This window comes from Chromobacterium sp. CCUG 30098 (assembly GCF_059916605.1).
This window is the reverse complement of the sequence record NZ_JAUCGS010000007.1, coordinates 3160-60830: the sequence shown is the minus strand read 5'-3', so window position 1 is coordinate 60830 and position 57671 is coordinate 3160. Positions and strand designations below refer to the sequence as shown.

Below are 57671 nucleotides of genomic sequence, written 5' to 3'. Positions count from 1 at the left end.
GGCTTACCCGCTGGAACACTTCGTACTGTTTTCCTCCGCCGCCGCCGCCTTCGGCGCGCCGGGGCAATCGACCTACGCGATGGCCAACGCCTACCTAGACGCGCTGGCCGCGCGCCGCCGCGCGCAAGGCTTGCCCGCGCTGTCCATCGCCTGGGGGCCGTGGCAGGACGTGGGCATGCTGGCCCGCTCCAGCGCCAACGCCAAGCGGCGGCTCGCGCAGCTGGGCATCGGCCAGATCGAGGCCGAATGCGGCCGCGCCACTTTCGAGATCGCGCTGGGGGCGGACCTGCCGGCCCACCTCGTGCTGCTGCCCATTGATTGGGGGCGCTTGATCGAGCAATGGCCGCCGCATGTGCCGGCCAGCCGCTTCGCCGGCATCGCCACCGCCCAGCCGGGCGCGGGCTCCACCTCCTCGGTCAGCGAGCTGCTGGCGCTGCCGGCGGAGGAAAGACGGCATCGTCTGTTCCAACTGCTGGCCGAGGACGCCGCGCTGGTGACCGGCACGCCGCTGGCCTCGCTGGACCCCGAGCGCTCGCTGTTCGACTACGACCTGGACTCCTTGCTGATCACCGATCTGCGCGTGCTGCTGGAAAAGCGTTTCGGCCGCGCGATACCGACCACGGTGATTTTCTCGAATCCGACCATAGCCGCCTTGGCGGACCATCTGGCGCGGACGGTGTTCGGCATGGCCGAGGCGGAGGCGACGCCCGCCGCGCCCGCCGCCGAGCCCGACGCGCCGGCGGACGCCGCGATGTCGCAGGAGGAGATCGTGGAAATGCTGTCCGCGAAACTGAAGGAACTGAATAGAAAGGACGCGCGATGAGCCAGATCGACACGACCGCGCTGATGCGGAACGCGCTGCGCGAGATCGAACGCCTGCAGCGCGAACTGGACGGCGCCGAACAGCGCCGGCACGCGCCCATCGCCGTGGTCGGCATGGGCTGCCGTTTCGCCGGCGTCGACTCGCCGGAGGCGCTGTGGCAGCGGCTGCTCGACGGCGCGGACGGCGTGAGCGAGGTGCCGGCCGAGCGTTGGGACGTCGAGCGCTACTTCGACGCCGATCCGGACGCGAGCGGCCGCATCTACTGCCGCACCGGCAGCTTTTTGGACGACATCGCCTCCTTCGACGCCGGCTTCTTCGGCATTTCGGCGCGCGAGGCGGCGATGCTGGATCCGCAGCAGCGCATGCTGCTTGAAGTGGCTTGGGAAGCGGTGGAGCGCGCCGGCATGACGGCGGCGGAACTGAAGGGCTCGGCCACCGGGGTGTTCGCCGGCGTCATGCATCAGGACTACGCGCACCGTTTCCGCCGGGCGGAGGAGGTCGACCTCTACACCGCCTCGGGCAACGCGCCCAGCGTGCTGGCGGGCCGCGTGTCGCACGCGCTCGGTCTGCACGGGCCGACGCTGACGATAGACACCGCGTGCTCGTCGTCGCTGGTCGCCGTGCACCTGGCGTGCAACGCGCTGCGCGCCGGCGAGTGCGACATCGCCATCGTCGGCGGCGTCAATGTGGTGCTGTCGCCGCTGTCCACCGCCGCCGAATGCCGGGCGCACATGTTGTCGCCCAGCGGCCGCTGCCGCTCCTTCGACGACGGCGCGGACGGCTTCGTGCGCGGCGAGGGCTGCGGCGTGGTGGTGCTGCAGCGGCTCGCCGACGCCGAAGCCGCCGGGCGCACCATAGACGCGCTGATCGCCGGCTCGGCGGTCAATCACGACGGCCGCAGCGCGGGCCTGACGGTGCCTAACGAGCACGCGCAGCGCGAGCTGGTGCGGGCGGCCTTGCGCGCCGCGCGCATCGACGCGTCGCAGGTGAATTATATCGAGGCGCACGGCACCGGCACCGCGCTGGGCGACCCGATAGAGGCGGCGGCGCTGGCCTCCGTGTTTGCCGGCCGCGGCCGCGAGGAGCGCGTGCTGCTGGGCTCGATCAAGAGCAACTTCGGCCATCTGGAAGGCGCGGCGGGGATTGCCGGGCTGATCAAGGCGGCGCTGACGGTGCGCCATGGCGTGGTGCCCGCCACCCTGCATGTGCGCACGCCCAACCGCGGCATCGACTGGGACACGCTGCCGCTGCGCCTCGCGCTCGGCGCGGAGCGCATAGACGCCGGCGGCGCGCCCTGCGTCGCCGGGGTCAGCTCCTTCGGCTTCAGCGGCACCAATGCGCACGCGGTGCTGCTCGCGCCGCCGCGCGCGGCCGCAGGCGAAACGGCGGCCGGCGCGGACGAAGGCGCGCAATTGCTGGTCGTTTCCGCGAAATCCGACATCTCGCTGCGCGGCAACGCGGCGCGGCTGGCCGCTCATCTGGCCGGGCTCGACGCCGCGGCGTGGGCGGCCGCCTGCCACGCGTCGCGGGCGGCGCGCTCGCATTTCCCGCATCGGCTCGCGCTGACGGCCGCCAGCGCGGAAGAGATGGCGCGCGAGCTGAGCCGCTTCGCGCGCGGCGAGGACGCCGCCGTTCACAGCGGCGTGTGCGGCGGGATGCCGCCCAGCCGCGACGCGTCGCCGGAGACGGCGGACGCGGGACGCGAACCGGCCGAGCGGCTGGACGCCTTGGCGCGGCGCTATGTGGCCGGCCTGCCGGTCGACTGGCCGACGCCGGCCGGCGCCGGGCGCCGCGTCGCGCGGCTGCCGAGCTACGCTTTTGATCGCCAGCCTTACTGGGTGGACGAAGGGCGGGCGCAGGCGGAGTCGCCGCTGTACCGCATCGCCTGGCAGCCGCTGCCGGCTCCGGCCGGCGCGCGCCGCTCGGGCGAGCGCATCGTCGCCGGCGATCCGGCCTTGTGCGCGGAAGTGGCGCGCGCGCTGGAAGCCGCCGGCGAGCGCTGCGCGATTGCGCCCGCCGAGATCGACGCCATCCGCCGCGCGGGCGACGCCGGCCTGGTGCTCGCCTTCGACCGCGCGGCCGGAGACGAAGACGCGCTGGCGGCCGTCGCGCGCCGCGGCGCCTTGCTGAGCGCGCTGGCGCGAGAGCGCGCCGCGACGCCGTCGGCGGCGCCGATCACGGTTGTCACGCGCGGCGGGGCGGCCACCGGGCCGGCGGAGGAGGTCGATCCCGTCCTCGCCGCCTTGAGCGCGGCGGTGCGCGTCGCGCGGCGGGAACAGGGCCGGAGCTGGCGCGGCACGATAGATATCGACGGTTCGCCGGCGTCCTTCGACGCGCTGGCGGCCTTGCTCGCCGATGAAGCCGCCGAGGAGCAATTGGCGGTGCGCGGCGCCACCGTGCTGGCGCCGCGGCTGCGGCGCGCCGGCGCGGCCGGCGCGCTCCCCGCGCTGGACGGCGACGCCGTCTATGTGGTGACCGGCGGCACCGGCGCCTTGGGCCTCGCCACCGCGCGCTGGCTGGTCGGGCGCGGCGCGCGCCATCTGCTGTTGATCAGCCGCGGCGGCGAAGCCGGCGCGGCGGCGCAGGCCGCTTGCGCCCGTCTGCGCGGCGACGGCGTCGAAGTCCGCGTGGCGGCCGCCGACGTCGCCGACGAGGCCGCCTTGCGCGGGGCACTCGCCGCGGCCGGCCGACCGATACGCGGCGTCGCGCACTGCGCGGGCATTGTGCGCGACGCGACGCTGGACGCGCTGGACGCCGCGGCCTTCGCCGAGACCCTGCGCGCCAAGGTGGGCGGCGCGGTCTTGCTGGACCGGCTGACCGAGGCCGAGCCGCTGGACTTCTTCCTGTTGTATTCGTCCATCTCCGCGGCGGTCGGCCGTCACGGCCAGGCCGCCTACGCCGCCGCCAACGGTTATCTCGACGCGCTGGCGCAGCGGCGGCGCTTGCGCGCGCGGCCGGCGCTGTCCATAGGCTGGGGCTCGTGGGCGGCCGGCATGGGCGCGGCCGACGCGAAGACGGCGGAACGGATTCGCGCTGGCGGCCTGAACCCGCTGAGCGAGGGCGAGGCCTTCGCCGCGCTGGAACGGGCGTTCACCGGCGAGCCGCATCTGGTGGTGGCCGCGATCGATCTTGCGCGGATCGCGGCGCAGCCCGATCTGCCGCCGCTGATCGAAGGCCTGGTCGGCCGCGCGCCGGCGGCGAATGCGCGGACCCTGTCTTTCGACCAACTGCGCGGCCGTCCCGCCGGCGAGCGCCGCGCGCGGGTCGCCGACTATCTGGACGCGGAATTGCGCGCGGTGCTGTCCAGCTCGGCCGCCTTGCCGCGTCAGACTTCGCTGCTGGATCTGGGCGTGGACTCGCTGACCGGCGCGGAACTGCGCAACGCGCTTGAGCGCGCGCTGGGGGTGTCCGTCGCGATCTCGCACCTGATCGACGGCTCCTCGCTGGACGAACTGATCGACCAGGTGATGGCGCAACTGGAGCGCAAGCTGGTGACGGAACAACATTCGGCCGCGGGCGCCGACACGGAGGAAATCACGCTATGACCATGGCACGGCTCATGACCGATCTTGCCGACGCGGGCGTCACGCTGCATCGTCGCGGCGACCAGCTTCAGGTACAGGCGCCGCAGGGCGCGCTCGACGCCGCGCTGGTCGCGCGGCTGCGCGAGGCCAAGGAGGCGCTGCTGAGCGTGCTCGACGACGAAGGCGCGCGCGCCGCGCCGCTGGCGCCGGCGCTGCCGGGCGAGGCCGGCGACGCGGCGGCGCTGTCGCCGGGGCAGGCCCGTCTGGTCGCGGCGACGCGGCTGGGCGATCCGGCGATGTACAACGAACAGGCGGCGATCGAACTCGCGGACGCCGTCGACGAAGAGACCGTCGCCCGCGCCTTCGCGGCGCTCGCGCGCCGGCACGACATCCTGCGCACCGTCTTCAGCGACGGCGAGCCGGAACAACAGCGGGTGCTGCCCGAGCCGCTCGTCGCCTTGCAAGCGTGGGCGGTGGACGGCGACGACGCCTTGCGCGCGCGCGCCGCGGAACTGGCGCGACAGCCCTTCGCCGCCGGCGCGCCGATGTGGCGCGTCGATCTGTTTTCGACGCCCGAGCGCGCCGCGGTGCTGGTGCTGACCATCCATCACGCCATCTTCGACCGCTGGTCGATGAGCGTGCTGATCCGCGATTTCAGCGCCTATCTCGCGTCGCCGGACGCGGCCGAGCCCTCGGCGCCCCGCCTCAGTTATCGAGACTATGCCGCCTGGCAGCGCCGCTGGATGGCGTCGCCGGACTACGCCGCGCAACTGGACGCCTGGACGGAGGCGCTGGCGGAGGTGGACGAGGTGCCGGCGATACGCGGCGACCGCGCGCGTCCGCCGGCGCTGAGCGGGCGCGGCGGCACCGAGCGCTTCGAGATTCCGGCCGCGTGCATGGATGCGGCGGCCGCGTTCTCCCGCGGCCATAACACCACGCTGTTCACCACCTTGTTCAGCGCCTTCGCGCTGCTGCAGCATCGTTACACCGGCGAGGCGCGCGGGCTGACGCTGACGCCGGCGGCCAACCGGCCTTTCCAGGCGGCGGAGGACATCGCCGGCTACTTCGTCAACCTGGTGGCGCTGGCCTCCGAGGTGGGCGAGGGCGACAGCTTCGGCGCGCTGGTGGACCGGGTCCGCGACGCGAGCGCGCAGGCCTTCGCGCGCCAGGGCGTGCCGCTGGACGCCATCGTGGAGCGGCTGCGCGCGCGCGGCGGCCCCCGGCACGAGCAGCTGGCGCAGACCGTGTTCGCCTTCCAGAACGTCCGCCTGCCGGCGGTGCGCACCGCGAGCGGCGCGGCCGTGCCCTTCGATCTGGACAGCCCGTTCGCGCGCTTCGATCTTTATCTGTCGATCGAGGGCGACGAGCGCGGCACTTTCGCGGTGTGGCAGTACAACACCGATCTGTACGACGCGGCCACCATCCGTCAGCTGGGCGAACATTATCTGGCGTTGCTGCGCGCGGCGCTGGCCGCGCCGGACGCGGACGCGCGCGGCTTGCCCATCCTGTCCGAGGCCGAAGAAGCGCGCCTGCGCGGATGGGGGCGGCATGAGCGCCCGTATCGGGCGGACGCCGCGATCGACGCGTTGTTCCGCGAATGCGCGGCCGCCCATCCCGGACGCGTCGCGCTGGAACAGGGCGGCGAGCGCTGGACTTACGCGGAGCTCGATCAGTGGTCGGACCGCGCGGCCGGCGCGCTGCGCGCGGCCGGCGTCGAGGCGGGCGCGGTGGTGGGCGTCGCGGGCGAGCGCTCGCCGCGGCTGCTGGCCGCCTTCCTCGCGGCGCTGAAGGCGGGCGCCGCCTATCTGCCGCTGGATCCGACTTATCCGGCCGCGCGCCTGAGCGCGATGACGGCCGACGCCGCGCCGGCCTTGATGATCGTCGCCGACGGTCTGGACGCCGGCTGGCTCGGCGATTACGCCGGACCGGTGCTGAGCCTGGCCGACTGCGAGGCCGGCGACGCGCGGCCCGTGTCGTCCGCGGCGCGGCGCGCGGAAGACCTGGCTTATGTGATGTACACCTCGGGCTCCACCGGGCGGCCCAAGGGCGTGGCGGTGCCGCATCGCGCGGTGGTCCGGCTCGCCGTCGGCGGCGGCTACGCGCGCTTGGACGCGTCGACGGTGATGCTGCAGCAATCGCCGCTGGGCTTCGACGCCTCGACCTTCGAAATCTGGGGCTGCTGGCTGAACGGCGGGCGGCTGGTGCTGGCCGAACCCGGCATGCCCTTCCTGGACGCGGCGTCGCGCGACGGCGTCACCACGATGTGGCTGACCGCCGACCTGTTCCGCATGATGGTGGAAGAGGAGCCGGCCGCGCTCGGCGGCCTGCGCGAACTGCTGACCGGCGGCGACGCGCTGCCGGTGGCGAGCTGCCGCGCCTTTCTCGAGGCCTGCCCGGGCGTCGCGCTGATCAACGGTTACGGTCCGACGGAAAACACCACCTTCACCTGCAGCCATCGGGTGACGGCCGGCGACGTGAAACGCGGTTCGATTCCGATTGGGCGGCCGATAGGCAATACCGAGGTGCGCGTGGTCGACGCCGGCGGCCGGCTGGTGCCGGTCGGCGTGCCCGGCGAATTGTGGGCGGGCGGCGACGGGCTCGCGCTCGGCTATCTGGGCCGCGCCGACTTGACGGCGGAACGCTTCGTCGCGGCGCCGCCGCCGGACGGCGGGCGCTGGTATCGCACCGGCGACCGCGTGCGCTGGCGGCGCGACGGGGCGCTGGAGTTCCTCGGCCGAGTGGATGAGCAGATCAAGCTGCGCGGCTACCGGATCGAGCTGGGCGAGATCGAGGCGACGCTGGGCCATCACCCCGGTTTGAGCGGCTGCGCCGTCGCGCTGCGGCGCAGCGCCGCGGACGAGAAGCAATTGGTCGGCTATCTGGTGGCGCGGCAAGATTCGGCCGAAGCCGCGGACGCGGCGGCGGTGCAGGCATGGCTGGAGACGCGGCTGCCGGGCTATATGGTGCCGCGCGCCTGGGTGTGGCTGGACGCTTTGCCGCAGTCCGCCAACGGCAAGGTGGACCGCAAGCGTCTGCCGGAGCCGCAGATCGAGGCGGGCGCGGCGGCGGCGGAGAACGCGGCCGAGGCGGCGCTGGTGGAGATCTGGCAAGGCCTGTTGGGGCTGGAACGCGTGGGGGTGAGGGACAACTTCTTCGCGCTGGGCGGCGACTCCATCCTGAGCATACAGATGGCGTCGCGGGCGGCGGAGCGCGGCTTGCGCATCAGCCCGCAGCAGGTGTTCCGTTATCCGACCATCGCCGAACTGGCGGCGGAGAGCGGCGCGGCGGAAGAGACCGGCGCGCCGGCGGAGCAGGGCGAGGTGAGGGGCGAAGTGAGGCCCGGCCCGATCCAGGCCTGGTATCTGGACTGGCCGGGCACGGACTGGCAACAGTTCAGCCAGGGAGCTTATCTGGGCCTGAGCGGCCCGCTCGACGCCGAAGCGCTGATCGGCGCGCTGCAGGCGGTGGCGCAGCGGCACGACGCGCTGCGGATAGGCTGGCGGCGGGACGGCGAGCGCTGGATTCAGGAAAGCGGCGCCGGCGCGCCGGCGGAAGTGAAGATAGCGGACCTGCGCGGCCTGGCCGACGCCGAGGCCGCGCTGGAGCGGGACGCGGCCGAACTGCAGGCCGGTCTGCGCCTGGACGGCGCCGGCCTGTGGGCGGCGCGGCTATACCGGCTGGACCAAGGCTGGCGTCTGCTGTGGCTGGCGCATCACGCCTCGGTGGACGGGGTATCGTGGCGGATTCTGCTGGCAGACCTGTGGCGGGCCTACGCGGCGCTGAGCCGGGGCGAGGCGACGTCGTGGCCGGCCAAGACGGTGTCGTACCAGGCGTGGTCGCAGCGGCTGTGGGCCTGGGCGGACGCCTTGCCGGAATCGACGCTGGACTACTGGCGGGAGATGGACGCGCCGGGGATGACCCTGCCCGGCGTCGGCGCGGGCGAAGACACGGTGGCGGCGGAATCGCGGGTGTCGCTGCAATGGGACGCGGCGACGACGGAACGCTGGCTGCGGCAGGCGGGCGAGGCCTATCGGATGCGTCCGGAGGAATTGCTGCTGGCCGCGCTGGCGCGGGCCTTGCGCCAATGGACGGGCGCGGAGGAATGCGTGCTGGACCTGGAAGGCCACGGCCGCGACGGGCTGGCGGGCGTGGACGTGTCGCGCACCGTGGGCTGGTTCACCAGCTTGTATCCGCTGCGGCTGCCGCTGAGCGGCGACTTGCCGCGGGATCTGAAGTCGGTGAAGGAGCGGATGCGCGGCGTGCCGGACAGCGGCATCGCCTATCAGGCGCTGCGTTACGGCGGCCGTGGATCGGAGCTGGGCGGCCATGCGCGCACGGTGTGCTTCAACTACCTGGGCCAATGGCGGCTGGAAGAAGGCGGCGCGCCGGGCGCGACTTGGCTGGGCGAGCCGCTGGGCGGCGCGCGCTCGGGCGGGATGAGGCGGCGCTACGCGCTGGACGTGGTGGCGCAGGTGCACGAAGGACGGCTGCGGGTGGACTGGCTGTACAACGCGGCGCTGCAAGCGGCGGACGCGATGACGGCGCTGGCGGAGCGCTTCCGCGCCGAGCTGGACGCGGTGCTGGCGCACTGCCTGTCGCCGCAGTCGGGCGGTCTGACGCCGTCGGACCTGCCGCTTGCTCAACTGGAGCAGAGCGACATCGACGCGATCGAGCGCGAGCATCCCGGGCTGGAGGCCTTGTACGGCGTCACGCCGTTGCAGCAGGGCATTCTGTTTCACTCCATCGCGGACGAGGACGCGCCGCTCTATATAGAACAACTGCACTGGAAAATGAGCGGCGTTTTCGACGCGGAACGCTTCCGTCAAGCCTGGTTCGACGTCGCGGCGGCGCACGCCGCGCTGCGCACCACCTTCCGCTGGCGGCAGTTGCAGAGCCCGGTCCAAATCGTCCATCCCCGTCTGGACCCGGACTGGGACACGCTGGATTGGCGCGCGCTGTCCGCCGAGGCCTGCGTCAGCCGCTTCGACGCGCTGCGCGAGCAGGACCGTCAACGCGGCTTCGATCTGGAACGCGGGCCCTTGCTGCGCGGCACCCTGATCCGCGAACCCGGCGACGCCTGGCGCTTCCTGTGGAGCTACCACCACGCGGTGGTCGACGGCTGGTCGGTGCCCTTGATCCTGAAGCAGGTGATCGGCCGCTACGCCGAGCTGGGCGCCGGCGACGCGGCCCCGCTGCCGGGCAGCCGTTTTCTGCCCTTCGTCAATTGGCTGGCGGCGCGGGACGAGAGCGAGCAGGCCGCGTACTGGCAACAGGTGCTGGCCGGCATAGAAGAGCCCACGCCGATAGGCTTCGCCGCGCCGGCGCGCGGCGCGCAAGCGCGGGGCCAGGGCCGGCGCGCCTTCGTGTTCGACGCGGGCCTGAACGAGCAGGTCGACCGCGCCGCGCGGCGGGCCGGCGTCACCCGCGCCAGCCTGCTGACCGGCGCCTGGGCGCTGACCCTGGGCTACGCCGGCGGCGGGCGCGAGGTGGTGTTCGGCACCACGCTGTCCGGCCGGCCGGCGACGCTGCCGGGCGTCGAGCGGATGGTGGGGCTGTTCATCAACACGGTGCCGGTGCGCGTCGGCATCGACGACGACGCGCGCGTGTCGCAATGGCTGCAGCAACTGCATGGACAGCAGAGCGAACGGGCCAGACTGGGCGCCGCCTCGCTGACCGACATCCGGCGCTGGGCGGGCTATGAGGGCGGCGAGCTCTTGAGCAGCCTGTTCGTGGTGGAAAACTATCCGGTGGACCGCCAGCTGGCCCGAGGCGACGCCGGTTTCGACGTCAGCGAGTTCGCGGCGGCCGAGACGCGCACCAATTATCCGCTGGTCGGCCAGCTGATTCCGGGCGAGGAGACCGTGCTCTATGTCGATTTCGACGCCTCGCGCTACGACGAGGAGGGCATAGGCCGGCTGGGCGCGAGCTTCCTGCATCTGCTGGCCCAGCTCGCCGCGCAGCCGGACGCGCGGCTGGGCGATCTGAGCCTGGTGGACGAGGCGGAGGCGCGCCGGCTGATTCACGACTGGAACGCGACGCCGCCGGTTGGCGACGGTTATCTGCTGCACGCCGGCATAGAGCGGCACGCCGAGCTGACGCCGCTGGCGCCGGCGATCATAGGCGTGGACGAGGCGATGAACTACCGCGAACTGGCCGACGAGACGCTGCGCGTCGCCAGGGCGGTGGCGGTGGCGGGCGCGCGGCGCGAACCGGTGGCGGTGCTGCTGCCGAGGAGCGCGCGCGCGGTCGCCGCCTACTCGGGCGTGATGCGCGCCGGCTGCGCCTACGTGCCGGCCGATCCGGCGATGCCGCCGGGACGCTTGCGCGATCTGCTGGCCACGGTCGGCCATGTGCTGACGACACGCGAGCATCTGCCGCTGCTGGACGGCGTCGCGGCGCGCGCGATCCTGATCGACGAAACGCCGCCGGCCGAGGTCGCGCTGCCGGAGGCGGCGCCCGACGATCTGGCCTATGTGATGTTCACCTCGGGCTCCACCGGCAAGCCCAAGGGCGTGATGATCAGCCACCGCGCGGCCGCGCTGACGATGGAAGTCTTCCTGCGCCGTTATGAGATCGGCGCGTCCGACCGCTTGATGTGCGTGTCGGCGGCGGGCTTCGACCTGTCGGTATTCGATTTCTTCGGCGCGTTCGCGGCGGGCGCCGCCGTCTTGCTGGCGCCGGAGTCGTCGACGATCGCGCCGGCGGCGTGGCTGGATCTGATGGCGCGCGAGGGGGCGACGGTTTGGGAGTCCGTGCCGGCGGTGATGGAGCTGCTGTTGCTGGAATGCCGGCAGAGCGGGCGCGCGCTGCCGCCCACGCTGAAGCTGGCGATGTTGAGCGGCGACCGCGTGCCGGTGGGGCTGCCCGCGCAGATCCGCGCGGCGGCGACGTCCGATCCGGAGGTGCTGGCGCTGGGCGGCGCCACCGAGGCGGCCATCTGGTCGTGCTGGTACGACACGCGGGGACTGGCGGCCGACGCCGCCTTCGTGCCCTATGGCCGCCATCTGCCGGGGCAGCGGCTCTATGTGCTGTCTTCCTCGCTGCAGGCGGTGCCGGTGGGCGTGCCGGGCGATCTGTGGATCGCCGGCGCGGGCGTGGCGCTGGGTTATCTGGGCCAGCCCGATCTCAGCGCCTACCGCTTTGTCGACAATCCCTTTGTGCCGGGCGAGCGGATGTACCGGACCGGCGACCGCGCGCGCGCGCTTGCCGACGGCAATCTGGAATTCCTGGGCCGAGTGGACGATCAGGTCAAGATCGGCGGCTTCCGGATCGAGATCGGCGAAATCGAGGCCGCGCTGGCGGCCGCGCCGGGCGTGGAGCGCGGCGTGGCCTCGGTGGTCGAGCGCGACGGGCGGCGGATCATCGCCGGCTATGTGCTGTTGCTGCCGGGCGCGAGCCTGGATACCGCCGCGATTCGCGACACGCTGGCGCGGCGGCTGCCGCCATACATGCTGCCGGCGTCGATCATGGCGCTGGACAGCGTGCCGCTGAGCGCCAACGGCAAGGTGGACCGCAAGCGTCTGCCGGAGCCGCAGATCGAGGCGGGCGCGGCGGCGGCGGAGAACGCGGCCGAGGCGGCGCTGGTGGAGATCTGGCAAGGCCTGCTGGGGCTGGAGCGCGTGGGGGTGAGGGACAATTTCTTCGCGCTGGGCGGCGACTCCATCCTGAGCATACAGATGGCGTCGCGGGCGGCGGAGCGGGGCTTGCGCATCAGTCCGCAGCAGGTGTTCCGCTACCCGACCATCGCCGAGCTGGCGGCGGAAAGCGGCGCGGCGGAAGAAGCCGGCGCGCCGGCGGAGCAGGGCGAGGTGAGGGGCGAAGTGAGGCCAGGCCCGATCCAGGCCTGGTATCTGGACTGGCCGGGCACGGACTGGCAACAGTTCAGCCAGGGGGCTTATCTGGGCCTGAGCGGCCCGCTCGACGCCGAAGCGCTGATCGGCGCGCTGCAGGCGGTGGCGCAGCGGCACGACGCGCTGCGGATAGGCTGGCGGCGGGACGGCGAGCGCTGGATTCAGGAAAGCGGCGCCGGCGCGCCGGCGGAAGTGAAGATAGTGGACCTGCGCGGCCTGGCCGACGCCGAGGCCGCGCTGGAGCGGGACGCGGCCGAACTGCAGGCCGGCCTGCGCCTGGACGGCGCCGGCCTGTGGGCGGCGCGGCTATACCGGCTGGAGCAAGGCTGGCGCCTGCTGTGGCTGGCGCATCACGCCTCGGTGGACGGGGTGTCGTGGCGGATTCTGCTGGCAGACCTGTGGCGGGCCTACGCGGCGCTGAGCCGGGGCGAGGCGACGTCGTGGCCGGCCAAGACGGTGTCGTACCAGGCGTGGTCGCAGCGGCTGTGGGCCTGGGCGGATGCCTTGCCGGAATCGACGCTGGACTACTGGCGGGAGATGGACGCGCCGGGGATGACCCTGCCCGGCGTCGGCGCGGGCGAAGACACGGTGGCGGCGGAATCGCGGGTGTCGCTGCAATGGGACGCGGCGACGACGGAACGCTGGCTGCGGCAGGCGGGCGAGGCCTATCGGATGCGTCCGGAGGAATTGCTGCTGGCCGCGCTGGCGCGGGCCTTGCGCCAATGGACGGGCGCGGAGGAATGCGTGCTGGACCTGGAAGGCCACGGCCGCGACGGGCTGGCGGGCGTGGACGTGTCGCGCACCGTGGGCTGGTTCACCAGCTTGTATCCGCTGCGGCTGCCGCTGAGCGGCGACTTGCCGCGGGATCTGAAGTTGGTGAAGGAGCGGATGCGCGGCGTGCCGGACAGCGGCATCGCCTATCAGGCGCTGCGTTACGGCGGCCGTGGATCGGAGCTGGGCGGCCATGCGCGCACGGTGTGCTTCAACTACCTGGGCCAATGGCGGCTGGAAGAAGGCGGCGCGCCGGGGGCGGCTTGGCTGGGCGAGCCGCCGGGCGGCGCGCGCTCGGGCGGGATGAGGCGGCGCTACGCGCTGGACGTGGTGGCGCAGGTGCACGAAGGACGGCTGCGGGTGGACTGGCTGTACAACGCGGGGCTGCAAGCGGCGGACGCGATGACGGCGCTGGCGGAGCGCTTCCGCGCCGAGCTGGACGCGGTGCTGACGCACTGCCTGTCGCCGCAGTCGGGCGGCCTGACGCCTTCGGACCTGCCGCTCGCCCATCTTGACCAGAACGATATCGACGAAGTGTTACAGCTACTGAACGAACAGCCATGAACAAAACATTATCAAACGCCGCGCAGCAAGCCGGCTCGAAAGTCGAGACCATGCTGCCGTTGACGCCGACGCAGCAGGGCCTGCTGTTTCATACGCTGAAAGCGCCGGAGTCCGGCGTCTATTACGAACAGGTCGCTTGCGCCTTCCACGTCGCGCTAGACGCGGCCGATTACCGGCGCGCGCTGGAAGCGGTGATCGCGCGCCACGGCGTGCTGCGAACCGGCTTTCTGTGGGACGGGCCGTCCAAGCCGGTGCAGGTGGTCTTCCGCGACGTCGAACTGCCGTGGGTGGAGGAGGACTGGCGGGCTTTCGATCCCGAGGAGCAGCGGCGGCGTCTCGCCGCTTACCGGGAGGCGGACCGGCGTCCGGGCTTTCACCTGAGCCGCGCGCCGCTGATGCGCTGCGCCTTGTTCCGCACCGGCGAAGAACGCTATGAGTTCGTGTGGAGCTATCACCATCTGCTGCTGGACGGCTGGTCGGTGCAGATCGTGCTGGGCGAAGCGCTCGCCTGCTACGACGCCTACCGGCGCGGGGCCGATCCGGCCTTGCCGCCGCCCCAGCCCTACAGCGCTTTTCTGCGCTGGCTGGACCAGCAGGACGGCGCGGCGGCCGAAGCCTTCTGGCGCGAGCGGCTGGGCGATGTGCGCGCGGCCACGCCCTTGCCGCTGGCGGAGGAGGCCGGCCCGGAACGCCCGTCCGGCCACGGCCTGCTGGAACGCGAGCTGGACCCGCGGACGAGCGAGGGCCTGCAGCGGCTGGCGCGCGCCTGCGAGCTGACGCAGAGCACGGTGATCCAGGCCGCCTGGGCCTTGCTGCTGGCGCGAGCGAGCGGCCGCGACGACGTGGTGTTCGGCACCACTGTGTCCGGCCGGCCGGCCGAGCTGCGCGGGGTCGAGCAGATGGTGGGGCTCTTCGTCAACGCGCTGCCGACGCGCGCGACCGTGGACGCCGCGCAGACGCTGGGCGACTGGCTCAGACAGCTGCATCGCCGGCATGTGGACGCCGAAGCCTACGCCTATACGCCGCTGCACGCGATTCCGGGCTGGAGCGGCGTGACTCCGGGCGCGCCCTTGTTCGAGAGCCTGGTGGTGTTCGAGAACTATCCGGCGCGCGCGGACGCGACGCGCTATCGGGAACGGCTGGGCGTTGGCGACGTCGAGGTGGTGGAGCAGACCAACTATCCGCTGACCGTGGTCGCGATTCCCGGCGAGCGTCTGCGCTTGCGCCTGCATTACGATCGCCAGCGCGTGTCGGAGGCGGCGGCGGAGCGGATCGTCGCGATGCTGGCGCGGCTGCTGGAGCAGTTCGAACGCGGCGGCGCCGCGCTGCGCATCGGCGAGGCGTCGCTGCTGGGCGCGGAGGCGGGCGGCGCGCTGGTCGCGGGCTGGAACGCGGCGGCCCGGCGCGCGGACGAGGCGGAGCGCCAGTGCCTGCATCGCCGTTTTGAGGCGCAGGCGCGCGCGCGGCCGGACGCCGTCGCGCTGCAATGCGAGGGCGAGGCGCTGACTTACGCCGAACTGGATCGCCGCGCCAACCGGCTGGCCTGGCGGCTGGACGCCGCCGGCGTGCGCGGCGACACGCCGGTTGCGCTGGCGTTCGGGCGCGGCGTGGACAGCATCGTCGCGATACTGGCGGTGTTGAAGGCGGGCGCCTTCTATGTGCCGCTCGATCTCGACCATCCGCCGGAACGTCTCGCCTGGATACTGGAGGATATCGGCGCCGGCGCGCTGATTTGCGGCGAGGAAGCGCGCGAGCGCTTCGGGGACTTCGGTGGGGTTCTGATCGGGATGGGAGATGCGGCGGAGTCCGGCGAGCGCGAAGACGCGCCGCCGCCGCGCGACACTTCGCCCGCCGACCTGTGCTACGTGATCTACACCTCGGGCTCGACCGGACAGCCCAAGGGCGTGTGCGTGGAGCACCGCAATGTGGACCATCTGTTCGCGGCGACGCGCCGGAGCTACGGCATCGGACCGTCGGACGTGTGGACCCTGTTCCATTCCTACGCCTTCGACTTCTCGGTATGGGAAATCTGGGGCGCCCTGCTGCACGGCGGGCGGCTGGAAATCGTGCCTTACCGCTGCTCGCGCACGCCGGAGGCGTTTCTCGCGCTGCTGGAGCGCGAGGGCGTCACGATGCTGAGCCAGACCCCCAGCGCCTTCAAGCAGCTGCTGCGCGCGCTGGGCGACGCGCGGCGGCCCTTGCCGGCCGGCTTGCGCCATGTGTTCTTCGGCGGCGAGGCGCTGATTCCCAGCCAGTTCGCCGCCTGCCTGGGCGAGGAGAGCGGCGTCGCGCTGGTCAATCTCTACGGCATCACCGAAACCACGGTGCACGTGACCGAGCGCGTGCTGGGCGCGGGCGACGCGCTCTCCTCGCGCAGCCCGGTGGGCCGGCCCTTGCCTGGCTACCGTATCTACCTGCTCGACGCCGCCGGGCATCCGGTGCCGCCGGGCGTGCCGGGCGAGATTTACGTGGGCGGGGAGGGCGTGGCGCGCGGTTATCACAAGCGTCCCGAGCTCGACCGCGAACGTTTCATCGCCGACCCCTTCCTGCCCGGCGAGCGGCTTTACCGCAGCGGGGACCTCGGGCGCTGGGACGCGGACGGCGAGCTGGACTATCTGGGCCGCATCGACGAGCAGGTCAAGATCCGCGGCTTCCGCATCGAACTGGGCGAGGTGGAGGCGGCGCTGGCCCGACACCCGGACGTCGCCGCCGCGGCGGTGATGGTGGACGAGGCGAGCATAGACGGCCACGCGCAGCTGGCGGGTTTCGCGGCGCCGCGCGAGGGCGCGTCGCTCTCTCCCGCCGCGCTGCGGGACTGGCTGACGCAGCGCCTGCCGCCGCACGCGATTCCGGCGCGCCTGATCGAGGTGGACGCGATCCCGCTGACCCCTAACGGCAAGCTCGATCGCCGCCGGCTGGCCGACGCGCTGGCGGCGGACGGCGACGCCGCGCGTCCGCACGTCGCGCCGCGCGATGCGGTGGAACAGGCGCTGGTCGGCGTGTTCGAATCCGTGCTCAAGCGCTCGCCGGTCGGCGTCACCGACAATTTCTTCGAGCTGGGCGGGGACTCCATCCTGAGCATCCAGATCCTGTCGGCCGCGCACAAGGTCGGCATCGACTTCACGCTGGACGAGCTGATGCGCTCGCTGACCATAGCAAGCCTGGCGCCGCGGGTCCGGCGCACGGATTCGCCGCCGCCGGCCGCGAGCGCGCCGCCGCCGCCGCTGGACGCCGCCTACGAGGACGCGTATCCGCTCAGCGCGATGCAGATGGCGATGCTGGCCAACGAGATGCGGCACGGCCAGGACTCCGCCTATCACAACGTCAACGATCAGCGGCTAGCCCTGCCCTTCGACGCGGCCGCGCTCGAGGCGGCGTTGCGCGGCGCCTTCGAACGCCATCCGGCGCTGCGCACCGCCTTCGATCTGGCCGCCGACGAGGAGCCGCTGCAGTACGTGCACCGCCAAGTGCCCTTGCCGCTGGCGGTCAGCGACTGGCGTGGCCTGGACGCGGCGCGGCAGGACGCGCGGATTCTGGATTGGCGAGAGGCCGAGCGGCGCCGGCGCTTCGACGTCGAGCATCCGCCGCTGATCCGCTTCGCCGTGCATCGCCTGAGCGAGGAGGAGATGCATATCGGCGTGACCAAGCACCACGCGATTCTGGACGGCTGGAGCTTCAACCTGCTGCTCTCCGAGCTGATCTCGGACTATTCGGCGCGGCTGGCCGGCCGGCCGCTGGCGCTGACGGCGCCGGCCAGCCGCTACCGCGACTTCGTCGAGCGCGAGCGCGAGGCGGCGCGTTCGGACGCGCTGCGCGACTGGTGGCGCGCGCGGCTGCAATCCTTGCCGGCCACGCGGCTGGCGCGGGAGCCGGACGGCGACGCGGCGCCGGCGGAGGTGCCGATTTCGGCCGCAGAGTCCGCCGGCCTGGAAGCGCTGGCCGCGCGCGCGGGCGCCTCGGTGAAAAGCGTGCTGCTGACGGCGCATCTGCTCGCCTTGTCGCGCATCTGCGGCAGGCCGGCGGTGACGAGCGGGGTGGTGTTCAACGGCCGCAGCGAGGGCGCGGACGGCGACCGGGCGCTGGGCCTGTTCCTGAACAGCCTGCCGCTCGGCTTCGACTTCCCGGCCGGCGCCTTCGACGCGGTCGCGCTGGTGCGCGCGGTGCAGGCGGCCGAGCTGGAGGTGTTCAGCCGCCGGCGCTATCCGCTGATCGAACTGCATCGGCAGGTGGGCACGGTGTTCGACGCGCTGTTCAACTTCACGCACTTCCGCGCGCTGGAGGACGCGGTGCGCGACATCGAGGTGTCCGACGGCTACGCGAGCGACACGACCAATGTGCCGCTGGTGGTGCAAAGCAGCTTCGACGGCCGGCAAGGCGTATTGCGGATCACCCTGGTGCCGTCGCGCGGACATTTCTCGACGGAGACCGTGCTCCGCTTCGTCGCGGAGTACGCGGCGGCCTTGCGCGCGCTGCTCGGGGAAACCACGGCGGGGGACGCGGCCGCCACGCCGGCGGCGGCCAAGGCGCCCGCCGCCGCGCGGCCCAGCGGCGCGGCGTTGCGACGCGAGCTGAGCGCCTTGTGGACGGCCGTGCTCAAGCGCGAACCGCCGTCGGAGGACAGCGATTTCAGCGCGCTGGGCGGAGATTCTTTACTGATGCTGCGGATCTGCTCCCGCGCCGGCCGGGCCTTTGGCCTGGACGCGGCGGTGGTGGCCCGTCTGTTGACGGCGCAGACCGTGGCCGAGCAGGCCCGGATCATCGAGACCGAGGGCGCGGACGCGGACGGCGTCCGGGTCGGCGCGCTCGTCGCGCTGTCCGCGCCGGGCGACGCGCCGCCGCTGTTCTTCGCGCCGGGCGCGGGCGGGCATGTGCCGTATCTGCGCGCGCTCGCGGCCGAGCTGTCCAAGGACTTCTCGGTATGGGGCATGGAGCTGCCCGGGTCCGGCGAGGCCGACGCGGGCGGCGTCGAAGCCATCGCGACGGCGCTGATCGCCGACATCCGGCGGGTGCGGCCTTACGGGCCTTATCGCCTGGGCGGCCATTCTTTCGGCGGCTGGGTCGCGCTTGAGATTGCGCGGCAACTGGCCGGCCAGGGCGAGGCGGTGGCTTGGGTCTCCATCGTGGACAGCCTGCCGCCGGGGTCGGCGGCGCGGCCGCACAAGCGGGACTGGCGGGACAGCCGCTGGATGGCGGAGATCGGCAACAGCTTCGCGCGTCTGGCCGACGCCAAGCGGCTATTCGACGCCGACGAATTCGACGCGCTGGACGATGCGCGGAGAGTGGAACGTTTGCGCGAGCGCTTGATAGCGGCGGGCGTGCTGCCGGAGGAGCTTGGCCTGCCCGAGTTCGCGGCGCGCGTGCGCGCCTTCATCGCGCATTCGCTGACGGATTACGCGCCGGCGACGCCTTATGCCGGCGCGCTGCATTTAATTGTGGCCGCGGACAGGGACGGCGAGGCGGATGCGCCCGACGCCGCCGCGCTCATCGACGGCTGGCGCGCGGCGGCGCCGGCCGCGGCGACGGCGCTGCGCCTGCCCGGCGATCACGTCGGCATCATGCGCCCCCCCTTCGTCAGCGGGCTGGCCGGCGCCTTGCGCGCCATGGAGGCCGCCGCGCGGCGGGCCGTTTCGGACATGGAAACCGAGGAAGAACAATGAACACCAGAGTCAAGGCATTCGCCGCCGTCGAGGCGGCGCTGGCGGAACCGGAGGCGGCGCTCGCCAACGGCGATTTCGAAACCGTGGAACAGTTGATGAGCGGCATCCGCGCGGCCAACCGGGCGCACGGCCTGTGGCTGCCGCAGGTGCCGCGCGCCGACGGCGGCCTGGGCCTGAACCTGCTTGAGCTGGTGGAGGTGGGCGAGCTGCTGGGCGCCTCGCCGCTGGGCCATTACGCGGTCAACTACCAGGCGCCCGACGCCGGCAATATCGACGTGTTGCTGGAGTACGCGACTCCCGCGCAGCGCCGGCGCTGGCTGGAGCCGCTATTGCGCGGCGAGCTGCGCAGCTGCTTCGCGGCGACGGAGCCGGAGTCCGCCGGATCGAATCCCTCCTCGCTGAAAACGACGGCGGTGTACAGGGACGGCGCCTGGCATCTGAACGGCCGCAAATGGTTCGCGTCCGGCGCCGACGGCGCGGGCTTCGCCATCGTGCTGGCCGTCACCGACGAGGCCGCGCCGCTGCACGCGCGCACCAGCACCTTCATCGTGCCCGCCGACGCGCCCGGCTTCCGCCACGTCCGCAATCTGCGGGTGATGGGGGACGAGGGCTGCGGCTGGGCCAGCCACGGCGAACTGGTGCTGGACGATTGCCGGGTGGGCGAGGACGCGATGCTGGGCAAGCCCGGCGAGGGCTTCGTCGTGCTGCAGGCCAGGCTCGCCACCGGGCGGCTGCACCATTGCGCGCGCTGGATAGGCGTGTGCGAGCGCGCCTTCGCCATCATGTGCCGGCGCGCCTGCCGCCGGGAACTGGCGGCGGGCGAGCTGCTGTCCTCGCGCCAGACGGTGCAGAACTGGATCGCCGAGAGCCGCGCGTCGATAGACGCCGCGCGCCTGCTGGTGACCCAGGCGGCCACGCGGCTGCAAAACCGCCACGAGCGCGCGCAGATCGACATCTCGATCGCGAAGTTCTTCGTGGCCGGCGTGACGCAGACCGTGCTCGATCACGCGCTGCAGGTGCAGGGCGCATTGGGCGTCAGCGGCGACACGATTCTCAATGTGCTGTGGCGGCACGAACGCGCGGGGCGGATTTACGACGGCCCGGACGAAGTGCACAAGAGCCTGGTGGCGCGCCATGCGCTGGCCGGCTTCCGGCGGGAGCTGGCATGAGCGCGCGGATCGCGGAGCGCGCGATGGCGGCGCTGGGCCGCCCCCGCGTCGGCGCGCGCGCGACGCGGGTGGGCGGCGGCCGGGCCAGCGAGGTGTTCCTGGTGCAGGGCGGCGACAGCGAGCTCATCGCCTACTGGCTGCCGGAGGGCGGCGCGCGCGAGGCGAGACGCCGCTACGCGCTGCTGGAGCGGCTGTCCGGCCAGTTCCGGCTGGCGCCCAGGCCGCTGGCGGTGGACGAGGACGGCGACGCCGCGCTGCTGCTGGTTGAAAAGCTGGACGGCGTCGCGCCGGCCGCCTGCGGAGCGCTCGGCCCCGACACCGTGCGCCGGCTCGCGGAAAACTTCATCGAGACGCTGGCGAGCCTGCATGCGCTGGAGGTCGCGCCGGCCGACCGGCCCCCCGACTATCTGCGCCGCATCCTAAGCGAATGGCGGCGGCGCTGGAACGCGGAGGAGGCGGGCGCGGCGGTCGACGCCGACTTCCGGGCGGTGGCCGACTGGCTGAGCGAGCGGATGCCGCAGACCGCGCCCGCCGCCTGGCTGCACAACGACTACAAGCTGGACAACATCCTCGTCGACCCGGGCGATCCGGCGCGGCTGGTGGGCGTCGTCGATTGGGAGCTGGCCGCGGTCGGCCATCCGCTGGCCGATCTCGGCGCCGCGCTCGCTTACTGGATAGAGGGCCGGGATTCGTCGCTGCTGCGGCTGGACGCGCCCGGGCCGAGCTGCGCGCCGGGCGCGCCGACGCGCGCGGCGCTGGTGGACCTGTACGCCACCGCCGCCGGACGCGAGGTGACGGAACCCGCCTACTGGTACGCCTACGGCCTGCTGCGGCTGGCGGTGATCACACAACAACTGGCGCTGCGGCGCCGCGACGAAGGGCAGCGCGTGCCGCGCGCCAAGCTGATCGTGCGCTGGCTGCTGGACCGCGCGGCGGAAGCCTGCGGCGGCGGCCGGCTGTGACGGCCGTCCGCGCGCCCTCCGATTCATCCCGATAAGGACATCCCATCATGAATACCGAAACTTCCACGACTGTATTCGACGTCATCGTGATCGGCGGCAGTCACGCCGGACAATCCGCCGCCTTGCAGATCGCGCGCGCGCGCCGCCGCGTGCTGGTGATCGACGCCGGCGCGCGCCGCAATCGCTTCGCCGCCCAATCCCACGGCGTGATCGGCCTGGACGGGCGCTCGCCCGACGCGATCGCCGCGGACGGCAAGGCGCAATTGCTGGCCTATCCCAACGCGCAATGGCGCGCGGACACCGTGGTCCGGGCCGAGAGCGGCGAGGCCGGCTACGCGTTGCGCTGCGCCTCCGGCCAAAGCTACGCGGCGCGCCAGCTGGTGCTGGCCTTCGGCGTGGTGGACGAATTGCCTGAGCTGGAGGGCCTGCGCGAGCGCTGGGGCGAAAGCGTGTTCCACTGCCCTTACTGCCACGGCTACGAACTGAAGCAGGGCCGCATCGGCGTGCTCGGCGGCGGTCCCTTGTCCTATCTGTCGGCGATGCTGATGCCGGAATGGGGCCCGACCGTCTTCCTGAGCGACGGCGGCTTCGAGCCGGACGCGGCGCAGCGCGAGGCGCTGGCGCAGCGGGGTGTCGACATCGTGCGCGAACGGATCGCGCGCATTGTCGAGCGCGCCACCGTCGAGCTGGCCGATGGCCGCCGGCTGGCCTTTGACGGGCTGTTCATGATGAACCGCTTCCGCCTGTCCAGCCCGGTGGCGGAGCAGCTGGGCTGCGTGATCGAGGAGGGGCCGCTGGGGCCTTATGTGCGGACCGACGACGCGATGGAGACATCGGCGCCGGGCGTATTCGCCTGCGGCGACATCACGCAGCGGGGCGGCACCGTGGCGCTGGCCATCGGCAACGGCGCGCTGGCGGGCATCGCCGCGCATCGCAAACTGGTGTTCGGATAAGCCGCGCGCGACGGCAGACTTCTTTCTCTTCATGACTGGAAAGCGATTCATGAGTTGGCAAAACCTATGTTTCTCCTGGCTGTTGCGCAGAACGGCCAAATCCCTGACCCGCAAGCCCGGCCTGACCGCCCAGGAAATGCGCGAGCGCAGCGCGAAATGGGCGCGCGGCGAAATCAAGCCGCCGCGCGGCTGGCGGGTGCGCAAGCTGGACGCGGAGGCGCTGCGCGGCGAGTGGATAGAGCCTGAAGCCTCCGCGCGGCGCGAGGCGAGCGGGCGGGTGATCCTGTATTTGCACGGCGGCGGCTATTGCTTCTGCTCGCCGCTGACGCACCGAGGCGTGGCCGCCGCGCTGGCGCGGGAGGCGGACGCGCGCGCGTTTTCGCTGGCTTACCGGCTGGCGCCGGAACATCCGTTCCCGGCCGCCGTCGACGACGCGCTGGCGGCGTATCGGGGGCTGTTGGACGAGGGCGTGGCGCCTGAGCGCATCGTGGTCGCCGGCGATTCCTCCGGCGGCGGGCTGGCGCTGGCGCTGCTGCTGTCGCTGCGCGACGCGGGCGCGCCGATGCCGGCCGGCGCGGTCTTGTTCTCGCCGTGGACGGATCTGGCGGCGACCGGGGCCTCGCTGGAAGCGAACGACGCGTCCGACGTGATGCTGAGCGCGGTGGCGGTGAGGAATTTCTCGCGCTACTACCTTGGCGACGCCGCCGCCGATCATCCCATCGCCTCGCCGCTCTACGGCGAGTACGCGGGCCTGCCGGACCTGTTCATCCAGGCCAGCGACAGCGAGGTGCTGCTGGACGACGCCGCGCGCGTGGCCAGCAAGGCGAGCGCGGCCGGCGTCGGCGTGGATTTCAAAGTGTGGCGGCGGCTGCCGCACGCCTGGGCCACCCTGACGCCGATGCTGCCGGAAGCGAGGGCGGCGATCAAAGAAGCCGGCGGCTTCATCCGCAAGGTGGCGCCGTGAACCGCGGCTGGGTGGACGCCGCGCCGGCCGGCCAAGCCGCGGCCTTGCGCCTGTTCTGCTTCCCTTACGCCGGCGGCAGCGCGGCGGTGTACCGCGGCTGGGCGGAGCGCTTGCCGGCCGCGGTCGATGTGCTGCCCATGCATCCGCCGGGGCGGGGGCGGCGCTTTCACGATCCGCTGCGCTACCGGCTGGATCAGCAGGCCGAGGAGGCGACGGACGCGATCGCGCCGCTGCTGGACCGGCCTTACGCCCTGTTCGGGCACAGCATGGGGGCGAGCCTGGCTTTCGAGGTGGCCCAGCGGGCGCGGGCGCGCGGCCTGCCGGCGCCCTGCTGCCTGATCGTGTCCGGGCGCGCCGCGCCGCATCTGCCGCCGAGAGAGCGGCCGATACACGGCTTGCCGGACGATGAGTTTCTGGACGAGGTGATGCGCATGAACGGCACGCCGGCGGAAGTGCTGGCCCATCCGGAACTGGTCCAGGTCATCCTGCCGGTGCTGCACGCCGATTTCGAGGCGATAGAGACTTACCGTCCCGCGCCGCGTCCCCCTTTGAGCTGCCGCATCGTCGCCCTGGGCGGCAGCGAAGAAGAGGGCGGCGTCGAGGCGGCCGCTTCCTGGCAGGGCTATGCCACCGGCGGTTTTCGCAGCGAGATCCTGCCCGGCGATCACTTCTTCCTGAACGGGAGGCCGGAAAGCCTGTTCGCGATACTGAAGGAGGAGCTTGGCCGCGCTGTGTGAGGGCCCGGCCCGCGGCGGCTTACAGGTTCTGGCCGACGCGCCACAGCACGCCGGAGGGATCGTGCAGGCAGAAGTCGCGCATGCCCCAGGGCTGGTCCACGAGCGGGCCTATCTTGGCTGGATAGCGCTCGGCGACGCCCTGGGCCAGCCATTGGCGGTGCCAGGCGTCGACATCGTCGACCAGCAAGTGCAAGACCAGGTTTTCCGCCAATTGCGGATGATAGAAGTCCTGCAGCAGGAAGCTGCACTGGCCATGGACGAAATAGCTGACGCCGTGGCTGTCCGACTTTTGCTCGAAGCCCAGATCGGCGTAAAAGCGCTGCGACAGCGCGTAGTCGCGGGCGGGCACGAAGGCTTTGATTTCAATGCTGCGCAATTGAGACACGGGGAAACTCCTTGCGGTGGTGGGGCGGAAAAAAACCGCTGCGGCAGGGCGCGCAGCGGTTGTCTCGTTTGGGGGCGGGAGCCGGCTTATTGCGCCGGCGCTTCGCCTTCCAGCATGGCGACGCCTTCCAGCCCGGAGCGGAAGACCGCCTGTTGCAGGGTGTCTATCGCCTTCTTGCGGAAGAACTGCTTGCGCGTCACCAACAGCACGCGGCGCTGCGGCGCCGGCGTCTTGAACGGCACCACCGACAATAAGGATTCGTCGGTGGGGCCTATCGAGGTGGACGGCATCACGGTGACGCCCATGCCGCTGGCCACCATGTGGCGGATGGTGTTGAGCGAGCTGCCCTGCAGATTGGCGGCCAGTGTGCCGCCGTGGCTCTGCCGGCTGGCCAGATCGCTGCAGGCCTGCAGCACCTGATCGCGGAAGCAATTGCCCTGGGTCAGCAGCAGGACGCTTTCGTCGGCCAGCTGATTGGCGGCGATGGCGCCCAGCTTTTCCCAGGGATGGCCCTTGGGCGTGGCGACGACGAAGGGCTCGTCGTACAGCGGGCTCGCCACGGTGCCGGCCTCGTCGAAGGGGTCGGCCACGATGATGGCGTCCACTTCGCCGCGCTTGAGCATTTCCGAAAGCCGGGAGGTGTAGTTCTCCTCCAGGATCAAGGGCATGTCCGGCGCCAGGATGCGCAAGGCCGGGATCAGCCGCGGCAGCAGATAGGGGCTGATGGTGAAAATCACCCCCAGCTTCAGCGGGCCCACCAATTCGTTCTGATGTTCGCCGGCCAGGCGTTTGACGGTTTCGGCCTCCTCCAGCACGCGTTGCGATTGCTCGATGATGCGTTCGCCGATCTCGGTGACGCTGACTTCCTGGCCGCCGCGCTCAAACAGCGTGACGCCCAGTTCGTCCTCCAGCTTCTTGATGGCGATGGACAGCGTCGGCTGGCTGACGAAGCAGCTTTGCGCGGCGCGGCCGAAGTGGCGCTCCCGCGCCACCGCGACGATATAGCGAAGTTCGGTCAGCGTCATGGCTCAGCGCTGGTGCTCCGGCAGCACGATATTGACTTCCAGCACTTCGAAGTCGTCCTGGCGCTCCACTTGCACCTTGATGTCGTCCAGATTGACCGCGACGTATTTGGAGATCACTTCCATCAATTCGCGCTGCAGCGCCGGCAGATAGTCGGGCGCGCTGCGGCCGTTGCGTTCGTGGGCCAGGATGATTTGCAGGCGTTCTCTGGCAATGGCCGCGGTTTTCTGGCGCTTGCCAAAGATCATTTCGATCAGGGACATGACTTAACCTCCAAAGAGGCGCTTCAGAATGCCCACTTTGGGGGCATCGAGGAAACGCATCGGGCGCTCTTCGCCCAGGAAACGGGCCACCACGTCGGAATAGGCGTCGGCGACGTCCGAGCCTTTCAGGTGGATGGCCGGGGTGCCGGAGTTGGAGGCTTGCAGAACGGTCTGCGACTCCGGAATCACGCCCAGCAGCGGCACGCGCAGAATCTCCTTCACATCGTCCACCGACAGCATTTCGCCCTTGTCGACGCGGCCGGCGGAGTAGCGGGTGATCAGCAGGTGTTCCTTGACCGGCTCGCGGCTTTCTTCCGCGCGCTTGGACTTGGAGGACAGAATGCCCAGGATGCGGTCGGAATCGCGCACCGAGGAGACTTCCGGATTGGTGACGATCAGCGCTTCGTCGGCGAAGTACAGCGCCATCAGCGCGCCTTTTTCAATGCCGGCCGGCGAGTCGCAGACGATGTATTCGAAGCCGGCTTCGGCCAGGTCGTTCAACACCTTCTCCACGCCGTCCAGCGTCAAGGCGTCTTTGTCGCGGGTTTGCGAGGCGGGGATGATGTAGAGGTTGTCGCAGTTCTTGTCCTTGATCAGCGCCTGGTTCAGGCTGGCTTCGCCGTTGACGACATTGATCAGGTCATAGACCACGCGGCGTTCGCAACCCATGATCAGGTCCAGGTTGCGCAAACCGACGTCGAAGTCGATGACGACGGTTTTGTGACCGCGCAACGCCAGGCCGGAGGAGAAGCTGGCACTGGTAGTGGTTTTACCGACGCCACCCTTGCCGGACGTCACAACGATGATTTTTGCCACAGTCGATCCCTTTGAATAATGGCTTGTTACTCGCCGAGCGCGGTCATGACCAGGCGCTCGTTCTCGAGATAGATTTGAGTTGGCTTGCCCAGAATGCTGTCGGGCAAGGCTTGTTCGATAGTTCGATAGACTCCGGCGATGGACACCAGTTCGGCCTCCATGCTGCGGGCGAAAATGCGGGCGCCGGCGTTGCCGCGCGCGCCGGCGAGAGCGCGGCCGCGCAAGGGCGCGTAGATATGGATATTGCCGTCGGCGATCACTTCCGCGCCGGCGCTGACCATGGCCAGCACGATCAGATCGCAGCCCTTGGCGTAGATTTGCTGGCCGGCGCGCACAGGACGGTCGACGATCATGGCGCCGGTGGCCGGAGCCGGTTCCGGCGCGGCGGGCTTGTCGGCGGGTTCCGGCGCGCTTTGCGCCGAGCGCGCCGGCGTGGCGCTGCTGGTGTAGGCCAGGCCGAACTGGCTGGCGACGCCGGCCAGCGCGGTGCTGGGGTGGCGCAGGGCCACCGCGCGGATGCCGCGGCGGCTGAGCATGGGCAGCAGGCGGCCGTAATCCAGCTCGGCCGGGGCGGGCAAGGCTTCCACGTCGAGGACGAAGGCTTCCGCCGGCGCGTCGTGGCCGGTGCCGAAACGCGCGTCCAGCGCCTGGCTCAGTTCGTCCAGGTCGTCGGTGCGCAGCAAGAGCGCCAGCAGATCCAGGCTGGCGGATTTTATGTCGAATGCGTTGGCCGCAGGGCTCATTGTACTTGGCTTCATGTAGATAGATTTATTCTATGGGGCGAGTGTACTGGGTTGCTGACAGGCTTTCAATGGCGTTGCTCGGCTTGGGGCCAAAAGGCCGAAATCGGCCGAGGCGGCGGGCTTGGACGCAGGCAAGTGTTGCAATTGAGGGAATCGTCGCGCGGAGAAGAAAGGAAGCGCGTTTCCGTAATGTCTTTGGAATGTTTGTGTTGCAAAAATTCATGAAAAATAGCGGTTTAGCCGCTTGTGCGTTGCAACATTTTCTTGACTCGAGAGAGTCGACCCGCCAGAATGGCAATTGTTGCGATGCAACATCAAGGGCGCAGGTTAAGTTCGCTGTCGTTGCTGAGCTGTCAATTTTGGATATTTTTTAGGAGTCGTCATGTTTACCACTACTCAAGAATTCTCCGCTCTCGGCCAGTCGCAGTTCGACAAGGCCGTGCGTTTCTCCTCCATCGTGCTGGCCGGCGCCGAGCGTCTGGCCGCGCTGCAACTGGACCTGTCGCGCAAGCTGTTGGCCGACAACGCCCAGGCGATCAAGGCGCTGAGCGAAGCCAAGGATCCCAAAGCCTTCGCCGAAGTGCAGAGCAGCCTGGCTCAGCCGTCCATCGATCAGGCTTTCTCCGTGGCGCGCAATGTCTACGACGCCGCGCTGACCACCCAGAATGAACTGGCCGCTTTTGTCGAAGAGCAGATCGCCGAAGGCAATCAGACCCTGCTGAGCAATCTGGACCGTCTGTCCAAGAACGCGCCGGCCGGCTCCGACGCCGCGGTGTCCGCTCTGAAAAGCCTGGTGAACACCTCCAACGCCGCTTTCGAAAGCGTGTCCAAGACCGCCAAGAAAGTGAGCGCGGAAATCGCCGAAGCCAGCGTGGAAGCCGCCACCAATTCGGCCAAGGCCGCCAGTGCCGCCGTCGCCCGCGGCAAGAAGGCGACCAGCGCCGCCTGATTCCGGCCTTGTCGTGAAAAAAAGCCCGCGTTCTCGCGGGCTTTTTAGTTTTTGGGGCTCAGAGGAGCTTGGGCGGCGAAGTCGTTCCATAATTGCCGCCAGGCCTGCTGGCAGCCGTCCGCCTGCACGATCAGCCCGGCCAGGCTGGCGGCGTAGTGTTCTTGCTCCCGCGGCGGTTCGGCGAAGTCCCGCCGCGCCGTCGGATTGTCCTCGGGCAGCTTGCGTTCCCGCAGATAGCGTTGCGACAGGCGCACCAGCTGTTCCCACAGCCGCCATTGCCCGCGCAGCCCGGTTTCCCAGTCCGGCGCGGTTTGCGTGGCCGGGCTGGGCGGCGTCTGCCGTCTCAGCATGAACAGCAGCGCTTCCCAGACCTGGCGGGTGTAGCGCGCGCTGCCCGTCGGGCCGCAGCGCAGCCAGGCGGCCGGCAGCGGCGCCAGCGCGTCCAGCAAGGCCAAGGCGTCGGCGGTCGGCGCGGGGTCGGCGCCCAGCAACAGCATGAAGCCGAAGTCCGAGCCCAGCGCCTGCCAGGCGCCGTCCAGCTCCAGCAACTGGACCTCGTGCTTGCGGCAGAGCCGCAGGCGGGGAGGCAGCGGAGCTTGATGCAGGGGGTCGATATTGATCCAGCAGCCGGAAGACAGGTAAAAGCCTTGCCAATCGCCAGGCAGCCAGGACGGCGGACCGCTCGCGCCGGCGGACGCGGGCAAACCCCGGCTGGCCAGGCGCTGCTGGAGCCAGTGGAGTTGCGGTGCTGAGCCTTGGGCGATATAGGTCACTATGGTTCCGGTTGGGCTGCCCGACGCCATGGCGACGACAGGCGGCGGGGCATGGGGCCATGTTCGGGGCATTGCGGTCCTGAACGCGGGCGGGCTCCCGGAAGCGGTTCACGATCCGCCGCGCGCCGGCGTACGGTCTTTGAGAACCCCTTCGAAGCGCCTATCTGCCGTATGCGCATTCCGCTTTTCAGCCGCAAGGCCTTGTTTTACTTTAGCCCGCGGGGCCGTCGCAGGTTCTAATGGAACGATACCTGCAATGCGGCGACGGGTAAAAGAATTATTTATGGTATTTAGTAACAATCACTTGCTTTTCTAACTGCGGGCGGCCGCGGTGTCCAAGCCTCAGCGATTGTAGCAAATAATGATGGCATATTGCGTTGCAATATCAGCGTTGGCGAATGTGCGGAGGCAAACGCCGGGCATGAAAAAACCGGCGACGCGCGCCGGTTGTCTTGGGATAAGCGCCGAGCGCTTATTTTTCGAAGTTGGCGATGCCGTCGACCAGTTCGGTCTTGGCGTCGTCCAGCGTGCCCCAGCCTTGCACTTTGACCCACTTGCCTTTTTCCAGGTCTTTGTAGTGTTCGAAGAAGTGCACCATCTGGTTGCGCAGCAGTTCCGGCAGGTCTTCCAGTTTCTGGATGGACTTGTACATCGGGCACAGTTTTTCCACCGGCACGGCCACCAGCTTGGCGTCAACGCCGGACTCGTCTTCCATCTTGATCAGGCCCAGCGCGCGACAGCGCACCACCACGCCCGGAGGCAGCGGGAAGGGGGTCACCACCAGCACGTCAACCGGATCGCCGTCGCCGGCGAGGGTTTGCGGCACGAAACCGTAGTTGGCCGGATACATCATGGAGGTGCCCATGAAGCGGTCAACCACCAGCGCGTTCCAGTCTTTGTCGAATTCGTACTTGATCGGGGCGGCGTTGGCGGAGATTTCGATGACGACGTTGAAGTCGCCCGGCATGTCTTTGCCCGGGCCGATGCTAGCGAGATCCATCAGGGAATCCTTGTTGAGCGTGTTGAACACAATGTTTCGATAAACCGCGCAATTATAGCAGTAGCTGCCGCGTCGCGTATCGGGCGGGTATAATCGCCGGCGATTGAGTGAGCGCGAGAAAGAGCGATTGATGCTGGACAAATGGATCGTCGAGTTCGACAAGGGGCTGCGCACCCTGTTTGCTTCCGCGCAAAGCCTGCGGCCGCATCCTGACGCGGCGCTGGACGAGGCGGAGCTGGCTGCGGAGGAGAAGCGGCACGCTTTGGGCCTGATGCGGGTGAACCATTGCGGCGAGGTGTGCGCCCAGGCTTTATACCAGGGGCAGGCGCTGACGGCGCGCACGCCGCAGGCGCGCGAAGCCTTGTGCCAAGCGGCGCAGGAGGAGGTGGAGCATCTGGCCTGGACCGAGCGGCGCATTCGCGAGCTGGGCGGCCGGCCCAGCGTGTTCAACCCGCTGTGGTACACCGGTTCGCTGGCGATAGGCGTGGCCGCCGGGGTGTTGGGCGATAAGTGGAATCTGGGCTTTCTGGAGGAAACCGAGCAACAGGTGGGCGCGCATCTGGACAGCCATCTGAAGCTGTTGCCGGAGGCGGACGCCAAGAGCCGCGCCATCGTCGAGCAGATGCGCGACGACGAATTGAAGCATGCGGACATGGCCCACGATCTGGGCGCGGCCCCATTGCCGGCTCCGGTCAAGGGGGCGATGAAGCTGTCCGCCAAGCTGATGACGGGAGCCAGTTATCGGCTTTGACGGATAAGAGCGGCTAACAAAAGTCGGTTTCACGGCCGAAGCAAGGCGCGCCGGCGCAAGGAAGTCGCCGCTCTAAACGAACAGGCCTGGATTCCAGGCCTGTTCGCATGGCGGAGCGGGCGTTTCAGTCGCGCCGGCGCTTGCGCCCCGGCAGGCTGGTGACGATGCCCAGACCGATGATGGCGACGCTGATCAGGCCGGTGAGCACTTCGCCCAGCTCTACGTGGAGCGCGGCGGCGAACATGATGGCGACCAGGGCGCCGATGGCCCAGAACGCGGAAGTCTCCAGGTATTTGAACTGGCCGATGATGTTGCGCTCCACCAGCAGAATGGTCATCGAACGCACGAACATCGCGCCTATGCCGAGCCCGGCGGCGATCAGCCAGAAATTATTGGTGATGGCGAAGGCGGCGATCACGCCGTCCATGGAGAAACTGGCGTCCAGCGTTTCCAGATAGACGAAGCCGATCAGGCCGTTCTTGGCCGCGGCGGTCTGAATGTCCATGCCGCCGAACAGCTGCTTGAACACATGTAGCGCCATGAACACCACATAGCCCCAGAAACAGCTGCTGAGAAACTCCATCTTCTGTCCGGCGGGAATGGCGGCGGCCACCAGCGCGATCAACAGGATGGCGATCATCGACTGCGCGTTTTCAACCGAGCCCAATCGGGCCAGCAGCGGCTCGACGGCCGGCAGCCAGTGTTCGTCCTTTTCCTTTTTGACGAAGTATTCCACCACCACCATCAGCAGGAAGGTGGCGCCGAAGCCCATGATCATCAGATGCGAGTCGTGCATGATCTGCTGGTAGCGCAGCGGTTCGCGGGTGGCGATGGAGAAGGCCTCGAGCAAGGGCGTGTCGCCGGCGACGGCGACGATGAGCAGCGGAAACAGGATGCGCATGCCGAACACGGCGACGGCGATGCCCACCGTCATGAAGAGTTTGCGCCACAAGGAGCTCATCGCCTGCAGCACGCTGGCGTTGACGACCGCGTTGTCGAAGGAAACGCTGGTTTCCAGAATCGCCAGCACCAGGGCGGTGACCAGGAAAGAGCTGGCCATGGCGGGGCCGCCCAGCTGGAAGCCGTACCAGCCGGCGGCGGCCAGCACGACGACGCTGAACAGCAGCGAGCCGGTGAAGTAGGAGAGCGTGGTGCGCATGAATGAATTCGCCTTGTTGTGCCGGACGAGCCAGGCCCGCCCGGCGCCGGCGTCGGGAGCGGCGCCGGCGGGTGATGACGTGGGATTATAATCGCGGCGGTTTTGAGGTCAACGCGCGCGGGCCAGGCAGCTCTGATAGCGGCCGTCCACGCGCTTGGCGAACCACTCGGTGGTCAGCTTGCGGGTGATCTTGGGGCTTTTTAGATCGATCTGCGGCAGTTGTTCGCGCGCCGCGGGCTTGCCGAAGCGCTGGTCCGCCAGCGCGTAGGTTTTGCGGTAGAGCTCGCTTTGGCCGAAGGCGGCGCTTTTTTCCAGTTTCAGGTCGCGCAGAATCTCACCCTGGCCCATGCCCAGTTTGCCGCCCTGGCTGATGACCGCGCTCTGGGTGGTGCTGGGGTAGACCTTGCCGTCCTTGTAGCTGAGCAGGTCGCCGTCCAGCGTCAGGTCCTTGCTGCTGAGTTTCTCCATCACGGCTTGGAAAGCCGCGTTGCGGCTGCTGTAGCGGCCGGCGTTGAAGTCGGCGAAGCGGTACAGCATCTGGCTGTAAGGCGCAGGGTATTGCAGCAGGATGGCCGCGCCGAAGTAGACGCCGCCGCGGCGGGTGAACACTTCCTGGCGCACGCTGCCGCTGCGCGGATAGGGATAGGGCCAGACTCTGACGTGGCCTTCGGCGAACTCGACGCTGACCTGCATCGGCCCGCCGGTGCGGATCGGGTTCTTCATGCTCATCGGCAGGCCCAGCTTGCTGGCCTCGCGCGCCATGTCTTCGAACAGATCGTTCATTTCCCTTTCGGTGCGGAGGCTGTCGATGCGCGCCTTATAGCTTTTGCCGTTGGGCGATGTCTTCATCAGCGCGGCTTTGACCACCGGCAGCGGGATCAGATAGCCGTGGGCCCGCTCGGCGATCTTGTCCCAGACGATGGCGGGCAGATTGGGCACGGTGGGATCGGCCTGCCAGCTGGACTCCTGTTCGATCACCGCCGCCAGCGCGCAGAAATTCTCCGCGGTGTAGGGGATCTTCAGGTGGGTGAAGGCAGAGAGCATGTCGTTGCTCCAGCCCTGGCGGTCGCGGATCTTGGCCGGCAGCAGGCGGTTGAGCAACAGGCGCCCGGCCTGCGGATCGTTGTAGGCGGGCCTGAGCGGCGGCGCGCTCACCGGCGGAGGCGAGGGCGGCGTTTCGACCGCCGGCGCAGGGGCCTCCGGCTCGGGGGGGACGGGCGCGACGACGACGGGAGCGGCGACCGGGGCCGGCGGACTGACGGTGGCGCAGGCGCTCAGCAGCGCGGGCAAAAGGGCAAACAGCAAACGGGACGGTTTCACGGTGCGCGGGACGGTGCGGAATCAAACCGTGAAGGTTAGGCTATCTTGCTGTCATCGGCAATCGCGCTCAGAGGTTCTGGTAACGATTCACGATTTGCTTGTAGGCGCCGCTTTTTTGTATCGCGCGCAAGCCCAGGTTGAACTCGTCCTTCAGGGGGGCGCTGCGGAAGGCCATCCGGTACACGGTGGGGGCGAACAGCCGGTGAATGTCCACCGGCGCGGTTTTTTCCTTGAACTGGGTGGCGAGCTTGTGGTTCATCCAGGCAAAGATGTTGCGGTCGGCCACCACCACGTCCACGGAGCCGCGGTACAGCAGCCGGTTTTGATCCACCTGATTGGCGGTTTCCGCGTAGTTGGGATTGCTTCGGGCCATGTCCTTGAAGGCTTCGCCCAGGTATTGCCTGGCCAGGGAAAAGGCCAGCACCCGATAGGCGCCCAACTCCTTGGCTTGGTGCAGCTGGATGCGGCGGCTGCTGAGGGTGATGGCCACATCCTCGTAGCTGATGTAGACGTCGGAATACTCGGCTTGCAATCCGGCCTGCTCGCCCACGGTGGCCACCGCGTCGATGTCCTTGTTCTTCAGCGCCATCGGCAGCCGGGGTTGGGAAAAGAAAACCGGTTCTATCCGGTAGCCGCGCTCTTGCAAGGCGGCGCGCACGATCTCCACTTCAAGCCCGCTCTTGCCGCCCTCCATCACATAGGGCTCCAGCGATTCGCCAAAGGCCACCTTGACGATCTTGGCGGCGTGGGCGTTGGCGGCAAGGGCCAGCAGCAAGCTGCCAAGTAACAGTAATCTCCCCATCGGCTTGCCTTCTCGACTTCCTCGCTTCGGGCCCGCGCAGTGGAAACCGTGCTGTCCGGGCGATAGGTTGCGCATCAGATAAGGAATGTATTTTGCGCGTACGCCGCCGGCGCTGACAAGCGCTCCGCCGCCGTGCGGCTCAGTCCGTCAGATAGGGCAGGGGATCGACCGCCGAAGAGCGGACGCGCAGTTCAAAGTGCAGCTTGACCCGGGTGGTGCCGGAACTGCCCATGGTGGCGATGGTGTCGCCGGCCTTGACCGCTTGCCCTTCCTTGACCAGCAAGGACTGATTGTGAGCATAGACGGTGAGGTGGGCATTGTCATGCTGGATGATCAATAGATTGCCGTAACTGCGGATGCCTTTGCCGGAGTAGGTGACCTTGCCGCCGGCCGCCGCGCGGATGGGGGCGCCCGCCTCGCCGGCGATGTCTATGCCCTTGCTGCCCTGGCCGTTGAACTTGGCGATGACGGGGCCCTTGGCCGGCCAGATCAGCTTGATATTGGCCGTCGGCCGAGGCGCGGGCTTGCTGGGCTCGGAGGCGGAAGGCTTGGCCGCGGGCCGGCTGGGCTGCGGACGGCCGGGCTTGGCGGAGGCTTGCGCGGAGCCGCCGGGGGGCGATACGCGCAGCAATTGCCCTGCATTGATGCTGCCCGGGTCTTTCAGCCCGTTCCAGCGCACCAGGTTCGCCACGCTGACCCGGTGGTTCTGGGCAATGCGAAACAGGGTGTCTCCCGGTTTGACGCGGTAAAAGCCGGCGGACTCCACCGCGGCGGGTTGCGAGGTGCTGGCGCAGGCGGCAAGCAGCAGGGACAGGGAGCTGGAAATAAGGCGGACGCGCAAGGACATGGCGCCGATTTTAGCATCGCAGCCCGCGGCTGCGCGGTTTCTGTGCGCAAACGCCGGCGGCTGGACTAAAAATCATGTTAAGGACTGTGACGGGCATGGGCATCGGGCGGAGGTGCGGGATGAAACTGGGGTGGGCGATAAGCGGCTTGTGGTGCATGGCGGCGTTGGCGGCGGAGCCGTCGACGCTCTCCGTCTACAGCGTGGAGTATCCGCCGCTGGTGTTGAAAGGAGAGGGCGGCAAATTGAGCGGCATCGCCGCGGAGGCGGTGGCCCAGGCGCTGCAATTGGCCGGCTTGAGTGTGCGCATGCCGGAGATCCCCTGGAAGCGCGCCCAAATGCAGGTGCAGCAAGACGCGGACAGTTGTCTGACGCCTTTTACCCGCTCCCCGGAGAGAGAGAAAATGTATCGCTGGGTGGGGCTGGTGATGGAAAGCAAGCAATCCTTGTTCATCAATACGCATCATCCCGTGGTCTTGAACTCGCTGGACGACGCCAAGGGCAAGCGCGTCGTGGTGCTGCTGGGCTCCTCGTTGGCGGAGTATCTGAAAAAAAACAATATAGGGTATTCGGTCAGACCTACGCCGGAGGAGGCCGAGCGCGAACTGGCGGCGGGCGTGGCGGACATCTGGGCGGTGCATGACGTGGTGGCCAACTACACCATCAAACAGGTGGGCACGCCGACGGACAGCATCCGCGAGGCCTTGCAGGTGCAAACCACCAGCATTTATCTGGCCTGCAGTCCGAAAATGTCGGATGCGACCGCGCTGAGGCTGAGCAGGGCGTTTCAGCAATTGCGCGAAAGCGGGAAGCTGGAAAAAATCATCGCCAAATATTTGAAGTGACGATAGTTGTCGTGCGGTATTTTATGGTGACAGTGTTGGTTCGTATTAATTTATCAAGGTTACAGTATCTTGGAAAAACGCATTGAACTGTCACTGATGGCTGTGAAATGGCTGGGCTAGAATGGTGCCAGTTTTGAGTCGCCGCGGATCCGGCGGCGCAATGGTGATTCTTTTGTCATCCCTGGACAAGGACAGTCATGAACCGAACCTACTTAGCCCACCTAGAAGCCACGCTGGCGCAGATTCGCGCCGACGGTTTTGAAAAGCCCGAGCGCGTGATCGCCACGCCGCAGCGCGCGGACATCGCCTTGAGCAACGGCAGCAATGTGCTGAATTTCTGCGCCAACAACTACCTGGGCCTGGCCGACGACCCGCGCCTGATCGAGGCGGCGAAGAAGGGCATGGACGACTTCGGCTACGGCTGCGCCTCGGTCCGCTTCATCTGCGGCACCCAGCAAGTGCACAAGGACCTGGAGCAGGCGATTTCCGGCTTTCTGGGCACCGACGACACCATTCTGTATTCCAGCTGCTTCGACGCCAACGGCGGCGTGTTCGAAACCCTGCTGGGCGAAGAAGACGCGGTGATTTCCGATGAGCTCAATCACGCGTCCATCATCGACGGCGTGCGCCTGTCCAAGGCCAAGCGCTTCCGTTACAAGAACAACGACATGGCCGATCTGGAGGCGCAGCTGGTCGCCGCCGAGCAGGCCGGCGCGCGCTTCAAGCTGATCGTCACCGACGGCGTGTTCTCCATGGACGGCATCATCGCCGATCTGAAAACCCTGTGCGAAGTGGCCGAACGCCACGGCGCGCTGGTGATGGTGGACGATTCCCACGCCGTCGGCTTCATCGGCGACAGCGGCGCCGGCACGCCGGAGCTGTGCGGCGTGGCCGATCGCATCGACATCTACACCGGCACCCTGGGCAAGGCCCTGGGCGGCGCGTCCGGCGGCTATGTGTCCGGCCGCAAAGCCGTCATCGATCTGCTGCGTCAGCGTTCGCGTCCGTATCTGTTCTCCAACACCCTGGCTCCGGCCATCGCCGCCGCCAGCCTGGAAGTGCTGAACATCCTCAAGGGCGGGGAAGGCGCGGAGCTCCGCGCCAAGGTGCGCCGCAACGCCGAAGTGTTCCGCCAGGAAATGAGCGCGGCCGGCTTCACCCTGGTGCCGGGCCAGCATCCCATCGTGCCGGTGATGCTGGGCGATGCGCGGCTGGCGGGCGAGATGGCGGCCAAGCTGTTGGAAGAGGGCGTGTACGTGATCGGCTTCTCCTTCCCGGTGGTGCCCAAGGGCAAGGCGCGCATCCGCACCCAGATGTCGGCGCGCCACAGCGAAGAACAGGTTAGGCTGGCGGTGGCGGCTTTCATCAAAGTGGGCCGCGAGCTCGGCGTGATCTGAGGCGTAGCGCCGCGCGCCCAAGAGGGCGCCGCGGCGGATAGGAACAGCAATGAAAGCATTATCCAAACTGAAGGCCGAGCGCGGCCTGTGGATGACCGATGTGGCCAAGCCGGAAATCGGCCACAACGATCTATTGATCCGTATTCGCAAGACCGCGATCTGCGGAACGGACATTCATATCTGGAACTGGGACGACTGGGCGCAAAAAACCATCCCGGTGCCGATGCACGTCGGCCATGAATACGTCGGCGTGATCGAGGACATCGGCTCGGAAGTGCAGGGCTTCAGCATTGGCCAGCGCGTGTCGGGCGAAGGACACATCACCTGTGGCCATTGCCGCAACTGTCGCGCCGGCCGCCGCCACCTGTGCCGCAACACCTTCGGCGTGGGCGTCAATCGCGAGGGCGCGTTCGCCGAGTATCTGGTGATTCCGGCCTTCAACGCCTTCCCGATTCCGGACGACATTTCCGACGATCTGGCGTCCATCTTCGACCCCTTCGGCAATGCGGTGCACACCGCGCTCAGCTTCAATCTGGTGGGCGAGGACGTGTTGATCACCGGCGCGGGTCCGATCGGCATCATGGCGGTGGCGATTGCGCGCCATGTCGGCGCGCGCCACGTGGTGATCACCGACGTCAACGAATACCGCTTGGAACTGGCGCGCAAAATGGGCGCGACCCGCGCGGTGAACGTGGCCAAGCAGGACCTCAAGCAAGTGATGGCCGAATTGCACATGAGCGAGGGCTTCGACGTCGGCCTGGAAATGTCCGGCAATCCGCAGGCCTTCCGTCAGATGCTGGACACCATGAACCACGGCGGCAAAGTGGCCTTGCTGGGGATTCCCCCGGCCGACACCGCCATCGACTGGAACCACGTCATCTTCAAGGGCCTGGAAATCAAGGGCATCTACGGCCGCGAAATGTTCGAGACCTGGTACAAGATGGTGGCCCTGATCCAGTCCGGTCTGGACATCACCCCCATCATCACCCACCACTTCCCGGTGGCGGAGTTCCAGCAGGGCTTTGACGCCATGTTGTCCGGCCAGAGCGGCAAGGTGATTCTGGACTGGAGTTGACGGCCGGAAAGGACTGGACGCATCAACCCTCTTCGCCGGCGAAGAGGGTTTTTCACATGGGACGCGGCTTGAGCCTGCTTTGAGATTGTTTGAGTCTTGAGGGGCGGGCGGCGAGAATGCGCTGACAAAAGGGATGGGGCGGAGGGCCGCTGGCCGGTCTTCGCGGCTTGGGCCGCGCCGCGCGCGGCGGTGCGTTCTGTTCCGATTGTTTGAGTGAGTTCAGAGCTTGCCCTCTCCGCATTGCGGAGAGGGCTTTTTTTATTTCGTCTTATTGTCCGGCGGGCGCCAGCAAGGGCGCATAACCCAGGCCGCGCAACTTCTCCATGGTTTCGTCGGCTTCGGCGCGGCTCTTGAACGGGCCGACCTGCACGCGGGTGACGGTGTGGGCCGGGATGCCGTGCTGTTTCAGCTCCTTCACCAGCTTTTCGGCGTTGCCGATGCTGGAGAACAGGCCCAGCTGGACTTGATAACCGATGGAGCTGCCGGCCGGCTTGGCCTTGACAGGGGCTTCCTTGACCGGCGCGACGGGCTTGTCCGCCGCGATGGCGGCGGCGGGCGGGGCGGCTTTGACGGCTTCGGCCGGCGCGGCTTTGGCGGCTGCCGTCTGCGGCGGAGCCGCTGCGGCGCTTGGCGCGGGAGGCGCTTTCGCCGCCGCGCGCTCGTGCGCCGGCGTCGGCGCGGCGGCATGGACCGGCGGGCGGTTGTTGACCACGGCCGGAGTCTTGTCCAGGTCCGGGCTGGCCGGGCTGGCTACGCTGGGCGCTTGCGGCGCGCCGGCGGGCTCCGTCGCGGGCGCGCTGCTTTCCGCCGTCGGCGCGCTGGCGGGCGCGGGCGCCGGCGGCGCTTCAGCTGGAGCGGAGGCGGGCTTGATGATCTTGCCGGAACTGGGGCTCTGGCTGCTGGCGGTCATTTCCACCTTGGGTTTGTTGAAACTGTCGGTCAGCGGAATGGCGGCCAGCGCCACGGCGACCAGGCCGCCGGCGATCAGCAAACGCTTTTTCAGTTTGCTGTTGAGTTCGGCCTCGCCGCCGGTCTTGTCGGGGTCTTGTTGATTTTGTTCGCGCATGGTCCGTGAGACTTGAGAAATGTGCAGCACATGGTTGAAAACACTGCTAAAATATCGGGTTCGTCAAAATTGGGTAACCCGAGTGGCTGCATAATACTCAAGTTTAGCCACTTGTCTTGATGTTTGGGAGAATTTATATGGCAATTGAACGCACCTTGTCCATCGTTAAGCCGGACGCCGTTGGTAAAAACGTCATCGGCAAAATCTACGATCGTTTCGAATCCGCCGGCCTGAAAATCGTGGCCGCCAAGATGAAGCAACTGTCCCGCGCCGAAGCCGAAGGCTTCTACGCCGTGCACAAAGAACGTCCGTTCTTCAAGGACCTGGTTGACTTCATGGTGTCCGGCCCGGTGATGATCCAGGCGCTGGAAGGCGAGAACGCCGTGCTGAAAAACCGCGAACTGATGGGCGCGACCGATCCGAAGAAGGCTGAAGCCGGCACCATCCGCGCCGATTTCGCCGACTCCATCGACGCCAACGCCGTTCATGGTTCCGACAGCGCGGAAAACGCCGCGATCGAAGTGGCTTATTTCTTTGCTGCATCCGAGATCAGCGCCCGCTAATCTCTAAAGAGTACTCCGTTGTTTGCGGAGCCCGTCGTCATGGACGGGCTCCGTCTAAAAGGCGGTCGTCCACACCGCCTTTGCTTTATCCCGAGGAATGCATGAAAACCAACCTGCTCGACTTCAATCTGGACCAGCTGACCCGGCATTTCGCCGAAATGGGCGAGAAACCGTTTCGCGCCAAGCAAGTGATGCGCTGGATGCACCAGATGGCGGAAGCCGACTTCGACGCGATGACCGATCTGGCCAAGAGCCTGCGCGCCAAGCTGCATGAGCGCGCCGAAGTGAAGGTCCCCTCGCTGATGACCGGGCAGGCGTCCAGTGATGGCACCCGCAAGTGGCTGCTCGACGTAGGCACCGGCAACGGCGTCGAAACCGTCTTCATCCCCGAGGATGAACGCGGCACCTTGTGCGTGTCATCCCAGGTAGGCTGTGCGCTGGAGTGCACTTTCTGCTCCACCGGCCGCCAAGGCTTCAACCGCAATCTGTCCACCGCGGAAATCATCGGTCAGCTGTGGTGGGCCAACAAGGCGATGGGCGTCACGCCCAAGAACGAACGAGTGGTGTCCAATGTGGTGATGATGGGCATGGGCGAGCCGCTGGCCAACTTCGACAATGTGGTCAGCGCGATGCAGATCATGCTGGACGACCATGGCTACGGCCTGTCCCGCAGACGCGTGACCCTGTCCACTTCCGGCCTGGTGCCGCAGATGGACAGATTGCGCGAAGAATGCCCGGTGGCGCTGGCGGTGTCGCTGCACGCGCCCAATGACGCCATTCGCGACGTGATTGTGCCTATAAACAAGAAATACCCGCTGGCGCAGCTGATGGCGGCCTGTCAGCGCTATCTGGAAAAGGCGCCGCGCGACTTCATCACTTTCGAGTACGTGATGCTTGACGGTGTCAACGATAGGCCGGAACATGCTCGCCAACTGCTGGAACTGGTGCGGGACGTGCCGTGCAAGTTCAATCTGATACCGTTCAATCCATTCCCGAACTCGGGTTACGAGCGTTCCAGCAATAATGCGATTCGAGCGTTCCGCGAAATTCTGCAGGAGCGCGGTTACGTGGTGACGGTGCGGAAAACGCGCGGCGACGACATCGACGCCGCCTGTGGCCAGCTGGCCGGCCAGGTGATGGACAAAACCCGCCGTCAAGCCAAATGGATGCAGCTCGTAGAGGACAATAAGCAATGACGATACGGCAAATGGGGTTGATGGCCTGCTTATGGATGGCTGTGAGTTCAACCGCATTTGCCGCCGATCCCGAAACGTCGCGCGAGCTGGCGACGATACGCAGCCAGCTGGCGATCGAATACGCCAAGATCGGCAACTACAAAGTGGCGCTGGAAACGGCGGATCTGGCCGTCGCCGCGGACCCGGCCTATGTCCCGGCCTATGTGTCCCGCGCCTATGTTTTGACCCAGCTGCGCGAAGAAGGGCCCGCCGAAGCCAATTACCGCAAAGCCCTGCAACTGGATCCAAACAACCCGGAAGCGAACAATAATTACGGTTTGTTTCTGTGCGACCGAAACCGGCTGCAGGATTCTTTGTCCTATTTTCAGAAAGCGCTGGCCAACCCGCTGTATGATTCGCCTCAGACGGCTTATTTGAACCTGGGGCATTGCAGCGCCAAGGCCGGCAATCAAGAGCAGGCCAATGATTACTTGCTGGCGGCGCTGCGCGCCGCGCCCAATTTCGCGCCCGCGTTGCGGGAATTAGCACAGTTGCATCTTGGGCTGGGTAATGCCAAATTGGCTGCTTTCTATTTCGAACGGATGGGAAAGGGCGCGGCGCTGCAAGCCGACGACCTGTGGCTTGGCGTGCAGATCGGGCGCAAAAGCGGCAACAGGGCGTTGGAGAGCGAATGTTCCGTCGCGCTCAAGAACCGCTATCCGGATTCCAAAGAAACACAACTGCTGTTGAGTGGAAGCTGAGGATGGAGCAACAATTCGAACAACAGGGACAACCGACGGGTTCCAGCGTCGGCGCCCGGCTGAAAGCCGCCCGAGAGGCGGCAGGCATGGGCTTGGGGGAAGTCGCGGATAGGCTGAAACTGTCGATGCGGCAGCTGGAGGCGATAGAACGCGACGATTTCACAATCTTGCCGGGCGCGACCTTCGTGCGCGGCTTTGTCCGTAATTACGCCCGCTTTTTGCAGATTGACCCCGAACCGTTGATGCATGCGCTGGACAGGCAGTTTCCTTCCGCGGTCAACGACGTGGCCAATCTGGTGCGCGACGGCGCGCACGAGGCGCCCGGGCATTCCGGCGAGACGCCTGCGTCGGACGAGGGCGGATCTTCCGGCAAATGGATCGTAGGCTTGCTGGCGGTGGCGGCGCTGGGCGGCGGCGTGGCGTGGCTGGCCAGCAGCCGTGGCGGCGAAGGCCGGGCGGCCGCGGACGCGTCCGCAGCCATGGCGACCGAACTGTCTTCGGCGCCGACGGGCGAGGCTTCCGTTCCCGCCGCCTTCGTCGCGGAGACGCCCGCCTCGGCGCCGGCTGTCACTCCTGCGCCCGCTCCGGCCTCCGCGCCGCAGCCGGTCAAGGCGGCGAGCGTGGCCAGCGCCCCGGTCCTGTCTGCGCCGCCGCTCGCCAAACCGCAGGCCAGCGCCGCCGTGGCGGCGGCGGCCAGCGGCAAGCTGGTGTTGACGGTCAAGGAGGCGGAAGCCTGGGTGTCGGTGGTGGACGCCACCGGCAAGAAGCTGGTGTTCCAGACCTTGCAGCCGGGCAGCACCCAGGAAGCGGTCGGCACGCCGCCGTTCAAACTGGTGATCGGCAACGCCTCGCAAGTGGCGGTGAATTTCAATGGCCAAGCGGTGGACCTCACGGACAAGATCCGCGGCACCACGGCAAAGCTGGAACTCAAGTAATTCAAGGTAGCGAATGGATAGCGTGAACATCGCGCGACGCCCCACCCTGCAGGCTAGGGTGGGGCATGTCATTGTAGGATCGGACGCTCCGGTGGTGGTGCAGTCCATGACCAACACCGACACCGCGGACGCGGCGGCCACGGTGCGGCAAGTGCTGGAGCTGGCGGAAGCCGGCTCGGAGCTGGTGCGCATCACCGTCAACTCGCCGGAGGCGGCGGCCAAGGTGGCGGAAATCCGCCAACGGCTGGACGATGCCGGCTGTGCCGTTCCCTTGGTCGGCGATTTCCATTTCAACGGCGATCGCCTGCTGAAGGAATATCCCGATTGCGCGCGCGCGCTGGCCAAATACCGGATCAATCCGGGCAATGTGGGCAAGGGCGCCAAGGGCGACGACAAATTCGCCTTCATGATCCGCACCGCCATCGAATACGGCAAGCCGGTGCGCATCGGCGTCAACTGGGGCAGCCTGGATCAGGCTTTGCTGGCCAGGATGATGGACGCCAACAACCGCGTCGCCCAGCCGCTGCCCTTGGAGCGGCTGATGCGCGAAGCCTTGATCGTGTCCGCGCTGGAGTCCGCCGACAAGGCGATGGAACTGGGGCTGCCGGCCGAGCAGATCCTGCTGTCCTGCAAAGTCAGCAATGTGCAGGACCTGATCACCGTGTACCGCGATCTGGGCAGCCGCTGCGATTTCCCGCTGCACCTGGGCCTGACCGAGGCCGGCATGGGCTCCAAGGGCATCGTCGCCTCCAGCGCCGCGTTGGCGATCTTGCTGCAGCAAGGCATAGGCGACACCATCCGCATCTCGCTGACGCCGCAGCCGGGCGAGGCGCGCACCAAGGAAGTGGTGGTGGCGCAGGAGTTGCTGCAGACCATGGGCCTGCGCAGCTTTACCCCGCTGGTGACCGCTTGTCCGGGCTGCGGCCGCACCACCAGCACCTTCTTCCAGGAGCTGGCGGATCAGATTCAGACGTATCTGCGCACGCAGATGCCGGTATGGCGTTTGCAATACCCGGGCGTGGAAGACATGAAGGTGGCGGTGATGGGCTGCGTGGTCAACGGCCCGGGGGAGAGCAAGCTGGCCGATATCGGCATCTCGCTGCCCGGCACCGGCGAAGTGCCGGTGGCGCCGGTTTACGTCGACGGTCAAAAGGATGTTACCCTCAAGGGCGACAACATCGCCTCCGAGTTCACGGCCTTGGTTGATCGCTATGTGCAAAGCCGTTACGGCGAAGGCGGCGCCAAGCGCCGCGAGGGCGGGAGCCGCACCATTCCGATTCGTCCGGTAGGCGTTTGAGCGCGTTTGGCGCAATGACCGGGCACTGATTCAAGCGATACACAAGAAAACAAGCAATGGCTCAAAAATATCAAGCGGTCAAAGGCATGAATGACGTGCTGCCGGCCGAGTCCTATCAGTGGGAGTTCTTTGAAGGCAAGCTGCGCGAACTGCTGGCCGACTACGGCTATCAGAATATCCGCACCCCCATCGTCGAAACCACGCCGCTGTTCGTCCGCGCCATCGGCGAAGTCACCGACGTGGTGGAGAAGGAGATGTACACCTTCATCGACAGCCTGAACGGCGACAGCCTGACGCTGCGGCCCGAAGGCACCGCCGGCACCCTGCGCGCGGTGGTCGAGCACAACCTTCTGTACAATGCCACCCAGAAACTGTGGTACATGGGGCCGATGTTCCGCCATGAGCGTCCGCAGAAGGGCCGTTATCGTCAGTTCCACCAGATGGGCGTGGAAGCGCTGGGCTTCGCCGGTCCGGATATCGACGCCGAAATCATCGCGATGACTGCCGATCTGTGGCGTCGCCTGGGCCTGTCCCAGTATGTGCGCCTGGAAATCAATTCTCTGGGCAACCAGGAAGAACGCGCCGCGCACCGTCAGGCGCTGATCGCCTATCTGGAACGGCATGTGGACATCCTGGACGAAGACGGCAAGCGCCGGATGTACAGCAATCCGCTGCGGGTGCTGGACACCAAGAACCCGGCGCTGCAGCAGATGGCCGACGAAGCGCCCAAGCTGTCCGACTACCTGGGCGAGGCGTCCCGCGCGCATTACGAAGGCTGGAAGGCGATGATCCGCGAGCTGGGCGTCGACTTCGTGGAGAATCCGCGTCTGGTGCGCGGGCTCGACTACTACAACCAGTCGGTGTTCGAATGGGTGACCAGCGAGCTGGGCGCCCAAGGCACGATTTGCGCCGGCGGCCGCTATGACGGCCTGATCGAGCAACTGGGCGGCAAGCCCGCGGCCGGCATCGGCTTCGGCATGGGCCTGGAGCGCGTGGTGCTGCTATTGCAGGACAAGCAGCTCTTGCCGGCGCAACGCAGCGTCGACGTCTACCTGGTGAACCAGGGCGAGGGCGCGGGGCTGTACGCGATGAAGCTGGCGCAGACTTTGCGCGCCGCCGGTCTGTCGGTGGTGCAGCACTTGGGCGAAGGCAGCTTCAAGTCGCAAATGAAAAAAGCCGACGGCTGCGGCGCGCAGTTCGCCGTCATCGTCGGCGAAGATGAAATAAAAACGGGTCAGGCGGTGATCAAGGCGCTGCGCGCCGAGATGGACCAACACACTGTGGCGGCGGAAGCGGTGGCCGCCACGCTGATCTCACTGAAAGCTTAAGGGAGAGGGGCGCAATGGCGTTCGACTTGCAGGAACAGGAACAGATTGATTCGATCAAGGCCTTCTGGCAGCAGTGGGGCAAGCTGATCGCCGGCGTGCTGGCGGCGTCCGCCATTGCCTATCTGGGCTTCAAAGGCTACCGCTATTACCAGGAGCAGCAGGCGCAGAAAGCCGCGGCCGCTTACGAGAACATCGACGCGGCGGTGGCGTCCAAGGACATCGCCAAGCTGAAGTCCGCGGTGACGCTGTTGCAGAACGACTTCGGCTCTTCGGCCTACGCCACCCGCGGTTCGCTGATTCTGGCCAAGGCCGCCTTCGACAAGAACGAGCTCGCGCTGGCCAAGAGCCAGCTGGAATGGGTGTTGGCCAATAGCAAGGACGAATCGGTAAGCGCCATCGCCCGACTGCGTCTGGCCTCCCTGTTGCTGGACCAGAAAACCTACGATGCGGCGATCGCCGAACTGAACAAGGCGCATCCGGCCGGCTTCGACGCGCTGTTCCTGGATTTGAAGGGCGACGTGCTGGTCGCCAAGGGCGACGCCGCCGCCGCGCGCGACGCCTATAAATCCGCTTTGGCCAAACTGGTGGGCGATTCCCCGAATCGCCAGTTCATCCAGACCAAACTCGACGCGCTGGGAGGCTGATCGCATGCGCCGCCAATTGTTGCTGACCGCTGTGCTGTCCTCCTCCTTGCTGGCCGGCTGCGCCAGCTGGTTTGAAAGCAATACCCAGTTCAAGCCCACCCCGCTCGTCGCGATCAAGCCCTTGCAAGGGCTGGAGGTCAAATGGACGGCGGGACAGGCCGCGCCGGCCGCCGGCTTCCTGCCGGTCTACGCCAACGGCCTGGTGGTGAGCGCCGACGCCGACGGCCGCGTGCGCAGCATCGACGCCCTCAGCGGCCGCGTCAGCGCGGACGTGGATCTGAAGCGCAAGCTGAGCGCCGGCGTCGCCGTGGCCGGCGACATGGTGCTGGTGGGCACCCAGGACGCCAAGTTGCTGGCGGTGGAACGCGCCAGCGGCAAAGTGCTGTGGCAGCAGCCGCTGACCAGCCTGATGCTGGAGGCGCCGCAAGTGGCCGGCGATATGGTGCTGGTGCGCACCAACGACGCGCGCCTGACCGGCTTTTCCCTGAGCGAAGGCGGCAAGCAGCTGTGGTCCAGCGGCAATGTGCTGCCGCAGCTGACTGTGCGCAACAACGGCTCGATGCAGGCGGTGGGCAAGGAGGCGGTGATGGTGGGGCAGGCCGGTGGCCGCCTGGACATCGTCAACCCGCAAACCGGCAACGCTTTGTGGCAGGGCGCGGTGGCCAACCCTCGCGGCGCCACCGAACTGGAACGGATGACCGACGTGACTTCGCGGCCGGTCTTCGACGCCGGTCAGGTGTGTGCGGTCGCCTATCAGGGGCGCGTGGCCTGCTTCGAAGCGCGTTCCGGCAATCTGTTGTGGGCGCGCGAAATCTCGTCCAGCCGCGGCCTAGCCGTGGACGGCCGCAATGTCTACGTCAGCGCGGAAGACGGTTCGGTCTGGGCGTTTGATCGCGGCACCGGCCGCAATATTTGGAAAACCGACGACCTGAAATATCGGGACGTCACCGGCCCCGCTCTGTTGGGCCGCTTTGTGCTGGTGGGAGATGGCGAAGGTTACGCCCATCTGCTATCCAATGAGAGCGGCAGCATCGTGGGCCGAGTCAAGGTCGGGCCCGCCCTGACCAATCAACCGGTGTCGCTGGGTTCGTCCGCCTTGATGCAAGGCAAGGACGGCCGTCTGGCGATGCTGACTTTGGGATAATAAAGCAGTACTCATGAAACCTACCGTAGCTCTGGTCGGCCGCCCCAATGTGGGCAAGTCGACCTTATTCAACCGGCTGACCCGCAGCCGCGACGCCCTGGTCGCCGACCAGCCCGGCCTGACGCGCGATCGCCACTATGGCCATGGCCGCGTGGGCGAAAAGCCGTATCTTGTGGTCGATACCGGCGGTTTCGAGCCGGTGGTGGACGAAGGCATTCTATTCGAAATGGCCAAGCAGACGCTGCAGGCCGTGGACGAAGCCGATGCCGTGGTGTTCCTGGTGGACGGCCGCAACGGCCTGACGCCGCAAGACAAAATCATCGCCAACCGTCTGCGCCAGCTGCAGCGTCCGGTCTTCCTCGCCGTCAACAAGGCGGAAGGCATGCGGCACGCCATCGCCGGTGCCGAGTTCCACGAACTCGCGCTGGGCGAGCCGCTGGTGATCTCCGCCGCCCATGGCGACGGCGTGCGCGAATTGATGGAACTGGTGCTGGCGGACTTCCCGGAAGAAGTGGAAGAAGAAGCCTCGCGCCATCCCAAGTTCGCGGTGATCGGCCGGCCCAACGTCGGCAAGTCCACCCTGGTCAACGCCATCCTGGGCGAGGAGCGCGTCATCGCCTTCGACCAGGCCGGCACCACTCGCGACAGCATATATATTGATTTTGAGCGAGATGGCCATACCTACACCATCATTGACACCGCGGGCGTGCGTCGCCGGGCCAAGGTCAGCGAGATGCTTGAGAAGTTCTCGGTGATCAAGACCATGAAGGCGATCGAAGACGCCAACGTGGCGGTGCTGGTGCTGGACGCTCAACTGGACATTTCCGAGCAAGACGCCACCATCGCGGGTTTCGCGTTGGAAGCGGGCCGGGCGCTGGTGGTGGCGGTGAACAAGTGGGACAACCTGGACGGGGAGCAAAAGGAAACGGTGCGCCGCGAGATCGCGCGCAAGCTGAACTTCCTGGATTTTGCAAAGTTCCATTACATCTCCGCCATTGAAGGCCGCGGCGTGGCAGACTTGTTCAAGTCCATCGACGAGGCCTACCGGGCGGCCATGGCCAAGTTGGCCACGCCCAAGCTGACCCGGGTGCTGCAAGTGGCGCTGGAGCGCCAGCAGCCGCCGCGCTCCGGTTTGATCCGCCCGAAAATGCGCTATGCGCACCAAGGCGGCCAGAACCCGCCCATCATCGTGGTGCACGGCAATGCGCTGGATGCGGTGCCGAACAGCTATACCCGCTATCTGGAACATACCTTCCGGAAAGTGTTCAAGCTGCAGGGCACGCCGCTGCGCGTACAGTACAAGTCTTCGGAGAATCCGTTCGACACCGACGACGGCAAGGAGAAGTCCCGAGCCAAGCCCAAGCCGATGTCCAAGATGCGCGGACGCGAAAAAGAAGTGCGTTACGGCAAGAGCGGCAAGGGCAGCAGCAGTAAAAAATAGTACGCCGGGATGTTTTCTGCTAATAATAAGCAGACAACCGGGCTGTAAGGTTCAGTTAATACAACAATCAACGATTCGGAGAATAACGAATGAGCTCTAAAGGGCAAATGTTACAAGACCCGTTCCTGAACATCCTGCGTAAGGAACATGTGCCGGTGTCCATCTACCTGGTCAACGGTATTAAACTTCAGGGTCAGGTAGAATCCTTTGACCAGTACGTGGTGCTGTTGAAAAACACGGTGACTCAGATGGTGTACAAACACGCCATTTCCACCGTCGTGCCCGCCCGTCCGGTCAATCTTCCCCATGAACACCCGGTGCAAAAGCAGGAGCAGCAAGACGCCTAAAGCGTTGCTGTGCTTGTGACCGGGCCGATCGGCCGCGCCAAACCGGCGCGGCTTGTCGGCCTTTTATCTTTTGCGCCCCAACTATGGTTTCCGAATAGTGTTTGATCGTCCCGACTTAGGCGACCAGGCGGTTCTGGTCTGCCTGGATTTTGGAGATGCCGATTACCAGGAAAACATCGCCGAGTGCGCCGAGCTGGTCAAGAGCGCCGGCGTAGAGGTGATGGGCGTGGTGCAGGGCAAGCGGCAGCGCCCGGACGCCGCGCTGTTCGCGGGCAAGGGCAAGGTCGAGGAAATCGGCCTGCTGGTGCGCGCCACCGATGCCAATGTAGTGATATTCAACCATGCTTTGGCGCCTGGCCAGGAGCGTAATCTGGAGCGGGCGCTGCAGTGTCGCGTCATCGACCGCAACAGCCTGATCCTGGACATCTTCGCCCAGCGCGCGCGCAGTCACGAAGGCAAGCTGCAAGTCGAACTGGCCCAGCTGTCGCATATGTCCACCCGCCTGGTGCGGGGCTGGACCCACTTGGAGCGCCAGAAGGGCGGCATAGGCTTGCGCGGCCCCGGCGAAACCCAGCTCGAAACCGACCGCCGGCTGCTCGGCATCCGCGTCAAGGCGCTGAAAGAGCGGCTGGCCCAGGTGCAAAAGCAGCGCAATACGCAGCGCAAGGGGCGCGGCCGGGCCGGCATCGCCTCGGTGTCCATCGTCGGTTACACCAACGCGGGCAAGTCCACCTTGTTCAATGCGCTGACCAAGGCGCGCATCTACGCGGCGGACCAATTGTTCGCCACGCTGGACACTACCAGCCGCAAGCTGTTCCTCAATCACCAGACATCCATCGTGATTTCGGATACTGTGGGCTTTATCCGCGATCTGCCGCACACCCTGGTGGCGGCGTTCCGCGCCACACTGGAGGAAACCGTGCGCGCGGATCTCCTGCTGCACGTGGTGGATGGCTCCAGCGATATGCGCGATGTGCAGATCGAGGAGGTCAACAAGGTGTTGGCCGAGATCGGCGCGGACGGCATTCCGCAGCTGCTGGTCTGGAACAAATGCGATCTGCGCGAGATGGAGCCGGAGATCGAGCGCGACGCGGCGGGCCTTCCTGTTTCGGTGCGGGTTTCGGCCCTGACCGGGGCCGGCCTGGAACTCTTGCGCGCGGCGATTGCCGAATGCGTGCATCCTTCCCAAAACAACCATAAAGACTATTACGAGCATGTCGCAGAATGACCCTAACCGAGGCCGCCGAGGCAATGAAGGGCCGCCGGACCTCGATGAAGTATTCCGCAACCTAAATCAGAAGCTGTCGCGGCTGCTGGGCGCCAAAGGCAGCGGCGCCGGCGGCAGTCCCGCGTCCGGCGTCAAACCGCCGTTCAAGGGCGGCGCCATCGCCGTGGTGGGCGTATTGGCGGCCTTGTGGCTGGCCAGCGGTTTCTACGTGGTGGACGCGCGCGAGCAAGGCGTGGTGCTGCGCCTGGGCAGCTTCAACCGGGTGACCGAGCCGGGCCTGCAATGGCACGCGCCGTTCCCGATTGAAAAGGTGGAGATCGTCAACCTGACCGAAGTGCGCAGCGTGGAAGTGGGCTACCGCAACACCGCCCAGACGCGAGTGGCGGAAGAGTCGCTGATGCTGACTTCGGACCAGAACATCATCGACGTCCAATTGTCGGTGCAATACGACATCAAGGACGCGCGCGCCTTCCTGTTCAATAACGCCTCGCGCGAGCGGGACGCCAAGGACATCGTCAAGCAGGCGACCGAAACCGCGATTCGCGAAGTGGTGGGCCGCAACAAGGTCGACTTCGTGTTGAACGAAGGGCGGACGCAGATCGCGGTGGAAACCCAGAAACTGATTCAGGAAGTGCTGGATCGTTATTCGCTGGGCGTGCGCATCGCCAAGGTCAACATCAACGCGGTGCAGCCGCCCGAGCAAGTGCTGGCGGCCTTCGACGACGCGGTGAAGGCCGGTCAGGACAAGGACAAGCTGCGCAACGAAGGCCTGGCTTACGCCAACGAGGTGCTGCCCAAGGCCCAGGGTCTGGCCGCGCGCCTGCAGCAGGAGGCCGAAGCCTACGAGCAGAAAGTCGTTTCCCGCGCGGAAGGCGACGCTTCGCGCTTCAAGCAAGTGTTGTCTGAATACAACAAAGCGCCCAAGGTCATGCGCGATCGTCTGTATCTGGACATGATGCAGCAGATCATGAGCAGCACCACCAAGGTGGTGGTGGACCAGAAGGGCGGCAACAATCTCTTGTACCTGCCTTTGGACAAGCTGATCCAGCAGAGCAATCCGGGCGCTTCCGGCGCGGCGGCGCCCGCCGCCAGCGCGGTTCCGCAGCAGACGGAGCCGGCTGCGCCGGCCGCTCAGGCCGGCAATGCCAAAGGGGGGCGGGACGTGACCCGCGGGCGTGATTTTTTTGGGGCGGAGCGATAAGCAATGGATAGACTGATTCCGACTGTAGTTGCCATAGCCGGTGTGCTATTTGTTGCCAGCCTGTCGCTGTTCACCGTGGATCAGCGCCAATACGCGCTGGTTTTCCAGTTTGGCGAAGTGGTGCGCATCATTAAGGAGCCGGGCATTCAGTTCAAGGTGCCGCTGCTGCAGAACGTGCGTTACTTCGACCGCCGCGTGCAGACCATCGACGCCGAGGCGCCGGAACTGTTCAACACCCGCGAGAAAAAGAACGTGTTGGTGGACAGCTTCGTCAAATGGCGCGTGGTGGACGTTGAGCAGTTTTACAAGAGCGTGGGTTCCGAGGCCGCCGCTGTGGCGCGTTTGAAACAGACCATCAATGACGGGTTGCGCGCGGAATTCGGCCAAAAGATGGTTGCCGACGTCATTTCCGGTAAGCGCGATCAGGTGATGGATACGGTTCGCAAGCGCGCGGACGCGGATGCGCGTAAAATAGGCGTACAAATTCTCGACGTGCGCTTAAAACGAGTCGATTTTCCGGATAAAATAAGCAGTTCGGTCTTCGATCGCATGCAGTCCGAGCGCCGCACCGTCGCCAGCCAGTTGCGCAGCGAGGGCGCCGCGGACGCGGAACGCATCCGCGCCGAAGCGGACAAGCAGCGCGAAGTGGTGCTGGCCGAAGCGTATCGTCAGGCTCAGGAGCTGAAGGGCAAGGGCGACGCGAAGGCGGCGGCGATTTACGCCGAGGCTTACGGCAAGAACCCGGACTTCTACGCTTTCTGGCGCAGCATGGACGCGTACAAGGAGTCGTTCAAGAACAAGAGCGACGTCCTGGTGCTGGAGCCGAGCAGCGAGTTCTTCAAGTACTTCAAGAACCCGCAGTCGGGAGCGGCCAAGGCCAAGTAAGCGGCCAAGGCTGGCGGAAGACGCCGCGCAAGACAATCGAGTATGGAACACTGGCCGGGGCGACCTGGCCAGTTTGCTGATAACAAGGCGGGACGCTTCCCGCCTTTTATTCTGTTGAAAAGAATCATGCGTAATTGGCTGTTACCGGAATACATCGCGGATATTCTGCCCGCCACCGCGCGCCAGGTGGAGTCCGCCAAGGCGGCGATGCTGGAAGGCTTTCGCGTGGCGGGCTACGAGTTGGTGCTGCCGCCGCTGATCGAGTACATCGATTCGCTGGTCAGCGAGGAAGACGCTTCGCTCGAGCTCAAGACCTTCAAGCTGGACGATCAGTTGTCCGGCCGGCAAATGGGCTTGCGCGCCGACATCACGCCCCAAGTGTCGCGCATAGACGCGCACTTGCTCGGCGAGCGCACCGGCGTGACCCGGCTATGCTACGCCGGCAGCGTGGTGCATACCCGGCCGGACGGCCTGGCCGGCTCCCGCGAGCCGCTGCAAGTTGGGGCGGAGCTGTACGGCTACGCCGGCATCGAGGCCGACCTGGAAATCATTGAGTTGATGCTGGGCGCCTTGGAGCGCGCCGGCGTGTCCGGTCTGCGGCTGGACATCGGCCATATGGCGATTTATCGCGGCATCGCTTCCGCCGCCGGTTTGTCGGCGGAGGCCAGCCGGGCGTTGTTCGCCAAGCTGCAGAGCAAGGACGTGGCCAGCATCCGCGAGTTGGTCCGCGATGTGGCCGAACCGTACCGCAGCGCTTTTCTGGCTTTGCCGGAGCTCTATGGTCCGATCGAGGAGCTGGACCGGGCGCGTTCCCGTCTGCCGTCCTTGCCCGAGGTGGAGCTGGGCCTGATGCAGCTGTCCGCTGTGGCCAAGGCGCTGGAGGGCAGGGTGGCCCTGAGCTTCGACCTGACCGAACTGCGCGGCACGCAGTATCACAACGGCCTGCTGTTCGCCGCCTATGCTGAGGGCTGGGCCGAAGAGCTGGCGCGCGGCGGCCGCTACGACAATGTGGGTCGTCGTTTCGGCCGCGCCCGGCCGGCCACCGGCTTCAGCCTGGATTTGCGCGACCTGATCCGCATCCTGCCGGAGCAAGGCTCGGTCAGGGGCATCCGCCTGGCCGCCAGGCACTGGCCGCAGGCGCGGGCTGAAGTGGCCCGTCTGCGCGCAGCGGGCGAAATGGTGGTGATTGATTATCTGGGCGAGTCCGCCCAGGCCTTGAATTGCGATCGCGAGCTGACTTCGGACGGCTCGGATTGGCATGTGGTTTCATTTAACTGATTTTTGAATCTGACTGAAGAAGAGGTTTTTTCCAATGTCCAAGAACGTTGTCGTGATCGGTACCCAGTGGGGTGATGAAGGCAAGGGCAAGATCGTTGACTGGCTGACCGACCACGCGCGTGCCGTGGTTCGCTTCCAGGGCGGCCACAACGCGGGCCACACTCTGGTGGTGGGCGGCAAGAAAACCGTGCTGCGCCTGATTCCGTCCGGCATTCTGCGTGACGATGTCGAGTGCTTCATCGGCAATGGCGTGGTGTTGTCTCCGGAAGCCTTGCTCAAAGAGATCGACGAGCTGGAAACTGCCGGCGTGAATGTCGCCGCCCGCCTGAAGATTTCCGAAGGCTGCCCGCTGATCCTGCCTTACCACGTCGCTCTGGACCAGGCGCGTGAAGCCGCCAAGGGCGCAGGCAAGATCGGCACCACCGGCCGCGGCATCGGCCCCTGCTATGAAGACAAGGTGGCGCGCCGCGCCTTGAAGGTGATCGACCTGTTCGATACCGCCCGCTTTGCCGAGAAGCTGAAGGAAAACGTCGAATACTACAACTTCATGCTGACCCAGCTGTTCCAGGCCGAGCCGGTGAGTTTCGACGTCATTCTGGCCGATACCCTGAAACTGGCCGAGCGCATCAAGCCCATGGTGGCCGATGTGTCCCGCACCCTGTACGACATGAACCAGGCGGGCATTCCGCTGCTGTTCGAAGGCGCGCAAGGCACGCTGCTGGACATCGACCACGGCACTTATCCGTACGTGACGTCGTCCAACTGCGTGGCCGGCGCCGCGGCGCCGGGCGCCGGCGTGGCTCCGCAAATGCTCAACTACGTGCTGGGCATCGTTAAGGGCTACACCACCCGCGTGGGCTCCGGTCCGTTCCCGACCGAGCAGGAAAACGAGATCGGCATGTTCCTGGCCAAGCGCGGCAACGAGTTCGGCTCGGTGACCGGCCGTCCGCGTCGCTGTGGCTGGTTCGACGCCGCCGCGCTCAAGCGCTCTATCCAGATCAACGGCGTGTCCGGTCTGTGCGTGACCAAGCTGGACGTGATGGACGGTCTGGAAGAGATCAAGCTGTGCGTGGGCTACACCCTGGACGGCGAGAAAGTGGACATCCTGCCGTTTGGTTCCGACGCGGTCAGCCAGTGCGTGCCGGTTTATGAAACCATGCCGGGCTGGACCGAAAGCACGTTCGGCGCCAAGCGCTGGGAAGACCTGCCGGCCAACGCTCAGGCTTATCTGACCCGCATCGCCGAAGTGTGCGGCGCGCCGGTGGACATTATCTCCACGGGTCCGGACCGCGAAGAAACCATCGTGATGCGTCATCCTTTCGGTCTGTAAGCCCGATTCGACCCATCGACGGAAACCCGCCTGCCAGGCGGGTTTTTTCATGCCCGCGGCGGGCGTAGACTGTTGGATTCTGGTTTCCGAAGGCAATATAAATGCAGCCATTGAATGTCGCCTTGGTGGGCTACGGCTACGCCGGCAAGACTTTTCACGCGCCCTTGATCGCCGCGGTGCCCGAGTTGCGGCTGGCGGCCGTGGTCAGCAGCCGGCCGGACGCGGTGCGGGCCGATTGGCCGCAAGTGCCGGTGTTGGCCGATTTGGAGCGGGCTCTGGCCGATCCGGCTATCGATATGCTCGTTATCGCCAGTCCCAACCAACTGCATTATCCGCAGGCACGCGCGAGCTTGACGGCCGGCAAGCACGTGGTGGTGGACAAGCCGTTCACGTTGACGCAGGCGGAGGCGAGGGAGTTGTGCCTGATGGCGGAGCGGCCGGGCGGCCCGCTGTTGTCGGTATTCCACAATCGGCGCTGGGACGCGGACTTTCTGGCGCTCAAGGCCTTGCTGGCCAGCGGCGAGTTGGGGCCGCTCAGCCATTTTGAGTCCCACTTCGATCGTTACCGGCCGCAGGTGCGCGCGCGCTGGCGCGAACAGGACCAGCCGGGCGCGGGGCTGTGGTACGACCTGGGGCCGCATCTGCTGGATCAGGTTCTGCAGTTGCTGGGCTGGCCGCAGACGATTTATGCGAGCTTGTCCAAACAAAGGGTCGGCGCGCAGGCGACGGATTACTTTCACGTTCAGCTGGGATATGGGGAGTGTCAGGCGGTCTTGCATGCCTCTTGCCTGGTTAGCGGCGGCGCTCCGCGCTTTAGTCTGCACGGCGGGCTCGCCAGCTACGTCAAGTTTGGTCTGGACGGCCAGGAGGAGTGCTTGAAGCGGGGCGGCCGCCCCGGCGAGGCGGGCTGGGGCGCGGACCTTGCGCCCGGCGTCTTGTACCGTCAGCGGGACGATGAAGCCCTCAGTGAAACTCGGCCGTCCCCTTCGGGCGATTATCGAGATTATTACCGGGCGGTGGCGCTTGCCGCGCGGGGCTTGGGCGCTAACCCGGTGACGGCGCGGGAGGCGTGTCAGGTGATGGCCTTGCTGGAGTTGGGGGAGAGGAGCGCGCGGGCGGGACGGCGTCTGTTTTGCCTGCCGGAGGCTTGAGCGAGTCCGCTTCACCTTTCGACATCATTTGCGCGGCCCGGGTCCGTCGTTCCGGCGGCGGCGGGTGCTACACTGCTGTTTCCATTTCCAGAAGTTTGATCGTCATGCAGCTCAAGCTTGCCGCCGGCATGGTGACCCCGTTGATCGTGGCCACCGCCTTGTTCATGGAGAACATGGATGCCACCGTGATTTCCACCTCTTTGCCGGAGATCGCGCGCGATCTATTGGTGGATCCAATTGGCTTGAAATTGGCGCTGACGTCTTATCTGGTCAGTCTGGCCGTGTTCATTCCTATCAGCGGTTGGATGGCGGACCGTTTCGGCTCGCGGCGTATTTTTCGCGCCGCCATCGCCGTTTTCGTCGCGGGTTCCGTATTGTGCGCGCTCAGCAATACATTGGGCGGCTTTGTGTTGGCGCGCTTTGTGCAGGGCATAGGCGGAGCGATGATGGTGCCGGTGGGGCGCTTGGTGATTCTGCGCACCACCGTGAAAGCGGACTTGGTGCGGGCGCTAAGCTATCTGACGGTGCCCGCCTTGCTGGGGCCGGTGATTGGACCGCCCTTGGGCGGTTTCATCAGCACCTATCTGCATTGGCGCTGGATATTCTTGATCAATATCCCGATCGGTGTGCTCGGCTGGGTGTTGGCAAGGCGTCATATCGAAGACTTGAAAGACGAACACGTGCCGCCGCTGGACTGGCTGGGCTTTGCCCTGAGCGGCGTGGGTCTGTCCTTGCTGATGCTTGGCCTGGCCTCCGAGGGCAAGCATTTGGTCTCGGCGCAATGGTCCGTCGTGCTGGCGGCGACAGGCGTGGGCTTGCTGTGGCTTTATCTGCTGCATTACCGTCGCACAGCTCATCCCTTGCTGGATTTGTCCTTGCTGCGGCTGTCGACTTTTCATGCCGGCGTGGTGGGAGGTTTCGTGTTCCGCGTCGGCATTGGCGCCACGCCTTTTTTGCTGCCGCTGATGCTGCAATTGGGTCTGGGCCTTAATCCCTTTGTCTCCGGCTTGTTGACCTGTTCCACTGCGGTGGGCGCCATCTTCATGAAGACCTTGGTGATGCGCATCTTGCGGCGCTACGGTTTTCGCCGGGTCTTGATGGCCAATAGCGTGCTCGCGGGTCTTTCCATCGCCGCGTACGCGTTGTTCTACGAGGCGCCGAGCTATGTCTGGATGTTGCTGGTCTTCGTGCTGGGCGGCTGTCTTCGCTCCTTGCAGTTCACCAGCCTGAACGCGATCTCTTTTGCCGAGGTCGAGCCGGCCGGTATGAGTCATGCCACCAGTCTTTCCGGGGTGGCGCAGCAACTGGCGGCGGGTTTGGGGGTGACGGTGGGGGCCTTCGTCGTGCAGGGGGTGAGTCTGTTGCAGGGACATGCGCGCTTGACCGTGGTCGACTTCGCATGGGCTTTCGCCATCATGGGCGCCTTGACCATGTTGTCCAGCCTGATGTTCGCCTCGCTGGATCCGCGCGCTGGCGAAGAGATGGCTTCGCGCTGAGAAGGGGAGGAAATGCAAAACCCCCGTTGATCATAAATCAACGGGGGTTTATTGGTGCCCAAGAGAAGACTCGAACTTCCACACCCTTGCGGGCGCTAGGACCTGAACCTAGTGCGTCTACCAATTCCGCCACCTGGGCATAAAACTTAAATTGTTTTGCTGCTCGACTACGATATAAACATCATCGGAGCCGTTGAAACTGTTGGTGCCCAAGAGAAGACTCGAACTTCCACACCCTTGCGGGCGCTAGGACCTGAACCTAGTGCGTCTACCAATTCCGCG

43 protein-coding genes and 1 tRNA gene (1 of these 44 running past the window's edge) are annotated in these 57671 nt (G+C 67.0%); 31 read left to right on the top strand and 13 right to left on the bottom strand.

The window, feature by feature from the left end; genetic code table 11:
* The 9 genes in view from QUG03_RS16155 to QUG03_RS16115 are tightly spaced (at most 49 nt apart) and all read left to right on the top strand, a layout consistent with a single transcriptional unit that may run on beyond the window.
* Positions 1-823: the end of an SDR family NAD(P)-dependent oxidoreductase gene (locus QUG03_RS16155; RefSeq protein WP_500820399.1), read on the top strand. It extends 3845 nt beyond the left edge of the window; the window shows 823 of its 4668 coding nt (coding positions 3846-4668); the start codon falls outside the window, past its left edge; the stop codon is at positions 821-823.
* A complete protein-coding gene (locus QUG03_RS16150) occupies positions 820-4368 on the top strand; it encodes a type I polyketide synthase (protein WP_500820398.1) in 3549 nt (1182 codons plus the stop codon). The genes QUG03_RS16155 and QUG03_RS16150 overlap by 4 nt, the downstream gene beginning before the upstream one ends.
* A 14-nt stretch (positions 4369-4382) precedes the next feature.
* Positions 4383-13532 carry an amino acid adenylation domain-containing protein gene (locus tag QUG03_RS16145; protein WP_500820397.1) on the top strand — a complete coding sequence of 3050 codons (9150 nt, stop codon included), beginning with the start codon at positions 4383-4385 and terminating at the stop codon, positions 13530-13532.
* Positions 13529-19189, top strand: a complete 5661-nt coding sequence (locus QUG03_RS16140) for an amino acid adenylation domain-containing protein (protein WP_500820395.1) — start codon at positions 13529-13531, stop codon at positions 19187-19189. Before QUG03_RS16145 ends, QUG03_RS16140 begins: the two co-directional genes overlap by 4 nt.
* A complete protein-coding gene (locus QUG03_RS16135) occupies positions 19186-20358 on the top strand; it encodes an acyl-CoA dehydrogenase family protein (protein WP_227104394.1) in 1173 nt (390 codons plus the stop codon). The genes QUG03_RS16140 and QUG03_RS16135 overlap by 4 nt, the downstream gene beginning before the upstream one ends.
* Positions 20355-21320 carry a phosphotransferase family protein gene (locus QUG03_RS16130; RefSeq protein ID WP_500820394.1) on the top strand — a complete coding sequence of 322 codons (966 nt, stop codon included), beginning with the start codon at positions 20355-20357 and terminating at the stop codon, positions 21318-21320. The genes QUG03_RS16135 and QUG03_RS16130 overlap by 4 nt, the downstream gene beginning before the upstream one ends.
* 47 nt (positions 21321-21367) lie before the next feature.
* Positions 21368-22273 (top strand): NAD(P)/FAD-dependent oxidoreductase, encoded by a 906-nt coding sequence (locus QUG03_RS16125; RefSeq protein ID WP_500820393.1) that lies wholly within the window; start codon positions 21368-21370, stop codon positions 22271-22273.
* Positions 22274-22322: 49 nt separating this feature from the next.
* Positions 22323-23237 carry an alpha/beta hydrolase gene (locus tag QUG03_RS16120; RefSeq protein WP_158274243.1) on the top strand — a complete coding sequence of 305 codons (915 nt, stop codon included), beginning with the start codon at positions 22323-22325 and terminating at the stop codon, positions 23235-23237.
* Positions 23234-23974, top strand: coding sequence for a thioesterase II family protein (locus QUG03_RS16115; RefSeq protein ID WP_488878390.1), 741 nt, complete (start codon positions 23234-23236; stop codon positions 23972-23974). Before QUG03_RS16120 ends, QUG03_RS16115 begins: the two co-directional genes overlap by 4 nt.
* 19 nt (positions 23975-23993) lie before the next feature.
* Here QUG03_RS16115 and QUG03_RS16110 read toward each other — a convergent pair whose 3' ends face one another.
* The 5 genes from QUG03_RS16110 to minC form a co-directional block, all read right to left on the bottom strand.
* Positions 23994-24359: a VOC family protein gene (locus tag QUG03_RS16110; protein WP_081547350.1), complete on the bottom strand. Its 366-nt coding sequence runs from the start codon at positions 24357-24359 to the stop codon at positions 23994-23996.
* Between the two features lie 86 nt (positions 24360-24445).
* Positions 24446-25384, bottom strand: coding sequence for a LysR substrate-binding domain-containing protein (locus QUG03_RS16105; RefSeq protein WP_107798540.1), 939 nt, complete (start codon positions 25382-25384; stop codon positions 24446-24448).
* A gap of 3 nt (positions 25385-25387) precedes the next feature.
* On the bottom strand, positions 25388-25645 hold the full coding sequence (minE, locus tag QUG03_RS16100) for a cell division topological specificity factor MinE (protein ID WP_019104116.1): 258 nt from the start codon (positions 25643-25645) through the stop codon (positions 25388-25390).
* A gap of 3 nt (positions 25646-25648) precedes the next feature.
* Positions 25649-26461 (bottom strand): septum site-determining protein MinD, encoded by an 813-nt coding sequence (gene minD, locus QUG03_RS16095; RefSeq protein WP_048409059.1) that lies wholly within the window; start codon positions 26459-26461, stop codon positions 25649-25651.
* A 26-nt stretch (positions 26462-26487) separates the two neighbouring features.
* Positions 26488-27204, bottom strand: a complete 717-nt coding sequence (gene minC / locus QUG03_RS16090; protein WP_107798541.1) for a septum site-determining protein MinC — start codon at positions 27202-27204, stop codon at positions 26488-26490.
* Between the two features lie 382 nt (positions 27205-27586).
* Here minC and QUG03_RS16085 point away from each other — a divergent pair, with 382 nt between their 5' ends.
* On the top strand, positions 27587-28153 hold the full coding sequence (locus QUG03_RS16085) for a phasin family protein (protein ID WP_107798542.1): 567 nt from the start codon (positions 27587-27589) through the stop codon (positions 28151-28153).
* 44 nt (positions 28154-28197) lie between these two features.
* Here the strand turns inward: QUG03_RS16085 and QUG03_RS16080 are convergent, their stop codons facing one another.
* Both QUG03_RS16080 and ppa read right to left on the bottom strand, forming a co-directional pair.
* Positions 28198-28926 carry a hypothetical protein gene (locus tag QUG03_RS16080; protein WP_500820392.1) on the bottom strand — a complete coding sequence of 243 codons (729 nt, stop codon included), beginning with the start codon at positions 28924-28926 and terminating at the stop codon, positions 28198-28200.
* Positions 28927-29398: 472 nt separating this feature from the next.
* Positions 29399-29926: an inorganic diphosphatase gene (gene ppa / locus QUG03_RS16075; protein ID WP_107798544.1), complete on the bottom strand. Its 528-nt coding sequence runs from the start codon at positions 29924-29926 to the stop codon at positions 29399-29401.
* 130 nt (positions 29927-30056) lie between these two features.
* Between ppa and coq7 the strand changes: the two genes are divergently transcribed.
* On the top strand, positions 30057-30677 hold the full coding sequence (gene coq7, locus QUG03_RS16070) for a 2-polyprenyl-3-methyl-6-methoxy-1,4-benzoquinone monooxygenase (protein WP_488906073.1): 621 nt from the start codon (positions 30057-30059) through the stop codon (positions 30675-30677).
* A gap of 124 nt (positions 30678-30801) precedes the next feature.
* On the opposite strand, the gene QUG03_RS16065 is transcribed toward coq7, so the two are convergent.
* The 4 genes from QUG03_RS16065 to QUG03_RS16050 all read right to left on the bottom strand — a co-directional run bounded on the left by QUG03_RS16065 (position 30802) and on the right by QUG03_RS16050 (position 34805).
* Positions 30802-31836 carry a DUF475 domain-containing protein gene (locus QUG03_RS16065; protein ID WP_107798546.1) on the bottom strand — a complete coding sequence of 345 codons (1035 nt, stop codon included), beginning with the start codon at positions 31834-31836 and terminating at the stop codon, positions 30802-30804.
* A 108-nt stretch (positions 31837-31944) separates the two neighbouring features.
* Positions 31945-33141, bottom strand: coding sequence for a DUF1615 domain-containing protein (locus QUG03_RS16060; protein ID WP_500820391.1), 1197 nt, complete (start codon positions 33139-33141; stop codon positions 31945-31947).
* Between the two features lie 82 nt (positions 33142-33223).
* Positions 33224-33958 carry a substrate-binding periplasmic protein gene (locus QUG03_RS16055; RefSeq protein ID WP_158274244.1) on the bottom strand — a complete coding sequence of 245 codons (735 nt, stop codon included), beginning with the start codon at positions 33956-33958 and terminating at the stop codon, positions 33224-33226.
* A 139-nt stretch (positions 33959-34097) separates the two neighbouring features.
* Positions 34098-34805 carry a peptidoglycan DD-metalloendopeptidase family protein gene (locus QUG03_RS16050; RefSeq protein WP_235087353.1) on the bottom strand — a complete coding sequence of 236 codons (708 nt, stop codon included), beginning with the start codon at positions 34803-34805 and terminating at the stop codon, positions 34098-34100.
* 119 nt (positions 34806-34924) lie between these two features.
* Here QUG03_RS16050 and QUG03_RS16045 point away from each other — a divergent pair, with 119 nt between their 5' ends.
* The 3 genes from QUG03_RS16045 to tdh all read left to right on the top strand — a co-directional run bounded on the left by QUG03_RS16045 (position 34925) and on the right by tdh (position 38119).
* A complete protein-coding gene (locus QUG03_RS16045; RefSeq protein WP_500820390.1) occupies positions 34925-35647 on the top strand; it encodes a substrate-binding periplasmic protein in 723 nt (240 codons plus the stop codon).
* A 197-nt stretch (positions 35648-35844) separates the two neighbouring features.
* On the top strand, positions 35845-37044 hold the full coding sequence (locus QUG03_RS16040) for a glycine C-acetyltransferase (RefSeq protein WP_107798551.1): 1200 nt from the start codon (positions 35845-35847) through the stop codon (positions 37042-37044).
* A 49-nt stretch (positions 37045-37093) separates the two neighbouring features.
* A complete protein-coding gene (gene tdh / locus QUG03_RS16035) occupies positions 37094-38119 on the top strand; it encodes an L-threonine 3-dehydrogenase (RefSeq protein ID WP_107798552.1) in 1026 nt (341 codons plus the stop codon).
* A gap of 268 nt (positions 38120-38387) precedes the next feature.
* On the opposite strand, the gene QUG03_RS16030 is transcribed toward tdh, so the two are convergent.
* Positions 38388-39185: an SPOR domain-containing protein gene (locus QUG03_RS16030; protein WP_500820389.1), complete on the bottom strand. Its 798-nt coding sequence runs from the start codon at positions 39183-39185 to the stop codon at positions 38388-38390.
* Positions 39186-39322: 137 nt separating this feature from the next.
* Between QUG03_RS16030 and ndk the strand changes: the two genes are divergently transcribed.
* The 17 genes from ndk to QUG03_RS15945 all read left to right on the top strand — a co-directional run bounded on the left by ndk (position 39323) and on the right by QUG03_RS15945 (position 57389).
* Positions 39323-39748 carry a nucleoside-diphosphate kinase gene (gene ndk / locus QUG03_RS16025; protein WP_107798554.1) on the top strand — a complete coding sequence of 142 codons (426 nt, stop codon included), beginning with the start codon at positions 39323-39325 and terminating at the stop codon, positions 39746-39748.
* Between the two features lie 101 nt (positions 39749-39849).
* Positions 39850-40944: a dual-specificity RNA methyltransferase RlmN gene (gene rlmN / locus QUG03_RS16020; protein WP_019104100.1), complete on the top strand. Its 1095-nt coding sequence runs from the start codon at positions 39850-39852 to the stop codon at positions 40942-40944.
* Positions 40941-41684, top strand: coding sequence for a type IV pilus biogenesis/stability protein PilW (pilW, locus tag QUG03_RS16015; protein WP_227104368.1), 744 nt, complete (start codon positions 40941-40943; stop codon positions 41682-41684). The genes rlmN and pilW overlap by 4 nt, the downstream gene beginning before the upstream one ends.
* 2 nt (positions 41685-41686) lie before the next feature.
* On the top strand, positions 41687-42619 hold the full coding sequence (locus QUG03_RS16010; RefSeq protein WP_500820388.1) for a RodZ domain-containing protein: 933 nt from the start codon (positions 41687-41689) through the stop codon (positions 42617-42619).
* 13 nt (positions 42620-42632) lie between these two features.
* A complete protein-coding gene (gene ispG / locus QUG03_RS16005) occupies positions 42633-43916 on the top strand; it encodes a flavodoxin-dependent (E)-4-hydroxy-3-methylbut-2-enyl-diphosphate synthase (RefSeq protein ID WP_107798556.1) in 1284 nt (427 codons plus the stop codon).
* A gap of 56 nt (positions 43917-43972) precedes the next feature.
* Positions 43973-45244, top strand: coding sequence for a histidine--tRNA ligase (hisS, locus tag QUG03_RS16000; RefSeq protein ID WP_107798557.1), 1272 nt, complete (start codon positions 43973-43975; stop codon positions 45242-45244).
* Between the two features lie 14 nt (positions 45245-45258).
* Positions 45259-45888, top strand: coding sequence for a YfgM family protein (locus tag QUG03_RS15995; RefSeq protein WP_107798558.1), 630 nt, complete (start codon positions 45259-45261; stop codon positions 45886-45888).
* 4 nt (positions 45889-45892) lie between these two features.
* Entirely contained in the window at positions 45893-47032 is a 1140-nt protein-coding gene (gene bamB / locus QUG03_RS15990; protein WP_227104359.1) for an outer membrane protein assembly factor BamB, read from the top strand.
* A gap of 13 nt (positions 47033-47045) precedes the next feature.
* Positions 47046-48473 carry a ribosome biogenesis GTPase Der gene (gene der / locus QUG03_RS15985; protein WP_107798560.1) on the top strand — a complete coding sequence of 476 codons (1428 nt, stop codon included), beginning with the start codon at positions 47046-47048 and terminating at the stop codon, positions 48471-48473.
* 89 nt (positions 48474-48562) lie between these two features.
* Positions 48563-48820: an RNA chaperone Hfq gene (gene hfq / locus QUG03_RS15980; RefSeq protein WP_039756760.1), complete on the top strand. Its 258-nt coding sequence runs from the start codon at positions 48563-48565 to the stop codon at positions 48818-48820.
* A gap of 97 nt (positions 48821-48917) precedes the next feature.
* Positions 48918-50048, top strand: a complete 1131-nt coding sequence (gene hflX / locus QUG03_RS15975; protein ID WP_500820387.1) for a ribosome rescue GTPase HflX — start codon at positions 48918-48920, stop codon at positions 50046-50048.
* Positions 50035-51249 (top strand): FtsH protease activity modulator HflK, encoded by a 1215-nt coding sequence (gene hflK, locus QUG03_RS15970; protein ID WP_227104357.1) that lies wholly within the window; start codon positions 50035-50037, stop codon positions 51247-51249. The genes hflX and hflK overlap by 14 nt, the downstream gene beginning before the upstream one ends.
* Before the next feature lie 3 nt (positions 51250-51252).
* The gene (gene hflC / locus QUG03_RS15965) at positions 51253-52134 is read left to right on the top strand and encodes a protease modulator HflC (protein ID WP_081547400.1); all 882 of its coding nucleotides are present in this window, start codon (positions 51253-51255) and stop codon (positions 52132-52134) included.
* A gap of 126 nt (positions 52135-52260) precedes the next feature.
* A complete protein-coding gene (locus QUG03_RS15960; RefSeq protein ID WP_253315651.1) occupies positions 52261-53412 on the top strand; it encodes an ATP phosphoribosyltransferase regulatory subunit in 1152 nt (383 codons plus the stop codon).
* 34 nt (positions 53413-53446) lie between these two features.
* Entirely contained in the window at positions 53447-54742 is a 1296-nt protein-coding gene (locus QUG03_RS15955; protein WP_107798564.1) for an adenylosuccinate synthase, read from the top strand.
* A 101-nt stretch (positions 54743-54843) separates the two neighbouring features.
* A complete protein-coding gene (locus QUG03_RS15950) occupies positions 54844-55893 on the top strand; it encodes an oxidoreductase (RefSeq protein WP_227104354.1) in 1050 nt (349 codons plus the stop codon).
* Positions 55894-55997: 104 nt separating this feature from the next.
* Positions 55998-57389, top strand: a complete 1392-nt coding sequence (locus tag QUG03_RS15945; protein WP_500820386.1) for an MFS transporter — start codon at positions 55998-56000, stop codon at positions 57387-57389.
* Positions 57390-57441: 52 nt separating this feature from the next.
* On the opposite strand, the gene QUG03_RS15940 is transcribed toward QUG03_RS15945, so the two are convergent.
* Positions 57442-57528 (bottom strand) — tRNA-Leu (locus QUG03_RS15940).
* Positions 57529-57671 lie beyond the last annotated feature (143 nt).

Coding starts and splice junctions, on each gene's coding strand:
- QUG03_RS16150 (WP_500820398.1), top strand. CDS start 820: ATGAGCCAGATCGACACGACCGCGCTGATGCGGAACGCGCTGCGCGAG.
- QUG03_RS16145 (WP_500820397.1), top strand. CDS start 4,383: ATGACCGATCTTGCCGACGCGGGCGTCACGCTGCATCGTCGCGGCGAC.
- QUG03_RS16140 (WP_500820395.1), top strand. CDS start 13,529: ATGAACAAAACATTATCAAACGCCGCGCAGCAAGCCGGCTCGAAAGTC.
- QUG03_RS16135 (WP_227104394.1), top strand. CDS start 19,186: ATGAACACCAGAGTCAAGGCATTCGCCGCCGTCGAGGCGGCGCTGGCG.
- QUG03_RS16130 (WP_500820394.1), top strand. CDS start 20,355: ATGAGCGCGCGGATCGCGGAGCGCGCGATGGCGGCGCTGGGCCGCCCC.
- QUG03_RS16125 (WP_500820393.1), top strand. CDS start 21,368: ATGAATACCGAAACTTCCACGACTGTATTCGACGTCATCGTGATCGGC.
- QUG03_RS16120 (WP_158274243.1), top strand. CDS start 22,323: ATGAGTTGGCAAAACCTATGTTTCTCCTGGCTGTTGCGCAGAACGGCC.
- QUG03_RS16105 (WP_107798540.1), bottom strand. CDS start 25,384: ATGACGCTGACCGAACTTCGCTATATCGTCGCGGTGGCGCGGGAGCGC.
- minE (WP_019104116.1), bottom strand. CDS start 25,645: ATGTCCCTGATCGAAATGATCTTTGGCAAGCGCCAGAAAACCGCGGCC.
- minC (WP_107798541.1), bottom strand. CDS start 27,204: ATGAGCCCTGCGGCCAACGCATTCGACATAAAATCCGCCAGCCTGGAT.
- QUG03_RS16085 (WP_107798542.1), top strand. CDS start 27,587: ATGTTTACCACTACTCAAGAATTCTCCGCTCTCGGCCAGTCGCAGTTC.
- ppa (WP_107798544.1), bottom strand. CDS start 29,926: ATGGATCTCGCTAGCATCGGCCCGGGCAAAGACATGCCGGGCGACTTC.
- coq7 (WP_488906073.1), top strand. CDS start 30,057: ATGCTGGACAAATGGATCGTCGAGTTCGACAAGGGGCTGCGCACCCTG.
- QUG03_RS16065 (WP_107798546.1), bottom strand. CDS start 31,836: ATGCGCACCACGCTCTCCTACTTCACCGGCTCGCTGCTGTTCAGCGTC.
- QUG03_RS16055 (WP_158274244.1), bottom strand. CDS start 33,958: ATGGGGAGATTACTGTTACTTGGCAGCTTGCTGCTGGCCCTTGCCGCC.
- QUG03_RS16050 (WP_235087353.1), bottom strand. CDS start 34,805: ATGTCCTTGCGCGTCCGCCTTATTTCCAGCTCCCTGTCCCTGCTGCTT.
- QUG03_RS16045 (WP_500820390.1), top strand. CDS start 34,925: ATGAAACTGGGGTGGGCGATAAGCGGCTTGTGGTGCATGGCGGCGTTG.
- QUG03_RS16040 (WP_107798551.1), top strand. CDS start 35,845: ATGAACCGAACCTACTTAGCCCACCTAGAAGCCACGCTGGCGCAGATT.
- tdh (WP_107798552.1), top strand. CDS start 37,094: ATGAAAGCATTATCCAAACTGAAGGCCGAGCGCGGCCTGTGGATGACC.
- QUG03_RS16030 (WP_500820389.1), bottom strand. CDS start 39,185: ATGCGCGAACAAAATCAACAAGACCCCGACAAGACCGGCGGCGAGGCC.
- ndk (WP_107798554.1), top strand. CDS start 39,323: ATGGCAATTGAACGCACCTTGTCCATCGTTAAGCCGGACGCCGTTGGT.
- rlmN (WP_019104100.1), top strand. CDS start 39,850: ATGAAAACCAACCTGCTCGACTTCAATCTGGACCAGCTGACCCGGCAT.
- pilW (WP_227104368.1), top strand. CDS start 40,941: ATGACGATACGGCAAATGGGGTTGATGGCCTGCTTATGGATGGCTGTG.
- QUG03_RS16010 (WP_500820388.1), top strand. CDS start 41,687: ATGGAGCAACAATTCGAACAACAGGGACAACCGACGGGTTCCAGCGTC.
- ispG (WP_107798556.1), top strand. CDS start 42,633: ATGGATAGCGTGAACATCGCGCGACGCCCCACCCTGCAGGCTAGGGTG.
- hisS (WP_107798557.1), top strand. CDS start 43,973: ATGGCTCAAAAATATCAAGCGGTCAAAGGCATGAATGACGTGCTGCCG.
- QUG03_RS15995 (WP_107798558.1), top strand. CDS start 45,259: ATGGCGTTCGACTTGCAGGAACAGGAACAGATTGATTCGATCAAGGCC.
- bamB (WP_227104359.1), top strand. CDS start 45,893: ATGCGCCGCCAATTGTTGCTGACCGCTGTGCTGTCCTCCTCCTTGCTG.
- der (WP_107798560.1), top strand. CDS start 47,046: ATGAAACCTACCGTAGCTCTGGTCGGCCGCCCCAATGTGGGCAAGTCG.
- hfq (WP_039756760.1), top strand. CDS start 48,563: ATGAGCTCTAAAGGGCAAATGTTACAAGACCCGTTCCTGAACATCCTG.
- hflK (WP_227104357.1), top strand. CDS start 50,035: ATGTCGCAGAATGACCCTAACCGAGGCCGCCGAGGCAATGAAGGGCCG.
- hflC (WP_081547400.1), top strand. CDS start 51,253: ATGGATAGACTGATTCCGACTGTAGTTGCCATAGCCGGTGTGCTATTT.
- QUG03_RS15960 (WP_253315651.1), top strand. CDS start 52,261: ATGCGTAATTGGCTGTTACCGGAATACATCGCGGATATTCTGCCCGCC.
- QUG03_RS15955 (WP_107798564.1), top strand. CDS start 53,447: ATGTCCAAGAACGTTGTCGTGATCGGTACCCAGTGGGGTGATGAAGGC.
- QUG03_RS15950 (WP_227104354.1), top strand. CDS start 54,844: ATGCAGCCATTGAATGTCGCCTTGGTGGGCTACGGCTACGCCGGCAAG.
- QUG03_RS15945 (WP_500820386.1), top strand. CDS start 55,998: ATGCAGCTCAAGCTTGCCGCCGGCATGGTGACCCCGTTGATCGTGGCC.